Origin of the sequence: Paenibacillus sp. 11B (assembly GCF_030487755.1) — a bacterium.
GTDB classification, from domain to species: Bacteria; Bacillota; Bacilli; order Paenibacillales; family Paenibacillaceae; genus Paenibacillus; species Paenibacillus vandeheii.
Genome location: NZ_JAUKNS010000008.1, coordinates 115344 through 173014, shown reverse-complemented (window position 1 = coordinate 173014; position 57671 = coordinate 115344). Strand labels below are relative to the sequence as shown.

The window sequence follows — 57671 nt, the reverse complement described above, 5'->3', positions numbered from 1 at the left end:
TGATTTTGATCATATTATCGTTTCGGAAGAGGCTGGGGTCAAAAAGCCCGACCCTCGTATTTTCAAATTGGCATTGGATCATTTCAACCTCTCTCCCGAGCAGTGTATCTACATTGGAGATCATCCGGTAAATGATGTTGAAGGCGCGGCAAAAGTAGGCATGAGCACGATTTGGATGAAGGTCAATCAGCCTTGGCAGGACAGTATTACAACTAAACCATTGCATATTATTGAGCATCTAGGTGAATTAAAGGGGCTACTCTAAGTGGAGACAGTCAGATTAGATTCAAAATTACACTACATAACAGTGTGGAAGGTGCGCATGGACATCAGACAAATGGCAACGGCTGTTATAAAGGCGAGGATGTTAGCCATCCCCGCTTTTTTCTTAATAATGTTCAAGCTGTAATAATTCGATCTTTCGTGCGTCTTCTCCGATTCTCAATGGCTTCCTCATAATCCCCGATTAACCCGTCAAAAATGTGATCCCACGAACGCTGCTCAGCAAGTTTTCGTCCTTCAATGCCCATATGTCTTAGTTGATCCATATGATTACCCCAGAGGCATATCTCCCGAATCAATGCATCCGCTTGGCCTGGCTCGAACAGAACACCGCTTCGATGATGTGCGACCAAGTCTTTTACACCGCCACCATTCGCTGCGAGAACTGGCAATCCTGAAGCCATCGCTTCCAGCACCACATTGCCAAATGTTTCTGTTGAGGAAGGAAACACAAAGAGATCTGCCGAAGCATACATAACAGCAAGCTCCTCACCATGCAGGTACCCTGTAAAGGTGACATTGGTCGGGGATTGCATACGCATTTTGGGAAGCAATGGGCCATCACCAACAATGATCCAGTGTACACGGGATTGCATATGTTCAGGTAACTGCTGCATGGCAAGCGTGAGGGTAGCGATATCTTTTTCTGGGGCAATTCGTCCAACGTAGAGTAAAATTAGAGGAGCCGTTATATTGTAGCGAGAACGGATATCTGAGCTTCGTTTATCTGGTGAGTACAGGCTGCAATCGATCCCGCGGGACCAGAGTTTTAGACGCTGAATACCTTTCGACTGCAATGAGTTTAAGGTCTCCTGAGACGGTGCTAATGTGGAGTCACAGGCCCGGTGGAACCACTGAATGTACTTCCAGTAGAGAGGAATTATGCTGTTCAACCTGTAGTATTCGAGGTAACGATCAAAGTGGGTATGGTAGGAGATGACATGAGGAAGCTGATGCTTGAGCGCATATCTGAGACCGAGAAGGCCCATATTGAATGGAGTGGCGATATGCAGCAGATCTGGCTGAAAGGCTTTTAACTCTTGATGGATGGATCTCCGGTTAGGTAGGGCTATTCTACATTCCGGATAGAGGAAAAAGGGGATGTTGGTAACCGAACGGGCCGGTGCGGCGTGATTGCCTTCAATAACGGACTGCGGCGTAAGTAGCAGATGCTCAATTCCTTTGCGGTTTAACTGGTTACTTAAGCGGTGCAGCGTGCCGGCAACACCATTGGTATCCGGAACATAGGTATCGGTGAACAAGGCCAGGCGCATCATTACCCCTCCCATGACTCTTGATGACACGATCATAACAGCGGATCATTTTCCAGAGGTCAAGTGAAGGTTAAGTTTATCTGTATTTCGTGTAAAGTGTGTGGGCAGCGCGATCTGGTGCAAACATACATAGGATAAACTTATATATTATATTCTGCTATGATATAAAGGCGTTTCTTTACACTAGTTATGACTATGTAGTAATCCAGTGTGAAATTATTCGTTCAGCATATATAGATATGTTCAACACAGCGGTCGGAAGGTTGTTCTGTCATCGGAGTGATAGTGTAAGTATTCATAAGTTAAACTTATATAAAGAGAGATACAGGAGGCAGAGAGATGTACAAATTACAGGAAGAATTGCAGCAATTATTACCCTTGGATCAGCTTGAAAGCATGTCGGGTGAAGAAGTGGTGGGGAGTGTTGCCATGGATCTTTATCGTGCTGAATTTGCGACCATTCGGGAATGCGGCCCGGAACTTCCACAGGTACTGCGAGATACTATCCTGATCGTAGATCTGGATACAGAGCTGTCCATGAGTGGCATTACCGGTTTTCTAGAAAATGCGAGCGGACAGTTTCTCGGTGAAACGACGGAAGCGATGCAGCGCATAGGCAATGATGCAGATGCAGAGATCCTGAAGAACATTCAGCATATGTTATCCGAAAATGGTGTGACGCCTGAGCAATTAAGAGAGAATGTGAATGCACTCTCTGAACAGGATGTAACGACGACCCTGAATACGCATGGTCAACAGATTCATGAGGTTTTGCAACGGGTGGAACTTGAAGCGGGTAATTTAAGCATGCAATCGGATAATGAAGAGGTATTTGAACTCCTTTATCAATATGTGGATACGAACAAAGATCGTCTGAAACAGGAGATGGAACACCTCTTGTCTAATTGAATCTGACACGCAGGAGAGTGTTACGATGATTGTGATGATTAATGGGGCATTTGGCTCGGGTAAAACCTCTGCTGCGACCAAGCTGCAGCCGCAAATTCCGAACAGCATGATCTACGATCCTGAAGAGATTGGTTACATGTTAAGAAATGTGATTGTGGATGATGTGAAAATGGAAGAGGAGAAAACGGACGATTTTCAGGATATGGAGCTGTGGAAAGTCCTTACCGTGAAAGTCGCCCGTGAAATCAGGCAGAAGTATAACAAACATCTGATTGTTCCGATGACCATCTACAAGTCAGAGCAGTTCAATTACATCCATCGGGGTCTGAAAGAGTTAGATGATGACCTTTTTCATTTCACTCTGATGACATCTATGGAAACATTACATGAGAGATTGTTGAAGCGCGGGGATGAGCCTGAGAGCTGGACTTATAAACAAGCGGCTAAGTGTGCCAAAGCATTCCACGGAGCACGTTTTGAAGAGTATATTCAAACGGACGACCGAACAACAGATGATGTGGTGGATTTTATAATTTCCAAAGTGTTATCAGACCGTAAATGAGGAGGCAAAAAGATGAGTATCAACAAACGATTAGGTGTGGAATCCCTGTTGGTAACTTTGCTGTTCACAATAGGTTTTATGGCTTGGAATGTCGTTCAAGGTATGCTAATCACGCTTAATCATGTACCTGAAATGAACAACGGTTCATCCGTCACGATGTTGCAGTCCGAGGTTGCTTTTGGCTTCATTGCCCGTTGGGATACCACTTCCATTCTGATTGCTGTTATCGGATTCCTCTTGCTTGCTGCTGCATACTATGGTCTTCGATCGGGGATGCAGCGCTGGACACAGCGTTCTTGAGTTTGGGCTTGTATATTAATAAAAGAAAACATAGACAAAAAACAGTTCTAGACCAATGAAAGTTGGTAGGAGAACTGTTTTTTTGTTTTTGGATCTATTTTTAATAGATTATAAATGCTTGGAAATGACCTCTTCCAGTCCTTGGGCGACCGAATGTGCACCACGTGCAAGATGTCTCTCATAGAGATGCAGACGAACAAAGCTCTCATCCGTACCCATCGCTTCGGAGAAAATGCCACCGAGCCCACGTGCGCGGCGGTCGATCTGAAGCAGCAGTTCCATTGAATCTCCCATCGGGTTGAACAGTACTTCGAGCTCATCCAGATAGCCGCGGAACTTGTTCGTTGGCACGAATTCAAATTCCTGTACAAAGGGAAGATTGCCACCAAGCTTTGGAGCATAGTCGTTGGTCACTTCACGTAACTTAAAACCAAGGAGATCAATTGCATCAAGGATGGTATTCATATCTTTGGTAGGAACTACGTGTAGTCTGTCCCGGTCTGAAGGGTCCATGGCACTTGAAATATCGAGACCGGTCTCGACCCATACCTCTGCACGGTGCAGTGTAATCGGAAGATTTTCAGGCAGATCAAATGAGAAGGATTTCTCCAGTTTGGCTCCAGGTTGTAATAGGAAACCTTCTGTGAGCAAATATTTGGCAACAACGGCTGTTTCATTAACTTTTCGATCATTGTGCTCCCGTATGTAATGGGTTTTGATCGTAAGATAGATTCGGTCTACATTCTGTTCCACTTCTCCGCCCTCGATGTAGACGATCCCCGAGATGATTCCTCCAGGCGTAACCTCAGGTGTATGTAATTCTGTATTTACTTTGGCTCCTCCAACACCTACACTGGCTAACATTTTCTTGAAAAAAGACATTCGTTCAACCTCCACATCCTATTGGTTTATCCAAGTAAAAAAATACGACTTCGAGCTTAATACGGCGCCTGTGAGAAAAGCGTTTCAAATTTTAACAAGTACAAGATGAGAATGGATAAAACTCTTTTTACGAGAAAAAAGATAATCTATCGAACAGGAAAATCGACTTGCCAGTGTCGAATGTTGTTTAATATGGGATTTTCTTCTGGAGGTGTATCTGTTGGGCATGGCATAAGGAAAATATGAATACCTACCTTCGTATTTCAGATCAGGGGGTGTAATGGTTTGGATAGAGAAACATTAGAACAAACTTTAGGGCCGGATAATGTGAATACCAGCTTCGAGCAGATGGCTAATGGGGAACGGAAATACAAGATGGTTTCAGAGGATGGCAGTTATTATTGTAGAACGATAGCTTCATCTCAGGGAGCATGGCAAAATAGCCATTTTCATAACCATATAACCGAGTTCTATGTTGTGCAGTCCGGGTGGATCGCTTATGCAAATTTTGCGCATGATCAGGCTCTTAAGATTAGAGTTATGGGCGAAGGAGAGCATATCATAGTACAGCCGGGAGTACACCATAATTTATACATGTCAGCCAATAGCGTTATCCATACGATTAAATATGGTTTGAATACACATAGTGATTGGTCTGCTTCTCCAGAATTGGACAGCGTTACACAGACACTAATGGAGAGCGAATTACTTCAGATTTACAGTTAAACTTGGGGGTTAAATACATGCGTAGGAGTACGATATTTTGGCTGACTGGCATTGCAATTATTATTGTAGCAGTGTTTCTTGTATATAATAATCTGGCTCCAAGCGTTACAGCGCAAGATGTTAACATGAAGGGCACGATTCGGCAGACAGCTACGGATGAATACGAGGTGCAATTAACCATTACTCGCACAAAAGAAGATAAGGGTCAGCACATCGTATATCCCTTTGTACCTGGCTGGGGTTCAATATCTTTTGTTGACAAACAGGATAGCCGATTTATTCAACCTACTTCCGTCGGCAGCACAGGTGCAATGGAAGAGATTCTTCGTCAAGCGTTACAGAGGCAGTCATCAACAGCGATTATTGAATTTGCAGGGTTCTCCGTACCTGATGCAGTGGGCACCTACAAGATGCGTTTTACCATTCATCCTTTGGGTGAGGAGGCAGAACTGATTCGGCAACCGATGATCTATTATGTTCATCAGGAAAAAGTATTGGGCAAGGATCTGAGCTGGGTCTCGGGAGAGCCTCTGGAAATCATTAAGGAGTATGCAGAGTGATGCTAATCTATGAATTGAATGAAATTACAGTGCGTTTATTGGATGAGCAAGATGAGCAGCACCTTGTTCGATGGTTGTCTGACCCAGCTGTGCTTCAATATTATGAAGGCCGTGATCAGCCGCATGATCTGAATTTGGTCAGAGAGCACTTTTATAGAGAAGACGATACTGCACATCGTTGTATGGTTGAATACGAAGGTAAACCTATTGGATATATCCAGTTCTATGAACTGGAGGAGGAAGAACGAAATGAGTATGGTTATGCAGATAGAGATGAAATCATCTATGGAACAGATCAATTTATTGGAGAGGCTGATTACTGGAATCGCGGTATTGGCACACAACTGGTACAATCCATGTTGGCCTATCTGGTCAACGAAAAGCAAGCCCGGAAAGTGGTTATGGACCCGCAATCGTGGAACGAACGAGCCATATCCTGTTACGAGAAGTGTGGTTTCAGGAAGGTCAGACTGTTACCAGAACACGAGCTGCATGAAGGGCAGATGAGAGACTGCTGGCTGATGGAGTATGCCCATAGGCAGTGTGATGTGTATATTTAAACTATTTAACCAAGGAGGAATGATCGATGGATTTGAGGTACCCGATTGGATCATTTGAACATACAGGCGAGGTTACATCAGAGCAGCGGAAGCAGTGGATTGAGGATATTGCCGAGTTGCCGGAGCGCGCCCGCGAAGCGGTCAAAGGACTGAGTGAAGATCAATTAAGGTTGCCCTACCGGGAAGGTGGCTGGATGCTCAAACAAGTCATACACCATATGGCAGATAGCCACATGAACAGCATGGTCCGTTTCAAACTGGCATTGACGGAGGATAATCCTACGATAAGACCATATTACGAAGAGCGGTGGGCTGAACTGAGTGATTCGCGGGAGCTGGACGTCGAGTTTTCACTGCAAATTCTGGATGCACTGCATCGTCGTTGGGTTGCGTTATTAAACACATTAACAGATGCAGACTATGCCAAAACCTTTTATCATCCCGCATCCAAAGAAACGACCAGACTGGATTATAATCTGGGCGTATATGCATGGCATGGAAGACACCATGTTGCCCATATAACCTCGCTTAGAAGCAGGTTGGGAATCTAGCATTGAGATAAATAACTTATTAAGGAGAATGCATCGATGAGTATACATATCCGACTTTTGAATGAGAGCGATCCGGTTGTAATTTCGCAAGCATTCCAGGAACAGGGCTGGGCCAAATCTGCAGAGCAGTACATTCAATATCTTGCAGAACAGCAGAATGGTGAACGGGTGACTCTGGTAGCGGAGCTTAATGGAGTTTTTGCCGGTTACGTGAATGTATTGTGGAATTCCTGTTATCCGTCGTTCAGGGAACAGGGCATTCCGGAAATTAATGATTTCAATGTGCTGATTAAATATCAGCGCCAGGGAATTGGATCACGTTTGATGGACCGGGCAGAGGAAGTGGTTCGGGAGAGAACGGATACTGCCGGGATTGGTGTCGGGGTGTTCTCCGATTATGGCAAAGCTCAAATTCTATATGCCCGTCGTGGATATATCCCGGACGGTCAGGGCATTCACAAGCATGATCGTTATCTTAAGTGGGGCGATGAAACGATCATCGATGACGATGTGGTGTTGTATCTAACGAAGAAGTTAAGCTGATCGAATCATGAATAAAAATGACTAAAACGACGTCCGGGAGATAGAGGGTTTCTTTCTTCTGAATGTCGTTTTTTTAACATGTAAATAGAACATTTTCGGCTAGAAAAATAGAGTTATATTGGATGGAAATGTTATAATAGAGGGTAGTAGATTTAGCGCAAAAAACGTGATGAAGCGGGCGGTTTAAAGGGAAAGTGATCGATATATAAGAGGGAATATACAGGATACTTTGTATGAATTCGAGGGAGGAATGTGGTTATGGAGAAGACGATTAAAAATGTCCAGGATCTATATGACATTCTTGACGCCGAATTCAGATCAGCGAAGCAATTTTGGGAGCCGTTCTATGAAGATCGGAACCGGCCGATCCCCTTTTTTCCAAACAAACCGGATGAAAATCTGGTAGCGCATGTGAACTCAGGAATATTATCTGGGGGCAAAGCATTGGAGCTCGGTTGTGGCCCGGGAAGAAATGCAATATATCTAACACGTCAGGGTTATAAGGTTGATGCATATGATCTATCAGAGACAGCCATTGCGTGGGCCAAGGAAAGAGCAGTGGAAGAACAGCTTGACGTGAATTTTGAATGCAAATCGGTATTTGAACTTACACCACAAGAAGAATACGATCTCGTCTATGATTCGGGCTGTCTTCACCATCTGCTGCCACATCAGCGAATTCCCTACATACAGATGATTCACAACGGACTTAAACCTGGAGGATATTTTGGGATGACCTGCTTTGCTCCAGGGTTTGGCGGTCAAGGTGGACCGGAGAGTGTGATGGACGATTGGGAGGTATACCGTGAGAAGTCGATGAAAGGCGGTCTGGCTTTTACGGAGGACAAGCTTCGCTATTTGCTTGAAGATCCTTTTGAATGCGTGGAGTTACGCCCGATGAAGACGAAGGGACAGGATGATAAGTGTTTTGGTTTGCCAATTCTATGGGTGACGTTTTGGAGAAAACCCAAAGTGTAGTCTGAAGTCATGGGGATCATAAATTGATTATCCAACCAATCTTGCACAGAGCGAGAGAAAGGCGGGGAGAATATGGGACAAAGGTATTTTATTATTACAGGCACATCCAAGGGGATTGGCAAACAGCTCGCGGAATTGTTATTGGAAAAGGGAGATCACGTCTACGGTATTGCACGCGGAACGTCTGACTTGGAGGAAGCCTACGAGCGTTACCAGCATGTTCAGTTTGATCTGGCAGATATTCATAGCATCGACGATCTTGTCTCAGGCATATTGGAACAGATTCCACCGCAAGAAGTTGAATTCATTGGGCTCATTAACAATGCAGCCATGCTTGAGCCGTTGAAGCCAATCGATCAGTGCATCTCAGAGGAAATCAGCCAACAGCTGCATATCAGCTTGGCGGCACCCATGATCCTGACTTCCTCTTTTATACAGCAGACCAGTCACCTGAACGCACGGCGGAAAATTGTCAATGTATCGTCCGGGTCAGGAAGTTATCCGGCACCTTCGATGGCATCTTACTGTACCTCCAAAGCCGGGATGAACATGTTCACCCAATGTGTGGCGATGGAACAATCCGGGCAACCAAATCCCGTTGAAGTGATTGCATTCGATCCGGGGATGGTAGATACGGAGCTACAGGCTGTAGCAAGAGGCAAAAGTGTAAAGGAATTTGCGTTATCTGGGTTATTCAATGAGGTATATGAATCAGGTCAGCTTCAGTCTGCTAGTGTGGTTGCAGAACAATTAATGGAGCAGTTGGAACAATAGGATATCCTGTAAAGGCTCCATAATGACAAGTTATTTGCCAAGGCATTGCACTATATGTGATGCAAGTAAAGGATGAACTGTACGAATGCGTATAGTCGTCCTTTTTTTGTGGAGAAAAGGGCATATGTCGGGAAACTGTGAGTCCGAATTCAGTTTGTACGTCCATTTTTATTCTGCAGTCACGTTCGCACAAGAAACTATTATCTAGCTTTCATATACTAGGAATGTACTCCAAGATAGGAAAGGGGATGAAGCGAGTGGCTTTGACCATTTTGGATTATGCAGCGAGTGTCCCGGACAATTTCTCTGGAGGCGTGCCTCCAACAACAATTCCGCAGGTCCCTGTGCAGCTTCAAGTGGCAGATTTGGGGATATTTCTACCGCAGCTTACGACTTCTACTGCTGCCGGTAACGTCTTGTTATCCGCGGATGTAGGAGTCCAGAACGTTGGCCCGGAGTTTAATAATGCCCTTCAATTTCATATTTACAGAGATGGGCAGGAGATTTTTAATGGACAATTGGGCACACAGACGGTAGGTGCATTGAGCAATTATTTTTATAATATCAGCTTTAGTACAGTGGACGAAAATGTCCTTCCCGGTTTTCATGTTTACCAACTCAATGTTTCTTCGATTATAGGTGTTCCGGCATTATCTACCGTCCAGCTGTTTGGTCCAGTAACGTTTAGCGGGTTGGGATATACTACATCTTGAAGTTTGAAATTTGGGCTAAATTACCTGTAAAAGGAGGCTTTCAACACGGTGGTAAATCTACTGGCAGCTGCATCAAGTATACCTTCAAGAACGGCGGGAGGGATATTACCCATCTCGGTTCCCATTACGCCGCAAGTTGCTGTTTTGGCTTCCGCCAATCTGACACTCCCAAACGATAGTCCGTTAAATAATCGTATAGAACTGAATGCGACGATTGGCATTGCAGCCATACTCAACATTCCGCAGGTTATCTTTCGCTTGTACAGGGATGGGACACAAATCTTTGCTTCCCAGCAAGGCTTACAGAACGCAGCAGAGCAGTTTTATGTTATCCGGCTTATCACGGCTGACTTCAATGTTCCTCCGGGAACCCATATCTACTCGTTATCAGTAGAAGTGACCAGCCAGAACGAACCTGCTGCTGTAGCCGGTCCGATCACGTTGAGCGCGCTGGCTTTTGGTCCGGTACCCAATTAGAAAGGAGAGGTAAAGTTATGTCTTTGACTACACTGCTTGATTACAAAGCCAGTGTCCCCAGCAACCAAATTGGTGGCATTGCTGACATTCCTTTGACAGTGAGCCCTGGTGTTCAACTGGCTGACCTGGGTATCTTCATCACTCCTCCCATTCCCGCCGTAAATCGTGTGGAATTGAAAGGGACTCTCGGTTTGCAGGGAATCAGCGGCAATCCAATCGTGACCGTCACGATTACGCGTCTGCCAGACAATATTGGGCCCGGTTCTGTCATTTTCACTAAACAAATCAATATTGAAGCTCAGGCATTGACAGAAATTTTTTATACATCCTCTTTCAGTACAATTGATTTTAATGTTACATCTGCCACTGGTTTGATCGTGTACACCCTGACAGCTCAAATTGCAGCTGCTGGCAATGTGGCTAACGTGGTGGGTCCCATCACCTTTACAGGGATGGCTATTGGCAGCAGTACGTAATGTACAATGAAGTTGTCCCGGAACTGACAGTGAGTTTCCTGTTTTCTGGGGCAATTTTATTTTTTTTGATTTCGGGTGGGAGTGTATGTAAACTTGGCTTTAGAAGGGGAATGGGAGAGCGAGCGTGTACGCCTATAACTGTCAGCCCAAGAAGAACAGAAACGTGGTGAAAGTATATGTTTAAAATTATGCTCATTGAAGATGATGAATCATTATTCAGTGAAATCAAAGAACGGTTATCCCAGTGGTCATATGACGTGTATGGCGTACAGGATTTTGGCAAAGTGATGCAGGAATACAGTGTCATTCAGCCCCAGCTGGTGATTATTGATATCCAGCTCCCCCAGTATGACGGATTTCATTGGTGCCGTATGATACGTGCTCATTCCAATGTACCGATTATCTTTCTGTCCTCACGGGATCATCCTACGGATATGGTTATGTCAATGCACCTTGGGGCAGATGATTTTATCCAGAAGCCTTTCCATTTCGATGTGCTGATAGCCAAGATCCAGGCGACCCTGCGCAGGGTATACAACTATAATACAGAGCGGATTGAACTGCGTACATGGCGTGGGGCTACCATTGAATATGTGAAGAATACACTTACCCATGACAATGAATCTGTCCTTTTGACCAAAAATGAGATGTTCATTCTGAAAGTGTTGGTTGAGCGCAAAAATCAGATTGTGACCCGGGAAGACCTGATTCGCAGTCTGTGGGATCATGAACATTTTGTGAGTGACAACACGCTGACGGTCAACGTCAATCGCCTTCGCAAAAAACTGGAGCCGCTAGATCTGGATGGCTATATCGAAACCAAGGTAGGACAGGGCTACATGGCAACAGAAGAGGCGGAAGCATGATTGGCAAATACATACGGGAAAAGCTCAGTTGGCTATTGCTGCTTATCAGCATGCAGCTCATCATTTTATTTGTAGCCTATATTGACACGTCCATTCCATTCCGATCTGTAGCTTATATCGTTGTGCTGAATGTAGTGGTTTGCATCGTGTTTATCTGGGTGAGATATCCAAGGGAGACCCGTTTCTACAAAAGATTAACCACCTGGGATCATACCTATGATCCGGGGGATTTGGAAATCGCGGAAAGCCCTTATGAACGGATTGTGCACGATGCCGTGACTTCGCAGACCGAACGTTATCGGAAAGAGTCCTCGTCTCATTTTATTTTGCTGGAGCAGGAGAAGGATGAGATGTTGGCCTGGATTCATGAAGTGAAGACGCCGCTAACTGCGCTGCAATTGATGATTGAGCGTATGCCGGCTGACAAGCTACAGGGGCAAATGACGTATGAATGGCTGCGAATTCACCAACTGCTTGATCAGCAGCTTCACCAGAAGCGTATTCCATTTATGCATAATGATTTGTTTGTGGAAGAAACAGAGCTTGAACCGATTTTGAATGGCGAGATTAGAGCTTTGAAGTCGTGGTGCATATCCAAAGGGATTGGCTTCGAAGTGTCATTACATGTGACAAAGGTGCTGACCGACAGCAAATGGTTAGGTTTTATCATACGGCAGCTGCTTAGCAACGCAGTGAAATACAGTCATTCCTCTGACATTGTCATTGAAAGCCGGGAACAGGATGGGCATATCATACTGACCATTCAGGATTATGGACGAGGAATCGAGGCTCATGATTTACCGCGCATCTTTGATAAAGGCTTCACTTCAACGCAAGGTAGGCTTGAAGGAACGGCAACGGGGATGGGCTTATATTTGACCCGACAGGTAGCACAAACACTTCGTATAAACGTTAAGGCACAGTCTGCTCCCGGAGAAGGCACCATCGTCAAGCTGACCTTCCCGCGTAAGAATGACATGATCCACCTTGCAGGCGTGTGACAACATTGTCACATGCTTTTTGGTTTTGTTCGGTGAATCGCACGATAAATTGCAACATCCCGCCTATGATGGAGATATACCAAAGAGGAGTGAGTGGGATATGTGGATATTGGAAGCCAAAAAAATTCATAAAGTCTATGGGAACAAACTAAATAAACAGGAAGTCCTCAAGGGAATTGATCTCGGGGTAAGTAAAGGCGAATTTGTGGGTATTATGGGACCTTCGGGTTCGGGGAAAACGACGCTGCTGAATGTTCTTTCCTCGATTGACCGGGTAAGTCAGGGCACGATTGACATTGAGGGTCAGGAGTTTACAGGCATGAAGGAGAAACAGCTTGCTGAATTCCGCAAACATCATCTCGGCTTTATTTTTCAGGATTATAATCTGCTGGATACCCTCACGGTGAAGGAAAATGTATTGCTGCCGCTCTCCATTACGAGTATTCCGAAGCATGAGGCACACCTGAAGTTCGAACAAATTGCCCGTGAACTGGGCATATACGAGCTGAAAGACAAATATCCGTCCGAAATCTCGGGTGGACAGAAGCAGAGGACTTCGGCAGCGCGTGCATTTGTGCATGATCCGAGCATTATTTTCGCTGACGAGCCGACAGGTGCACTCGATTCCAAATCAGCTTCGGACCTGCTTGGCAAATTGAGTGATATGAACACCAAACATCAGGCTACCATTATTATGGTCACCCACGATCCATTTGCCGCAAGTTATTGTAGCAGGGTGATTTTCATCCGGGACGGTCAGATCTACACCCAATTAAACAAAGGAGACGAGTCCCGGCAATCCTTCTTCAATGACATTATCAAAACTCAAGGCGTGCTGGGTGGTGTGCAGCCATGAGCCTGAACTACATCATTTTTCGCAATCTGAGGAAAAACCTGAAAAATTATTATCTTTACGTCTTCGCCCTGATTTTTAGTGTGGCGCTGTATTTTTCATTTGTGACATTACAGTATGATCCCTCTATGAATGAGGTTGCTGAATCAACAAAAGGAGCGGCTGCGATAGGCGCATCCTCCGTGTTACTGATTGTCATTGTGGGCATTTTTCTGCTCTATGCCAATACGATTTTTATCAAGCGACGTAGTAAGGAGATCGGTTTGTTTCAACTGATCGGACTGACGAAGGGAAGAATTTTTGGCATCCTGAGTGCGGAGAATTGCTTTCTCTACTTCGGCTCTATGGTGATTGGTATTGTGATCGGTTTTCTCGGTTCCAAGCTGATATTGATGATTTTGTTCAAAATTATTGGCGTTGATGCGATTACAAAGCTGTACTTCTCACCGATGGCCTTGCTGCAGACGTTGATTGTTTTTGCCGTGATGTACTTGCTCATCATGTTGATGAATTACACCTTTATCCGAGCACAGAGCATTTTATCCCTCTTTCGGGTGTCTTCTACAACAGAGCAGCAGGTACAGAAGTTATCTATAGGGCAGATTCTGATGGGCATCTTAGGTATTGCTATGATCGTGTTCGGTTACATACTGTCTGCACGGCTGTTCAGCGTCGAGAAATTGGATATGCAGCAGTTAATGTACACAATGATTTTAATTCTCTTTTCGGTTATTTTGGGGACGTATCTATTCTATAAAGGTTCTGTCAGTTTTCTCTTTAATCTGATCCGCAGAAGTAAAAAAGGTTATCTCTCTATTAACGAGGTATTATCGTTATCCTCCATCATGTTTCGCATGAAGTCGAATGCCTTGCTGCTGACTATTATTACTACCGTATCGGCACTCGCCATAGGCATGTTGTCGCTCAGCTACATTTCCTATTATTCGGCAGAGGCGCAAGCCAAAGAAAGCCTACCGGAGGATTTCTCTTTTGCTCAGGCGAATGTGAAGGATCGTTTTGTAGCCGAATTGGATCACAAACAGATTCCATATGAGGAGAAGCACAGACAGCCTCTGTATATTGAAATTGATGCACATAAGGTGATGGATGATTCCCTAACGGATGAACTATTGTTCAGCAGTGTAGTAAGTGACAGCATGGTAGATAACATTGATCTGAAACCAGGCGAAGTCATTTTCATGGGGTACGGCAATGTGATTCAGCAATTCTTTTCCATTCAGGATGAAGGACCCATTGTTCTGCACGGGTTGAAGCATACCATTGACCAGCAACTGATTGGAACCACGAAACAGGGAGTTCTTCCCGTATACTATACCCGGGGTACACCTGTAGCGGTTGTGGATGAATCAGTTTATGCAGAGCTCGCGCAGGATCTTGATCCGAAACTTCAGAAAGGGGAATCGACCGATTATTACGGTGTGCAAATTACAGATCCAGGACAGGACGAGAATGCCTATGCTATTTTTGCAGATCTGCAATTAGAGGCCCCAAGTTTCTCCCAGATTGAATTTAGAAATAACCAGCGCACCACTATGGGCTTAATTATGTTCATTGTCGGATTCCTGGGTCTAACTTTCTTGATTACATCCGGGTGTATCCTCTATTTCAAACAAATGAATGAGAGCGAAGAAGAGAAATCGAACTATACGATTCTACGGAAACTCGGATTTACGCAAGGCAATCTTTTACGCGGAATTCAGTTCAAGCAGCTGTTTAATTTTGGAATTCCACTTGTTGTGGGACTAAGCCATAGTTATTTTGCTGTGAAATCAGGCTGGTTCTTCTTCGGCACAGAACTTGTCACACCTACCGTAATCGTCATGATTGTATATACGTTGTTATATTCGATCTTCGGTCTATTATCTGTATGGTATTACAAACGCGTAATCAGAGAATCGTTGTAGATCAGGAGATTAGGGACAGAGGAATACATTAAAGAATTCCGAAGAAAGGGCAGCTGTATAAAATACAGTATGTCCTTTCTTTTTTGTGAAGGTTACGTTAAAACTTAATGTTGTTTTTTACTCTAAAAAGAAAACAGCCTTATGTGAAAGGCAGTTCATTAATCTTTCGTGTCCTGTAACCTAACGAACGATTTAGCTTATCAAAATCATTTTATTGTATCGGCTATCTCAATTAATGTTTGGTGATCGTATAACGGTTCAAGATTATTATTTTTACCTGAAATAAGAGAGTAAGTTAAACCCTCATTTCTCCAATAAATGGCGTTAATATGTTCGTCTCCTTGGTCCCACGTCTGCGAACCGTTAGCTAATTTTAGTCCTTCTTTTCCATTTGGAGGCGTATCAGCCTTTGAGTTTGTCATCATAAGGATTAGGGACAATCCTTCATCAGTATTCTCATATGTGATTTCCACGGCATCAAATGTACCATTGGTATCTAAAATCCTTGCTGATTTTTGATTAACTCGAAAAGGAACGGACGGCTGTCTCATTTCAAACGGGATCTTAGCTTCCGCATCTTCAATTGAAATCTCAACTGGAGGATTCCAATCTGACTGCTCGGTCGGTTGGTTACTCTCCACGTCTTGTGAGCAGGCAAACAATAAAAGAGATATCATACATAGGAGCAGTAACTTACTTACAGCTTTCATTACATCACCCCGATATGAGAATAGTTACTTCTATTACGTTTCCATTAGCTGGAAAGTTGCATGATCCTTCCTGTTAGATCTAAAAGATAAAGCCGCTAACACGTTTTTCCCATAAGACTTGAAGCGGTGATGGTCTAAGCCTTTTGTGTAAAAAAAAGGAGGATGGCGAGAGGACGGAGAACTCACAACATATGGAGTGAAGAAGAAGGAGGGTTTCCATGAACTTGGCTAATAAAATCACCCTGGCGAGAATGGCATTGATTCCATTGTTTATGTTGTGTTTTATCCCGTTTCCGTCTTGGATACAGGAGTCGAGTGAGTTTATTCGTTTTTTGGATCAGCATGGCTTGGTGATTGGAGTTATTATTTTTGCAATAGCTGCAGGTACGGATAAGCTGGATGGGTATATAGCGAGAAAATATAATCAAATTACCAATCTAGGAAAATTGCTTGATCCACTGGCAGATAAACTATTGATTTCGGTTGCTCTGATCATAATGGTTCAGGAGAATCTGATCGGTTCATGGATTGCTGTGATCATTATTGGACGTGAAATTGTCATTACAGCGCTGCGTATGATTGCTACTGAACAAGGAATTGCTCTGGCTGCTGATCGATATGGCAAGATTAAAATGGTGCTCCAGGTGGCAGCCATCATCACTGTGTTATTGAATAATGTTCCGTTTAGCTTGCTGACTGATGTGCGGATTGATGCGATTTTATTATGGCTGGCGGCAGGAGTTACATTGTTATCGGGATTGAACTATATCTTAGTGAATTATAGACTACTGAAATAAAGACCTTCGGGCATCGGCGCGCAAGCCGCCATTGCTGTGTTCAACCTTTTTCCCGGGACATGGAAAGTTGCGGAGATGGAGACGAATGAGCCTGCTCAGATTTTCTGGCGTAAGGTCATTGCACGTTATACCCATAATAAATACCAAGAGGTTAGAGAGCCAGAGTGGGACGGTCCCATTCAGATATTTACCACGGAGTCATGACGAAAAGGGGGAGAAGAGATTGTCCCAAATCAACATCAATCCAAGTACTTCAGAGGATTCAGAATATGTTCGCCAGCAACTTATCGCATTTAATGCTGCGCATGTGAGCGAGGAATTAAGGCATCGTTACGAAGAATTGAATTTTAACATCAAAAATGACGACGGCGAGATTGTTGCAGGTGTGCTCAGTACACTTTGCTGGAATTGGCTGGAGATCGACATTCTTTGGGTGGATGCAGAGCAGCGGCATCAAGGTTACGGTTCCCAATTGCTACGTGAGATTGAACGTATTGCTCGCGAGAAATCCTGTGATTTCATCCAATTGAATACATTCTCGTATCAGGCACCGGAATTTTACAAGAAGCATGGCTATCATTTGATCACAACGATCGAGAATGCACCGACCGGACACCGCCATTATTATTTTAAGAAGCACCTAACTTAAGACAACATATGTGAAATAGGACACAAATCAGGAGGGTTATCATGGTTACCATTAGAGCAATCGAACTTGAAGATTTACCGGAGCTAAGCAAGCTATACAACGAGTTGATGGGTACACCGACCAATGAACAGCAGATGCAGAAAATGTTTCACTATATCCAGCAAAATGGACACTACCATGTACTCGGGGCATTTTACAACGGGGAATTGGCCGGATCGGTTATGGGTATTGAATGTATGGATCTGGCGGGTCAGTGCAACCCCTTCATGGTTGTGGAGAATGTAATTGTATCCGATCGGGTACGCAGACAGGGAATTGGTCAGAAGCTTATGCTTCAGATTGAGCACATTGCGAGAGACCTGGGTTGTGAATATATGATTCTGGTGTCTGGCGATCAGCGTAAAGAGGCTCATATTTTCTATGAAAAACTGGGCTTTAAGGATGAGAAGGTTCAGGGTTACCGGAAGCATTTTAATTAATCGAATTTTCCTGTTTTCGTGACGGAGAATAGGGAGTGTGATTAGGAAACACGTCGACGTGGGTGTTCTGGGGCGGTCGATCAGGGTAAGTTGACACGGGAAATGGAAAACAAAAAGAGAGCTGGCAGCTCTCTTTTTGTATTTATTCCTTACTTTGTTCTTTGGAACCAGATGAGGATGATCGGATATATTGTGGTGGATGAACATCGTCAATCATTAAAATGCCGTCATACTGATCGCGTGGGACAAAACTTTCAGGGATCATGCCCCAGCTGTATGCAAATCGTGGTTCGAACATCCAGGAGTTGCCTGTTTCCCTGCTCTGATATCGAAGATCCAGGAAGCTGTAAGGCGTATTCGTAGCGGACATAATGTCTTCAACGGAACCAGGCTCTGCTGGTTCAACGGCATGAACTCCGCCGGCATTATCAGCCGTTTGACCACTGGATGCATATAATCCAAGAACATAACTGGATTTCTTCATTTCCTCCGAAAGCATTTCACCCATTAAAGTTACTGGATAAGGTGAGCCCATTACTTCACTGTGTGCTTTACGTATATGATCATTATGCCCCCATACGATGAACTTTTCGTTTGGATATACTTCGGTTGCGAGCCACATGAGATTGTCATGCATCGCCTGATCGCGCCACTCCATTGAATCAAAAAACAAATCATATTTGCCATCATTCATTTCAGCCATTGAACGGATCGAAAGATCGACATATTCCCTCGCTACACGAATTCGATCATTGAGGCTTCGCTCGAGCAGTATGGAAAGTTTCGGTTGATTCGGGTATTCTTTTTGCAGATAAGTCTGGTTCGCTTCAGATTTCAGGGATTGAAGGACACTTTTGTATACCTTGATGATTTCATTTTTCTCAGCGCGGTAGGCTTCCAGATCCGTTCCGGCGGAGAATTCGGATAGCTTTTGTTCCGTTTGTTCGAGACGCTTGGCGAGCTTTTTATCCTTCAGCCAGTTACCGTCCAAAAACGGGAATTGCAGCTGCATGTCGAAACCGGTCAGGATGAGAGGCTGTTCGGTTTGTGCTTTTGTTTTGAGATAATCGAACAAGGGCGTGATTTCCTTGGACCACCAGACGCCGAAGATGGAGCTTTTCATCGTTTGTTCCGGACTTTGCTGTTTTATCGTGGCATTAGCCAGGGATGTGTTGGAGAGACCGCTCTCAAAGGCAAGAACGTTATATCCCATTTCCTGATGCAAAAACTGTATCAGCCGGGTCTTCGCCAGATTAAATTCGGCAACCCCATGGGAGCTTTCACCTAGAAATACAATTCGCTTGTCATGCAGCAGGGGCTTCAGCATATTCAGATCCGAAAAGGAATCTCGCTCCTGGCCGGTCTTCACAGGCTGGATGCTGTCTAGTCGATACGCATGATCTTTGGCCCATTCCTTCCACTCCACTATTTTCTCGTCCGACGTTTTCGCGGATTTCACTTGGGTTACCTGACCCTGTATAGTCTCCATGGCAGATGATGTGGCAGCACCTGCATGCGCTGTTGGATAGAGCGAACTCGCTAGTATGGCTGTAGTCAGTGCAAGTACAGCCCCCGTTTTTCTTTTCCTGAAATAAATCAAAATAATGCCTCCTTTATCATGTACGTGATAATAAATCTGGTATTGGAACCATCCGGCTTAAGTCTGCTCTTCGTCCCAGAACAGGTCATTCAAGGTTTTTGAGAGCGCCTTGCATATGGCAATACATAAGCTGAGGGACGGGTTATACTTTCCCAGTTCTATAAGACCAATGGTTTGCCTCGATACACCAACGATCCGTGCCAGATCGTCCTGCGATAGATCCTTTTCTACCCGGGCGACTTTTAATCGTATATTTTTCATGCCTTTTCACCCTTGTGTCCTTTCTATGAATTCCATTGATCTTTTTGTGCTGCTTTTTGACTCGCTTTGTTGGCAAAGTGGTGGACTACGACGTTGAATCCGATGAAGAAAGGGATATACAAGAGCAGTGAAGTGATAAAAACGAGAAAAAAGAACCACCACTTCTCATAAGACGTTTCTGCAAATAGAACTGAACTTCGTATGCCCAGGAACAAGGACAGGGAGATTCCGATAATTAGCCCGATGATGACATTGCGCCAGTTATACGAAATTTTGCTCGTCTGGTCATGGACTTCAACCTCATCCGAATAAATGCCCAGCATGATGGAGCGAACACCAAGATAAATACTTCCTGCCAGAATAACAATCAATTCCGTAAACATGGATGATGTTTCCAAATTGAGGAATGATTTGATCATAATCGAAATACCACAGATCAGCAGAATTAAGGTGTAGGCTTCCTTGTGAACCTTGTTCTTCAGATTGACGATGCGCTCATCATGTACAGTGCTTTTCTTGAACCATTTCATATTGATCTCTCCTTCATAGAAAATGCTTGTGGGAAATATTTCTTAATGAACTCATAGTAATATTATTTACGTCTTTTTGCAATATATATATGTCATTTTGTTTGATATAAAAGTCTATATAATAAAAATATATCCATGTCCTGCCTATTTCTAATGAGGTTTAGTAAAATATATACAAGAGTTTTAAAAAAGACCAAGGAGGTTAACCAGATCATGCGTATCGTGGATAACATTAAAGTCTGGGGGGAGCCGCTGGAGAATGCGGTAAGTCAGGCGGTGACATGCTCGCAGCATGGTGACGTACTGGGCGTGGCTCTAATGGCAGACCATCACAAAGGGTACTCACAGCCCATCGGGGGCGTGGTTGCCTACCGGAACATGATCAGTCCGTCAGGGGTTGGATATGATATTGCCTGCGGTAACAAGGCCGTACGAACCAACCTGATGTGGGAGGATATCCGGGGTCAGATTGCTGTCATTATGGATGATATTAATTCGACCATATCCTTCGGCGTAGGGCGCAACAATCCAACACCCGTGGAGCATGAGCTGTTCGATGATGCCAGCTGGAAGCTGTTTGATTCCATTGAGCCTGGACTACAGCACAAGTTGAAGACACTCGCGCGCAACCAGCTCGGTACAGTGGGCAGCGGCAATCATTTTGTGGATATTTTTGTGGAAGAGGCGACGGGTAAAGTATGGATTGCAAACCACTTTGGCAGCCGCGGATTTGGCCACAAGGTTGCGAGTGGTTTTCTGAATTTGGCAGCCGGACGTAAGTTCAGTGCTAAAGCGCCGGGAGAATCGATGGATCAACAACCGACATTGTTTGACCTTAAGAGTGAAATGGGTGATATGTATTGGGACGGAATGACTCTAGCGGGCCGATATGCGTATGCAGGCCGAGATTATGTGATTGAACAGGTTCTCGGTATTCTCGGGGCGAGCGCAGAGTATTCGGTTCATAACCATCATAACTTTGCCTGGAAAGAACAGCATATGGGCGAAGAAGTCGTGGTGGTCCGCAAAGGAGCAACGCCGCTGGCACCGGGTCAGCTTGGTTTTGTAGGAGGCAGCATGGGAGATATCTCGGTAATCGTGGAGGGAATTCACAGCGAGGAGAATACCGAGTCTTTCCGCAGTACCGTACATGGTGCAGGGCGCACTATGAGCCGAACCCAGGCGGCTGGTAAAATGAATTACAAGTTGCGTACCCGTATGGGTGGTGAGATTAGCGAAGAACAGATGCAGGCTGCGATTCGTGCCTATGGTGTGGAGCTGAGAGGTGCAGGAACGGATGAAAGTCCATTTGTGTACAAGAAGCTGCAGGACGTGCTGAATGCGCATGCTCATACCTTGAAAATTAACCATATCCTTCGCCCCGTAGGTGTCGCAATGGCCGGAGGCAATGAATTCGACCCGTATAAGGACTAATTGAAAGAAGAAGGTGAACCTCATGAGAAATTGTGCAATATACAGCTCCCAGTTTGATCTGGATCAATTGTTTGAAATGATTCAATCCATATACCCTGAGGATACAATTGAGCGTAAAGAAGATAAAACCCACATTCAAGTCACTCGCAAGAAGCTGTTCGGTAAGAAAAAGAAGGGCTTCAATATCATGACCAGCCAGACCCACCCTGAAGAATTTACCACAATGATTCAAGGGATGCTGGGGTTTCTGAGTCAGATTGAGGGAAAGAATGCTTCGCTACAGGAAAAGATACTGATTAAATGCTCTACACTGAATATGGTTGTTGGCATCGAGACGGAAGAGGACATCTCCGAGGAGTTCTTCAATGAGTTGTTACATCTGGCCGACGCCCTCGATGCAGTCATCTTCTGGGGTGGTGGCTCCCTACTGAATGCGCAAGGTCAGCTGCTGCTGGATGTCAACGGAGAATCCGAAGTAGAGGATTACAAAGTGACAGCGCACACCAGTTTCCTGGACGATGTCAGACCCCCGTCGCAATCTGCAACGCTGCGCAAAGAACGCTCCGAGCAGCTTCTAACAGAGCAAAGAATCCCATTCAATGTTCATCTGCCTGCAATAGCGGGGGATGAGCATACAACGATTCGTAATGTTCAAGAAGTGGCAGAGCGTGCGGTAGCCCTCTGTATTGCAGCTCTCAAGGGTGAATGTCTTGGAGCCGGTGAGAGCGCAGAAGATACAGCAGCGCTGGTCCAGGAAGTGATCGACAAGTATGATGCAGCTTCATTCTTTTCACCTGTGGAGAGAAGATTTGTGGAGCAGCATGGGGCAGAACATCAGGAGATTATTTCCTTTTCATGGGGATACGAGGCTTATCATGTCATGTTATGGGCACTTGGCTACGTCAAGGAGCTTGGAGCTCCGGTAAATCTGTGCAACGTGGGACAGGATGTAGGATATTTGCAGCAATGTGACGATGTTGAAGCCTTTGTAGCCGGAGCGCAGTTTCGCTCCAAAAGTGAGATTTTGGACGCAGCGGACCTAATTTACCGGTATAACTGGGTGTGTGTGAACAGTCGTGTGAAGGAACAAATACCTCCAGCGAATCTCAATGGCGGAGTGGCTTACGAACGTCACCGTGCTCTGAATTGGCTGATCTGTTATCTGGATCAGGACTGGGATGAAGTGCGGACAGATACGTAGCATGGACTCTTGGAATCTATTTTTATATGACATCCAAACTTAAACACCCCCAAGCCAGGCGAACACTGGTTATGGGGGTGTTTTGGTGTCTCTTGGTACCTTAACGTTTAACCGCTATGTCTTCCGTATTGTTCCCGAATCATAACATCTGCGAGAATCAGCTTTTTCTCTACGTTACTCTCCGGGTTCACAATACGCCATAACATCTGGTCCACTGCACGTGCACCAAGCAGCTCCTTGTTTACATTCACCGTGGCGAGTACCGGTATATTGTCGTACACATTATCGAAACCGGTGACTACACACTGATCGGGCACACGAATGCCGATACTCTCAAGAGCTTCAATGGTGTAGAGCGCAAAGAAGTCATTCGCACAAACAAAAACCTCAGGCAAGTTCTCCTCATTAATGACCGAAGTAAATGTCTTACGGAAATCATCCACATCCGGGCTGCTCAGTTCCGGGATCTGATTCAGATTCAAGCCGTGTCCCATCAATACTGAAGTATAGGCCACCCAGCGTTCATAGAAGCTGTGAGCATCACTGGTATTTCCAACAAACTGAAACCGTTTGAATCCCTTGCGCAGAAGATAGAGCATAATGTCACGCATGGATGCAAAATTGTCGGTGAAGATACTGTCACTGTGAAAAACGGGGTCCAGATGATCCACCATGACGACGGGAATGCCCAGACGCTTGATTTCAAGCAGAATAGGTGTCGAGATGGAACCAACCGTAATAATGCCCCGAATGGCATCCGGGTTCAGTAATGTGAACAATTGATCCGCAGAAGGCTCTGTCAGGGTAAGGATATTGATGCCTTTCTGATTCAGTCGGGATGATATGCCGTTAAAGACAGGCCCCCAGTATACGGAATCCTGATTCTGATAACGAACATTGGGAAACAAAATCAAAATGGTTCCACTCCACCGCGTGTTCTGCGGGTCCTGAAGCTCATTGCTGCTATACATATCACCAGATAACATGCTGTTATCTTTGAAATATCCAAGCTTGCCAGCGGCCTTGAGAATAACATCCCGTGTCTGTTCACTAACACCTGATTTTCCGGACAGTGCTCGTGAGACCGCAAATTTCGACAGGCCTGTAAAATGTGCAATTTCCTGAATAGTTACCTTCGTCTTCATCATACCATCCTTACACTCGTAGTTCTGCCGTATTCCTTACATTGCTCAATAAAGCTGGTTCTAGTATATCATGATGTATTTCTCTTAATCTAATAACGGCTGGAGAAGTGAAAATGTTAGTTTCCCATACATGAAACGACGGAAATAGACCTAGGTGATGGACATAATTCAGGAGAAAAGAACGAATTTTGAATGAGTTATTATCTTTTTGTTATTTTATAAAATAACAAAATTAGAAAATTGGTTTTCGTTTTGAACATAACTGTACTTAGAATGATATCAGAATAATATGCTATTTCAAAAGGATTTAAGCGATATAACAGCATTTTATCAGAATAAATAGAAAATGTTAACAATAAAAATGTTGACGCTTACATTGTGCTATGTTAAATTTTGTTTGTCAAAACCAAACAATAAAATAACAAATGGTGGTGATCATCGGATTTAATTAGGGGAATGGGGAGTCAGGGGATTATGTCAGAGCATGATTTTATACACATTCGGGGAGGTTGTTACATTCATGATTAGAAAATGGAATATTTTGCCGCTCATGTTATTGGCCGTAATGCTTTTTGTATCCGCTTGCAGTGGTGGTGGGACAGCTCAGCCGGGTACTGATGAAACAACCAATTCAGGCAGCAGCACTGGAACTGGAACCGCCGAGACAGACAAAGAAGGCGGAGCGGAAAAAGTGGCAGTCGATGTACCGGATTTGGGTGGACGTGTCATCAAGGTTGCGGCCTGGTGGGATCTGAAGCCAGCAGGGGAGACCGCATCGGATAAGGCGAGACTGGATAAAATTGCTGAAGTCGAGAAGAAATACAACGTAAAAATCGAGTTCGTGAATGTGCCATTCGAAGAATACATGAACAAATTCACAACGACTGCGCTGGCTGGCGAACCGTTCGCAGACATCGTTCAGATGGAATACAAATCCGCTCTACCCGCCATCCTCAAAGGGCAGCTGCTGCCTATCTCCGAATTCACCACAGCCGAGAATAACATTAACCAAGAGGCAAACCTGATCGCGAAATATCCTGCTATCACAGGCAACTACTACGCATTTGATTCTCCGACCAGCATCGGTCTGGGACTTCACTACAACCGTGACTTGTTCAAGAAGCTGTCGTTGCCTGATCCTCAGGAGCTGTATAACAAAGGCGAATGGAATTGGGATAAATTCATGGAGCTGGCGAAACAGGCGACCAAAGATACGGACAACGACGGGAAAATTGACGTATACGGTTTCTCCGGCTGGGCCATTGATGCGCTTCGTCACTTTACTGCAGCCAATGGCGGCACAATCGTAGATGACGAGCACTCGAAAGAAGGATTATCCGATCCGAAAACGATTGAAGCTGCCGAATTCGTCAAACGCCTGTATAACGTGGAGAATGTCGTGAAAGTCAAAACAGGCGACAAAACGAACTGGGAGGAAAGCAACACGTTCAAGGATGGAGATGTGGCCTTGTTCACTGCTGCGGAATGGCAACTGGGCGATATCACCTTTGCTGCTGGAGTCGTACCGATCCCGAACGGACCTCAGGGCAACAAGGATGTAACATACGCCAACAACGCGGCCTCAGCCAAATTCATTCCAAAAGGTGTGGAAGATCCTAAAATCGTATACCAAATCTATGAGGAGACTTTCGACATCCCGCAAATTGAAGAGTACCCAGGTCAGGATTACCTGGAAAGTCGTTATACCGACGAGAAGGACATCGCCATGATTCGCGAGCATATTGCGGGAACGGGCCGTATCCTGCTGGATGACGCCTACGCGGGCTATCCAATCGGTGACTATGTAAACGACATTATCAAAAACAATGCTTCCGTTACGGCAACAGCCGAAAAGTATAAAGCGCAGGCACAAGCCGCTGTTGATAAGCTTGGCAAACCATAATACCAGCATGACTCAGACAGGGGTGCCTCGTGTCCGGGCTCGCGCACGGGTGCCTCTTTTTCTGTATCACCGAATAGGCATTGCTGGTATCAGCCTTGATGAGGAGGGCTCGTAGGATGGCTGGAATTCTACAACGAAAGAAATGGATCCTGCCTATAGTCATTGCAGCAGCGGCAGCCTGCGTCATACTTTTGCTTACTTCCGGTGCAGGTGTAAAGAGTGCAGTTGTGCCTTCTGGCAGTTTGCCTGCTATTGAGGTGGATGCCATCTTGCAGCAGACGAGGCAGAAGAACGGATATGAACAATATCTGTCCCAAGCAGGCCAGGCCTCATCACCGAATGTGGACCTGACCATTGAAGCAGGAGACTACATACGGGCCGAGGGTGAAGAAGTACGCAAGCTGAATGATTATGAGGGCAAGCCAGGTATATCGCTTCATACCGGGGAGACAGGCGAGATCGACTGGGTCGTTGATGTGCCGGAAACCGGGCTGTACAACCTCTCTGCTGTCTATTTTCCCGTAGAAGGCAAGAGTTCCGCAATTGAGCGTGCATTGTATATTGACGGTGAACTTCCGTTTGCGGAAGCCGCCTATTTGCAATTTGACCGGGTATGGGGCAATGAAAAGCAAGCCGTTGAACAGGATAATCAAGGCAATGATCTTCGCCCAAAACAAGTGGAGAAGCCCCGTTGGATGGAGGAAACATTTCAGGACTCGGACGGGTACGAACAGGCTCCATTCAAGTTCTATCTGGAAAAGGGAGAGCACACGTTAACGCTGAAATCCTCTCGCGAACCCATGGTGATTCGATCGATACGGCTATTCAATGAGAAACCGGCCGTTCCTTATGCAGATACCGCAGGGGCGCAGCAGACGGACTATTCCGATCAGCCTAAGGATGTGCTCATCCGAATTGAAGGGGAAGCGGCTGTTGCCAAATCTTCACCTACGCTATATCCAACCAGTGAAAGATCAAGTTCAGCCGTTTCTCCGTACAGTGCTTCCCGGGTGCGTATGAATACGATTGGCGGCTTTAACTGGCGACTGCCAGGACAGTGGATCGAATGGGAAGTGGATGTGCCGGAGAGTGGACTGTATCACATCGGTTTTACCGCTCAGCAAAATTTTGTAAAAGGCATCTATTCCACGCGCAAGCTGACCATCGATGGCGAGATTCCGTTTGCAGAGATGACGAAGGCGCCGTTCCGTTACCAAAGTGATTATCGCATTGATGTGCTGGGCGGTGAGGAAGCTTACAAGTTCCAGTTGGCCAAAGGCAAACATGTCATTCGGCTGGAGAACAGCCTGGGCGACTTCGCACCACTTATTCGCAATGTGGAGGACAGCCTGTACAACCTGAACTCCATGTACCGGAGAATTCTGATGATTACTGGCACCAAGCCGGATGAATTCCGGGATTATCGGGTGGAGAAGCAGATTCCGAATCTGCTGGAGGTGTTCAGCGGGGAAAGCAAACGTCTGAAGGAAGTGGCAGGGCAACTTCGTCTCCTGTCAGGACAGTCCAGCGATCAGGAGGCGTTGATCCAAACGATGGCCCAGCAATTGGATGAGATGATCGATAAACCGGATACCATTCCAAGAAGACTTGCCGCTTACAAAACGAACACGGGCGGACTGGGGACTTGGGTGCAGCAGGCTCGCGAGCAACCGCTTGAAATTGATGCCCTCTATATTGCTTCATTGGACAGGAGTATTCCCGGTACGGGTATGGGTCCACTGGCGAAGCTCGGTCATGAAGCGAAGACATTCTATCATTCGTTCTTCATTGATTATAACCAGATCGGGAACGTAGCCACATCAGAGGATCAGCGTACGGTGACGGTCTGGATCGGCAGTGGCCGGGATCAGGCGAATACGATGAAAGCGATGATTGATGAGACATTTACACCGGAGAGCGGGATTAACGTCAATTTGAAGCTGGTCAACATGGGTACGCTGTTGCCGGCCACTTTATCGGGTGAAGGACCGGATGTCGCGATGCAGATCGGCAATGATCTGCCCGTGAACTTTGCCATGCGGAACTCGGCTGTGGATCTCACCCAGTTCAGTGACTATAGCGCGGTGGAAAAGGAGTTTAGAGAAAGTGCCATCGTACCGTACGCTTACGATTCTGGTGTATACGCCTTGCCCGAGACACAGACCTTTAATATGTTGTTTTACCGTAAAGATGTGCTTGCAGAGCTTGGGCTTGAAGTTCCTCAAACGTGGGATGATGTCGAGAGCCTGCTGGCGATTCTGAGCAAAAATCATATGGAATTTGGCATGCCGGTAGTGGCCCAGGCCAACATGCAGGGTGTGAACATCCCACCTAACTCGCAGTATGCCACGATGCTGCTCCAAAACGGCGGCTCCTTCTACCGGAATGACGGCAAGGAATCGGATCTGGATTCACGCATCGGTATTGAGACATTTAAGAAATGGACAGAATTTTATACCGATTACAAGCTGGAGCGGGAATACGACTTTGCCAACCGTTTCCGAACAGGACAGATGCCGATTGGTCTGACAGATTACACGATGTATAACCAGTTGTCTGTATTTGCACCGGAGACCCGTGGATTATGGGGATTTGTTCCGGTTCCGGGGACGGTGCAGCCGGATGGAACATTGAATCGGGACGTTCCAGGTGGCGGCAGCGCGGTCATGATGCTGGAAAGCGCCAAGGATCAGGAAGCCGCGTGGGAGTTCATGAAATGGTGGACCAGTACACCGGTTCAAGCCGAGTTTGGTCGCGAGATGGAAGGGCTGATGGGTGCGGCTGCGCGTTATCCGACGGCAAACATCAAGGCACTGGATTCACTACCGTGGCCTGCTGAGGATTATGCGAATCTGAAGGCACAATTCGAGACGGTGAAGGGCATTCCCGAGGTGCCGGGCGGTTATTTTACCGGACGCCATCTGTTCAATGCATTTTACAAGACGGTCGTGGGCCAAGTGGAAGCCAGGGAATCCATCATGGATTACACCCAGTATATTCAGGACGAGATTCGGATCAAGCGTAATGAATTTGGTCTTCCGTAAGCAGAGGGAGGGTTAACAGTGTCACAAATATCACTCCGAGATGGACAAAACAGTCCTCCTGAGAAAACACCAGGCATGGGCATGAAATCATGGTGGTCCTGGAAGCTCAAGGAAATGAAGGCCAGCAAACATTCCTATGTACTGCTCGCTCCCTACATGATTCTGTTCACCATGTTCACTGTAATTCCGGTGGTCATCTCCATCATACTCAGCTTCACCTATTTCAACATGCTGGAGTTTCCGCGTTTTATTGGCTGGCAGAACTATACCCGGCTGTTTCTGGAGGATGACGTATTCCTGATTGCCATCAAAAATACGTTGCTGTTTGCCATTATTACCGGACCCATCAGTTATATTGCCTGTTTCGTATTTGCGTGGATCATTAATGAATTAACACCCAAATGGAGAGCGTTCATGACGCTGATCTTCTATGCCCCATCCATTTCGGGGAATGTCTATTTTATCTGGCTCATGATTTTCTCGGGGGATCGCTATGGGATAGCCAATGGACTGCTGATCAAATGGGGATTTCTGCTGGAGCCAATCCAGTGGTTGAAAACGGAAGCCTACATTATGCCAATCCTCATTCTGGTGCAATTGTGGCTGAGTCTTGGCACAGGCTTTCTGGCTTTTATCGCCGGTTTGCAGACCGTAGACCGGACGTTATATGAGGCAGGCGCGGTAGATGGAATCAAAAATCGCTGGCAGGAGCTTTGGTATATTACCTTGCCTTCGATGCGCCCACAGCTGATGTTCGGTGCGGTCATTCAACTCACAACCTCGTTTGCCGTGGCGGATGTCTCCATTGCACTGGCTGGGTTCCCGAGTGTGAACTATGCGGCAGAGACGGTGGTGACCCATTTGATCGACTTCGGAACAACGCGGTTTGAAATGGGGTACGCTTCGGCAATTGCAACCGTGTTGTTCATGATTATGGTGGGCACCAACCTGCTGGTACAGAAACTGCTTCGAAGGGTGGGAGAATAGCTATGGCTGCAATTGCGACAGGCAAAAGGCGGGTAAACCGCTCTTTATCAGGAAGCATCTCCCTGTTTGTCCTTCTGCTCGTATTTGGTGCTTTCATGGTGCTGCCGCTGATCTATGCGATTAATAATGCATTCAAACCGCTGGATGAGATTTTTACTTTTCCACCAACACTATTTGTCAAAAATCCAACGTTCAGCAATTTCACTGATTTGCTGAATCTGCTGAGTGACTCGTGGGTTCCGTTCTCACGATATATATTCAACACGGTATTTATTACGGGCATTGGCATCGTGGGCCATGTGCTGCTTGCTTCGGCAGCGGCGTACCCGCTCGCCAAGCACAAATTTCCGGGCAAAGTGTTCATGTTTCAGGTCGTTGTGCTTTCCCTGATGTTTACACCTGCTGTCACGGCTATTCCCAACTATATGATCATGTCATGGTTGGGCTGGATTGACACATATTGGGCTGTGATTATTCCGGCATTCGCCTATTCATTAGGTCTGTATCTGATGAAACAGTTCATGGAGCAGATCCCGGATGCATTGCTGGAAGCAGCCAAAATTGACGGTGCGAGTGAATATCGGATTTTCTGGTCCATTGTTATGCCAAATGTAAAGCCAGCCTGGCTCACCCTGATCATTCTGTTGTTCCAGATGCTGTGGGGCAGTGATGGCAATGGATACATTTACAGTGAACAGCTCAAGACCTTGCATTATGCGGCGGGTCAGATCATTCAGGGCGGGATATCCCGGGCCGGGGCAGGTGCTGCGGTGGCGCTTATTTTGATGAGTGTACCCATCACGCTGTTTATTTTCTCACAGAGCCGCATCATTGAGACGATGGCGAGCTCGGGCATGAAGGAATAAGGGGGAACGATATGGCACGCACAGTGAAAAGATGGCTTGTTCTCCTGGCGGCAGTATCGCTGCTGCTGGTGAATGCCGTGCCTGCGGCGGCCTCCCCGGCGCCGTATGAGAGCTATAACTACAACTACTGGAAAGAGGCTGTTCCTTCACCGGATGCCTACCTGCCTCAGCGAACCATTTCGGGCAGCGACCTGGGTATTGGTGAATTTAAGGACCCCGCTGATGTGAACGTCTCTGCCTCCGGGCAGATTTATATTTTGGATAGTGGCAACAGCCGAATTGTTGTGCTGGACGAGAAATATAAGCTGCTGCGGGTGATCGAAGGATTTATGATGGACGGCAGCAAGGAGAGTTTTAATGCTCCAGGTGGATTATTCGTAGACGAAGAGGAGCGAGTATACATCGCTGATACAGGGAACAGCCGCGTGGTTGTCCTGGATGCGGAAGGCCAGCTGATCCATACCATTACGAAGCCAGAGTCTGATATCCTCGCCACCAATTTTCAATTCCAACCGCTGAAATTGACGGTGGATCGGGTAGGCCGGGTGTATGTGGTGGCTCAGGGTGTCTACGAAGGAATAATGCAGTTTGACGAGCGTGGGCAATTCATCGGATACGTCGGTACGAACAAGGTGGAACGCGACTATGGCGAATACATTTGGCGGATGCTCTCAACCAAAGCCCAGCGGGCGCAGATGGTTTTGTTTGTACCGACCGAGTTTTCCAATGTGGATATCGACGCCAAAGGGTTCGTGTATGCGACCAATATCGACCCGGGTTCCAGCGAACCGATTAAACGTCTCAATCCATCCGGCGAGGATGTGCTGAAGAGATTTGGTTACTTTGAAGTCAAAGGAGATATCCGATTCCGCAATAATCCGGGTCCGTCCAAACTGATTGATGTGAAGGTACTGGGCAACGGTATGTACAGTGTGCTGGATGCGACGCAAAACCGGGTGTTTACTTACGATGATGAAGGTCATCTGCTCTACGTATATGGAGGCAAAGGTAATCAGGTGGGAACGCTCAAAACACCAGTCGCCATGGAACAATCCGGGGATCATCAACTGGTACTGGATCGAGGGAAAAGCAATCTGGTTGTCTATGAGCCAACACGGTTTGGAGCCAGCGTGAATGAGGCGGTTGCCCTTCATTATCAAGGTGAGGATACGGAGGCTGTTCATATTTGGAAAGAAGTGCTGAAGCTGAACGCGAATTATGATATCGCCTATATCGGTATTGGCAAATCCTTGCTGATGGAGAAGAAAAACAAGGAAGCGCTGGGTTACTTCGAGCTGGGTATGGATCGCAAAAGTTACTCTGTCGCGTTCAAAAGATATCGGCGAGAGATGATGAAGGAGCATTTCGGCACCTTTCTGACGCTTGCCATCGCACTGATTTTCATGCTGATCCTGGTCCGAGTGGCGGTTAAATGGAGACGGAGGAGGCAGATTGACCGTGAAGCAGGATTACATTAGGTTTCCGCTGCATCTCATTTTTCACCCCATTGATGCATTTTGGGATATCAAGTCGGATCAGCGGGGCAGGTTGACCGTTGCTTTTGGTGCACTGGCGCTTACTATCATCATGATGATTTTGCAAAAACAATACGCGGGGTTTCTTGTGAATTACATCGATCCTCGCACAATCAACAGCATAGGGGAGATGGTAACGGTTGCAGTGCCGTTCTTTCTTTGGTGCATAGCCAATTGGGCGGTAACCACCCTGATGGAAGGTGAAGGAAAGTTCAGGGAGATTTTTCTCGCAACAGGATACTCACTCATTCCGATTATTTTGATCTATATCCCGATGATTATTATCAGCCGGTTTATGGTACAGGAAGAGACGGCTTTTTATTATTTGTTTAATAGTATCGCGTTCTTCTGGTTTCTGCTGCTGCTCTTCATTGGCACGATGACGGTACACCAGTACACCGTGATCAAAACGATCCTGACGATGCTGCTGACAGTAATTGTCATGGGCATTATTGTGTTCCTCGGGGCACTGGTGTTCAGCATGTTGCAGCAGTTATATGAATTCGGTTACAACATCTATCGTGAGTTGATTTTTCGGACCTAAAGGAGGCGGCATCCGTGAACAAAAGGCAACGAATATATACGGTGCTGGCCAGTGGTGCTGCTGTGATCCTGATTGCGGCTGGACTGCTGTATATCAATAACAGGGGAGTACCTGCTGTGGAAGCAGCGGCTTATCTTGAAGCAACAACAGAGGCTGTATCAACCGAGACGGAGTCACTGCAATTCCTCACGGATTCTTCACAGGGTGTGCCGGGTATGCGACTGGTCGAAGAAGATCAGGAACTGGCGCTGTATTACAACGAGGAAACGACGGAAATTGCCGTTCGTGATATAGCGAGTGGGCAGATCTGGTACAGCAATCCGAAGGAACGGTCTGCGGACGGTCTGGCTTCCGCTTATGAAAAGGAAGTGCTGTCCTCCCAGCTGAACGTGTCATTTCGGGATGCGATCGGTACACTGGAGAACTTTCCAAACTTTAGCTCCAGTATCAGCAACAAACAGTTCGCAGCCGTCAATGTGGATCAGGGCATTCGCGTTACATACACGCTAGGGGATACCTCGCTCGGCATTGATGCCCTGCCCAAACTGATCAGCAAACAGCGTCTGGAGGAAAAGGTTCTTTCGAAACTGGATGCCACAGTGGCAAGATATACATCTGCTCGTTATTATCCAACCAAAACCAACCCGGATGTGCTGGAACGGTTGGATGGACAGATCTCAAAGCAGCTTGTACTGAACAAGATGCTGGATGCCTTTGAGGCGGCGGGGTACACCGCAGACGATCTTGCTTTTGACAATAAGGAAAATGGGGTTGAAGGCGGGGGCACATCGGATAAGCCGAGCTTCGTCATTCCGGTGGAATATCGGCTGGATCAAGGCTCGCTGGTTGTAACCGTGCCGCTAAGTCAGGTGAAAGAGAACGGACAATACCGCATTCGTAATATCGATCTGCTCGCTTACTTTGGTGCCGCGGATACGAAAGGTGAAGGTTATATGTTTGTACCTGACGGTTCAGGCAGTCTGATCCATCTGAATAACGGAAAGGTCAAGGAGGAGCAGTACGTACAGCGTGTGTACGGTGCAGATCCGAACGACAATTCACTTAGCCGCCCGCAGGTCAGTGAATCTGTTCATATGCCTGTCTTTGGTTTGAAGAACGGTGAACATGCCTGGTTTGCCGTGATTGAAAAAGGGGACGGCATGGCCAGTATCTCTGCGGATATTGGAGGCAGGCAAAATAGCTACAACCACGTATACGGCACATTCTCCCTGCGGGGTGAGGATGAGCTGGAGATGTATACCTCGCAAAAGATGCAGGAGATTCAGCTATTGAGCGAGGAACCATACCGTGGGGATATTCAGGTGCGATACCATTTCCTCAACGGCAAGGATGCCAGCTATTCCGGCATGGCCCGCTTGTATCAGCAGCAATTGGTGGGGCAGAACGTACTGAAACCGCTGGAAGACGAATCGGCATTGCCTTTTTACGTGGATGTGTTAGGTGCAGTGGACAAAAAAGCTTCATTCCTGGGTGTACCTTATCGCACCACATTGGCAATGACGACATATGAACAGGCGGCTGAAATGGCTGCCAAGCTGCAGCAGGAGGGTGTGAATCGCGTGCAGATGCGGTATCAGGGATGGTTTGGCGGAGGTTTCAGTCACCATACACCCACCCAGGTCAAGCTGGACAGTGAAGTGGGCACTCGGTCCGAGCTGCATGATCTGTCTGAACAACTGAAACAGTCTGGCGGAGCGTTATTCCCTGATGTGGCGTTCCAGCGTATTTATCACGACGATTGGAACTTTGCTCCCTCCTCCGATGCAGCGCGATTTGTCACCAAGGAGACAGCTGAATTGTATCCCTACAGTCCTGCCCTCAACCGGATGGATCAGAGCAAAGACAGTTATTATCTGTTGTCGGCCGCCAAGCTTCCGTATGTAGTGAGCGAGTTTGCCGGGAAAATCAATAAACTGGAGCTCAGCTCATTATCGCTGCGTGATCTCGGGCAGGTATTGAGCTCGGATTATCGCGATCGTCGTGTCATCCACCGGGAGACCGCGAAGAACATCGTGAAGGAGCAGCTGGGCAAGCTGCAGCAGGAGTATCCGAACATGATGTTATCCTCCGCTAACGCCTATGCATGGGGATATACGCAGCATATAGTGGATGTTCCCTCAGGCTCCAGCCGATTTAATATTACCGATGAGGAAGTTCCTTTTTATGAAATGGTCATTCATGGATATATGGATTACGCTGCTTCCGCAATGAATACGTCAGGGGATCAGGATCTGCGCAAACAGCTGCTTCGCAGTCTGGAGCTGGGCTCCGCTCCTCAGTTTCAATGGACGTATGAACCATCATCCAAGCTGAAGCTGACCAGTTATGATTCGGCATATGCCACTGACTATGCATATTGGGTAGATGACGCAGCTGCATTATACAAGGAAGCAAATGAGGTATTAGGGAATTTGCGGAACCAGCTAATAACCGAGCATGAACGAGTTCAGGAAGGTGTTGTACGAGTCACTTACAGTGGCGGTGCATCTATCTTGATCAATTACACGGATGATCCGGTAACGATGGATGGAATTACCGTTGGCGGGGCGGACTATGCAGTGGAAGGAGTGAACCGATGAGAACCCTTCGTTTATCGCTGAAATCCAGGAGAGCACTGCTTGGACTTGCATTTATTTCACCATGGCTGATTGGTTTCATCTTCCTGTTCGCTACGCCACTGCTGCAATCGATCCGGTTCAGTTTGAGTAATCTGTCGGTTGCCCCAGGAGGATATGTACTGGATTTTGTAGGATTGAAAAACTTCAAGGATGCCATTCTAGTCGATGCTACATTTAACCGGATCTTGGTGGATTCGGTTGGAGCGATGCTGCTGAATGTGCCCATGATTCTATTCTTCAGTCTGTTTACAGCGACTCTGCTTAACCAGAATTTCAAGGGCAGAACGATGGCGCGTGCCATCTTCTTCCTGCCGGTCATACTGGCCTCCAGTGCGGTGGCAGCTGCTGAGTCCGCAGGGTTGATCAATCTAATGGGGGACGCGAGTGCGATTGAATCGTCTACCGAAGGGGGAGCCTCATTTAACGTCATTTCAATGGTGCGAATGCTGAATGATGTGGGGCTGCCCATGGCTTATGTGGATTATATCGTGGAAGCCATTATGCGTATTTACGATATTGTCAGCAGCTCTGGCGTACAGATTCTGATTTTCCTTGCGGCGCTGCAATCGGTACCCGGTTCCATGTACGAAGTGGCCAAAATTGAAGGCGCAACAGCCTATGAATCATTCTGGAAAATTACGTTTCCGATGGTGAGTCCATTGATCCTGACAAATGTTATCTATACCATCATTGATTCCTTCGCAGGCAGTCCGGTGACCGAGGCCATCTATCAGACGGCGTTCAAAACCCAGAACTTCGGCCTAAGCTCGGCCATGTCCTGGCTGTACACCCTGGTCATCGGTCTGGTATTGGTTGTTGTCGGATGGCTACTGTCACGGCGGGTTCATTATAACTGAAAGTTAACGAACGTTGAAGGAGGCATGAGACTATGGCTGTATCGGGAACGGATCGCATGGTGGTGGTTCCGAAAGACAACTACCGCATGCAGAGGGGACGAAACAAGACATCGGACCTCCTGTATTCCATATTTAGATATGCACTGGTTATCGGTATTTCATTTATTATTTTGTATCCGTTATTTCTTAAAATCTCGGTTGCGTTCAAGGATAAACAGGATATCTATAATCCGACTATCTATATGATTCCTCAGCATTTTACGTTGGATAATATCAAGCTTGCGGCACAGGTGATGGATTATTTGCCTTTGCTGGCGAACACGCTGTTGTTCGTCACGATTACAACGCTGCTCACAGCCATATCCTGTGCGTTAGCCGGGTACGGCTTTGCCCGCTTTTCTTTTCCTGGCAGCAATGTGCTGTTTGTGTTGGTCATCCTCACCATTCTTGTTCCGACAAGCACCCTGATGGTGCCGATGTATCTGCATTTCCGCAACTTTGACATCCTGGGGATGGTTCATCTGTTCACGGGGCGAGAGGGGGTTAATCTGCTGAATACATACTGGCCGTCCATGATTACCGCGGCTACGGCAGGCGGGCTGAAGGCAGGGCTGTTCATTTATATTTTCCGGCAATTCTTCAAGGGTATGCCCAAGGAAATTGAAGAAGCTGCGCTGATCGATGGAGCAGGTGGGTTTCGGACCTTTGCCCGAATTATGCTGCCGAATGCCATTTCACCGCTGATTACGGTCATTCTGTTCTCTTTTGTCTGGCAGTACAACGATACATTCTACTCGGCGCTATTCATGAGTGAAAGTCCACTCATCTCACTGAAGGTGGCATCATTGCCTGCTCAAGCTAACCAGTTGATTCCCCAATTGATGGGTTTTGGTTCTAACTCGGGCATGAAGGCAGATCCGAACTATGTTGCCATGATCGTGGATACAGGCATTCTGCTGGCGATTGCACCGCTCATTATTTTGTATTTGTTTGTACAGCGTTATTTCGTGGAGAGTATTGAACGCTCCGGGGTTGTTGGATAAGAAGAAAGTACTCACGTTTACTGGGGACTGATGAATTATTTATGGCAAGGGCGTCCGAAAATCTATCCAAGTGAGGTGGATGATTCGGGCGTTTTTTTAGTTGTTAACTGCCAAAGACAATATTTCTATTTCGGCTACGATGAAAAGATCATATCCTTCGGGTTTAGAAGACATACAGCCCGAGTTCTCTGAGCAGAACTTGGGCCGTATGTTACACTTCTTTTATTTGGCAATAATTGTTATACCTGATAGATTTAAATCACTGTAAGTAGTCCAGATAGGCTCATACACTTTATAAGTTCCAGGAGGAATAGGGCTTTGATCACTAGTTAGTGTTACAACGCCAGTATGAGTACCAGCCAAGTCGAATGTCCATCCCTGCAGAGAATTGTCATAGGCATAGTTAGTCAAAATGGGGCCGCCACTGTCACCTCCTATTGAAGTATATCCTGTTGCAAGTACTTCATTATGTTTGTAGCCGTACCCAGCTCCTCCCCAATAAATATCAACGTTTGAATAAGCAATTTTTCCTGAAGTGGTAGAACCGCTATTCGCTCCTCTTAAATACACTGTATCCCCAGGGGTATCACTAACATATACGCCGGTAACCATAGCCATATTTGAAGTGGATGGGTATGGAACTCTTGGACGTCCTGAATAATCAGAGTTTAATGTTATATATCCAGCATCCGAGGAAGCATTTGAACCATCCCCTGAAGATGTTGTTCGAAATGTGAAATTTCCAATAGTTGAATAGCTCCAAGTGGGTTGGTACCAAGCATTTACTGTGCCTGTTGGTTGGCAATGTCCAGATGTCACTAGTACCTCTCGGTTATTTTGATTTACTCCAAAGTACCCAGCCGTACATACCGAGAGTTGATAATTATCTCCGCTTACCTTTTCATAATTTCCTCCTATTTTAGATCCCATGGGAAACTGGGAACCGTAATTAGTATTATCAGTTTCAACCTTAAGTGAAGAAGCTGGTAGAGTTGTGAATTCAAGCATATCTGAATGTGTAACAAGATTAGCGACTGATTCTTCGCTTAGACTGGATTCTTCATCCATCGCGATGATTAGTTTATTGTTTTGTACATCGGGAATAAGCGCGCGAACGGTACCGGGCTTAACATTTTCTCTAATGGTTTTCTTTGCATTCTCAATATCTTCCCAAGAAAATTTTGTGACTTGAAATTCAATTTTATCGCTATTTTTAACCGAGTTTAGAACCTTTGTTTTTAATTGTTCGATATCTTGGGTAATCTGCACTACCACTGTTCCCTTGTCTTCAGAGTAATAATGTCCCGAGAACTTTGTGGGCTCGTTTTCTATTAATTTTTTAATTATAGGGATATCATACTTAATTCTGTTTTTCTCCACATAATTTTTTAAAAGGGATGTAGTTTGGAGCTTTTCCTGAGATTCGAACATTTGCAAGGGATATGGAGTTTCATTCAGATTGTTTTTCTGTGTGATTTCTGCAATGTCCCAGATAGAACCAGTTAATGTTTTCCAGCTATACTCATTATTTTCTTCTGCACTTGAAATTCCACCCATATTGAGGCTTAGTAGAACAGAAGAAACTAGAGTAACCAAACCTATTAATTTTCTGATTTTCATTTTAGCAGTCCTTTCTTTTTTGTATTAAAGCTTTTCAACAAAATTAAAGACGAAGGTGTAATAAGTTGAAAATACCCCCTTTCACTTCGTTTTTTATGGAATATTATACAATTAAATGATATATTTGTGGTTATTTTCAGTGATTTATTTGAATTAAATCCCTTTTTATGATTTTTTTATTCGAAATAATCTTCGATCATGAAACAATTTATGAATTATCTACGTCTGTTCTAAAAGGGAGGTGAGTTAGCTTGAAAATGTTTATAGCTTTGTTTGTTTGCCTAAGTTTGTTTGGATGTCAATCACTAAAAGAAGATAAAGCTATGATTAATGGATGGGAGGGATTACCCAAATTGGAGAAGCAAGAAGACTCTCTTTTCTCGGTCAATATCTCTGCTCCAAAAAAAGTAAGGGTCAATGAAATGTTTACTGCCATAGGTAATTTTGATGTGAAGTCCAAGCAAAAACTGCAAATAGCTAGCAGGGAGAAGGTGTTCACATTTTTTGTCAAAGATAGCAGTGGACGACAAATTAATTCTTCGTTTGTCTCTGATGCAGGCATAATTCGTGAAATTTCAAGAAAAACCACCATTCCCGAGGAATTCAATTATAAGATTAAGGAGCCAGGCAGCTATGAAATATCTGCTGTTGCCGAATTTACTATAACTAAGAGCGGTAAGTCTAGTAACTACACTATTAAAACAAATACTCAAAGAATTGAAGTTATTGAAGATAATCAATAGAAAGAGCTCTTCAGGAAAGTTGTTTAACTCTGGGGTTAAAGTCTGAAGAAATCGACAAAGCCTTAAAGGGCGGATTTCGTGGAGTGCAAAGTTTAACGAATTATTCAGTTACAAAGCTGCCATGGAATTTTAAAATGACAAAATAACGTCTCTGTGATCGGTTAAACCACAGGCTAGTGGACATTGGGGCGAATAGTGTTCACTTGAGTCTTTAGACTGGAATATACCCGCTAAAAAAAGTAACCGTCATTTTAATATTTATGGACATTCGAGTCTGATCAGGTATTTTATTTGCAGTTAGAATTGTTCTTGCCACGAACTAAATTTTTCACTCTGAAGAGTTATGAGTAAGCATCGAATTAATCTTCGGAAATAAAGCCTCATTGGAAGTAAAAAGAATGTAGGATTGATTGGTTGTGCGGATTAGAATTGTTTCCGAAGCACCATACGCTGCGCCGATTCGAACGGCTGAAGATTCACTTCCACCATATGTATCATCAAGGGTAACCGCTCTAATATCTGAGATGGGAATTTCTATTTTGGAAAGCTGCCAACGGATGATTAGTTGATTCTCTAATTGCTGTACCTTAATGCCTAACATAATAAAGCCCTCCTTTAGTATCTCAGCTAACCATGTAATTCTTCTCTTTATAAATAAAATACTATTCAAAATTTATAAATGGTAATACATGGCTTAATTATACTCGATGAGTACTTAATAGGATATATAAGCAGGACAACAGGCGATCTAAGCAGCTTAAAATTATACAACCGTCAGAATTCGTGAAACAAGATATTAGACGGATTGTCTTATAGAAAAAAACAGCAGCAGTCATGGACCGAAAAATCCTAGACTGCTGCTGTTTATTCGAGCCGGTTTCTCCCGTTTACCTGAGTTAGACGAAAAAATCTTTTAAAATCAAAGCCAGTTCCTGTGGGTTATCTTCGGCGAGCGTATGTCTGGCATTCTGCAGAATAGCCTGTTGTACCAGAGTTGCTCTTTCGTGCGCAGCTTGAAGTAATGGTGCTTGCGGTAGGCCGTGAGAACCGTTTAAGACAAGAAGTGGCATGTTTAATTTCTGTGTGGTGCGCTGCCGGTTAATTTCCCCATCTCGCAGTAAAGACTCGTAGTGCATAAAACTGGCACGCATTGCTCCAGATAATTGATATTTGCTGAGTAGCTCGTCTTTTAACGTTTGCTCAAGTGGATGGAGAGGAGACATATGACGCCAAAAGGATTCCAGATATTCGGCTTCTTTGCCACGGGTTAATCTATCGGCCAGATCAACTTGCATGTGAAATCCGAAATGCCAGGAGCCACCTTTGGCTACATCCATCAACTCTTCCAGCCCAAAGCCCGGCAGAACGGATTCGGATAAAACGAGCCGCTGTACACACTCCGGATATGAGACTGCAAACGCATAAGCGGTCATTGCTCCAATGTCGGTTCCAACTAAATGAATTTGATCCAACCCCATTTGACTGACAAGCTCATGGATATCCTTCGCGCTATTCGTTTTCTCATAACCATGATCCGGCTTGGCGGAATCTCCGATTCCTCGCTGATCAGGAGCGATGACTGTGTAGCCTGCTTCAGCCAGCAGAGGCATTATTTTGCGCCATACGGCCCAGGTAAACGGTCAACCGTGAATCAACACAATGGCGGGTCCCTGACCTCCAGCAACATAATGTACACGCGTTTCATTATCGTCGGCATAGCCATGAGTGAAACCAGGCAAACCGGCCACTTCGCCATGAGGCACTTCATAAATCTGTTTTTCAGAAATCATTTCCATGTTCACCACCGCATCATATGTTTTCATTCAACCTTCGCTGAATGCTTTCAGCACTGTTTAATCGATGACTTGGAACCAGCCCGGGATGTTGGTGATCATTGCCCACAAACCATCAGGGATCGCTAGCTCTTTTTGCGAGGAACGGGAGATTGTCATTTTTATTTCCTTTTCCCGTCCACTTTGTACCAAGGCGATCCAATCCGGGTTCAAAATCATGGCATGACCGAGCGCGACCAAAGGAACGCCACTCTCCAATGCTTGAACGACATCATCCGGTGTCGACAGTCCACCAACACCAATTACAGGCACGCGGTCGCCCACTCGTTCCTGGATCATAATGATTCTGGAATTAGTTGCACTACCATCTCTTCTTAGGCCAGCCCAGAAGCGATCCAGGGAAACGTGAATATAATCCAAATTCTGTTCTGCCAAAACGCCAACAAAATGAAGTGTGTCTTCCATGGTGATACCCGGGTTTTCAATTTCCTCCGGTGAAATTCGATATCCAACGGCAAACGGTGATGTGGCGTAAGTAACTACCGTTTCTTGAACCCGTTTTATGACTTCCAGAGAGAAGGTCATTTGCTTATCCAACGTTCCTCCCCATTGGTCTTCTCTTCGGTTAGAGTGGGGGGAGAAAAATTGCTGGAGCAGGAATCCATTAGCGCCGGGACCAGACCTGGATTGCTTAATCTTCCGCCATGATAAATCTGAACAATGGCTCGAGTTCCATTTTCCTGAATGACAGCCGCCAGTTTTTTCAAACCAGGAATCAATGCATCGTTATCGATACCAAATCCGTTTTCTGTAAGCTTCCCGTTTGGCGACACTAGTGCGCTGGCTGTAATAATTGCGCCTACTCCATAAGACCGAGCACGATAATAAGCCAATTCTTCATCCGTTACTTCTCCATTCGCTCCAGATGCAATTATCGTCATCGGGGCCATCAGCATCCGGTTCATGAATTGCACACCGGAAGGCAGTTGAAACGAAGTGAACAGGGATTCGTATTTTGGGTTCATAGGATCATTCCTCTTTCTTGTATATAGATATTCCATTAATGGACCTTTCGGTCCGTAATAGATAAAAAAATACTCGCTCTTATGTTCATAAAGGACCATTCGGTCCATAATGACTATAAAGAAAGCGAGCAGTTCGCTCGAGTTATTTCAAATTTTCTAATATGACGAGAATTGAATCCTCGATTCTTTCTCGCTTGGATTGTGCGCGTACCATAACGTTAATTCCTTGCAGGGAGACGGTGATAAAACGCGCAAGTTTTAAGGAATCCATCTGGGTATGCAGTGTTCCATTGCTCTTTCCTCTTTCGATGGCACTCAGAAAAGCAAGCTCAACATCGTCAAAATCGCTTTCAACCATCTTCTGAAGCTCGTGGTCATGAGGGGCTAATTCGATCGCTTCATTGGATGTCATGCAGCCCAACGAATTGGCGCCGTCAAGGAGGGCACGAAAAGCAGATTCAATTCCTCGATAAACGTTCGCGTCGCTCAAGCAGTCAATTAAGCCTTCCATACGTTCAGTCCGGTATAACTGGAATGCTCGAAGAAAGAGATCATGTTTGTTGCCAAAAGTCTCATACAGACTGCTTTTACTGAGGCCTGTTGCACTAAGCAAATCACTTAGGGAGGCTGCTTCATACCCTTTGCTCCAAAATAGGGTCATCGCTCTTCTCAGAACATCGGTTTCATCGAAATTACGCGGTCGAACCATATGTAATGCACCTCCAAAACATAGTATATAACGTTACGGACCGAAAAGTCCATAACTTTTAATTTCTTCTGACTTCAGTAACCAAGCAAATCTGGGAATCAGCAATATGATTTCCATACATGTTGGCATGATGTACACTATGTCTAACGAAAACGGGGGACGAAAAGATGTAAATGGAGGCGGGATCCATATGTCAGACCTGAACGCGTATCATTATTTTGAAAAAAATGTTGGACCATTCCGTAATCTCTCCAGTCTGTCCGAACAGGATGCAGAAGCTGTTGCGCAGCGTATCCGGCGGAAAGGCCGGAATTTTGCCAGTCAGCGATCGGCAGATTACATGATGATTCGAAGAGAACTTGAGAAGAAAGCGTACGAGCAGTTTATCACCAAAGGTGGGTATCCGGCCAACCATTATCCTCACTATATGACACTGGGTGCATGCGCGTGGTTGGAATCATGGTATACCGAACCGGAATGGGTCACGATTTTATGGGAGGATCTTCCTGCTGATTCCGTAAGTTTCACCTATGGCGATTTGTTTCCAACGATGCGTTATATGGACGATAAACCTTACCGTAAACAGATATACACGAAAGATGAAATTCTGGACCTTATCCAATCCTACGGCTGGCCTCAGGAATGGAATCGACAGGGTGATCTCGGACCGGAGCGTTATATCGAAGTACAGGTGTGGAGTGAGGAAATCATCAGACCATATCGTCAAAGGTATTGACAACACCACCGTATCCGAATATTTGCCCTGCCGTGTACAATGGGGAGAACGAGTCTTAAACCTAACCATAAAAGGGGATGCTTGAGATGCATGATCAGCTGCCAAAGAAACCTTCTTCTTGCTGCTGCGCTGCAAGCCGGGGCGGCAAGCTGGATGAAAAGAGCCTGTCAGAGGAAACGGCTGCATCGTTAGAGGCTGTTGGGGACAAGCCATCCAGTTATACCAGCTCTACAGCCGATTTCACGATAGCTCTAACCGATAGGACAGAGGAGAAAGAAAGTATTCGTATTGAAGGTGGACGTTTTCTGATGGGCACGAATGACCCCGAAGCTTTTGCCGCAGACGGGGAAGGTCCCGTCAGGGAAGTTCAGGTGAACTCCTTTTATCTGGATTCCTGTACGGTAACCAACGCGGAGTTTGCACAGTTTGTACGTAAGACAGGGTATCGGACTCAGGCAGAACGGTTTGGCTGGTCTTTTGTTTTTCATCTGTTCGTATCTCCGCAAACGGCGACTCAAGTTCGAAATGTGGTACAACAGACACCCTGGTGGTGGGTAGTTGAAGGTGCTGACTGGGCTCATCCCGAAGGACCCGATTCTAATGTAAGCGATCGCGCTGATCACCCGGTTATTCATATCTCCTGGAATGATGCCAATGCTTATTGCCGCTGGGCGGGTAAACGTCTGCCCACAGAAGCGGAATGGGAATACGCAGCACGGGGTGGCCTGATTCAGAAGAAATATCCTTGGGGCGATACGTTAAGGCCGAATGGACAACACTATTGCAACATCTGGCAGGGGGTATTTCCAACGAAAAATAATGCAGCCGATGGTTATGCAGGCACCGCTCCAACCCAATCATTCCCTCCGAATGCATACGGACTGTACAATATGTCAGGCAATGTGTGGGAGTGGTGCGCAGACAACTACGTAACGGATCATGAGAAGTCTACAGTCGTTAACACGGTACTATCTCCCAATGAAGAACGCAAGGTGTTAAAAGGCGGTTCCTTCCTATGCCATCGTTCCTACTGCAATCGCTATAGAGTGGCGGCGAGAATCCCCAACACGCCTGATACATCTACTGGGCATATCGGTTTCAGATGCGCAGCGGATGTATAGCTTGTTGGTTTGTACAAATTAAGACACAGGGTGCTTCACCCGAATGAGTAACCCGAACAGACCCAGTACGGCAAAGGCCAGAAAGGCAGTGGTATTGGAGAACATTTCAATGGTATAGCCCGCCATCGATGAACCAAGGAACTGACCCGCACCGAGCGCGAGAAAAGCAAGGCTGATCCCGATGGACGTATTTGGATGAAATAGCCTGGTTGCCCATACAATGAATACACTGGTCAGAAAAATATAGGTACTGCCAAACATAACAGCTGAGACAAGGCTGGCGGCCATCGATGGAAGAAGGATAATGCCAAGTGAAACAGACAAGAGCAGAAGGCCTATTCGATAGGCCCATCCAATCCCAATGCGCTCAATAATACGGCCAGCACACCCGCCGAGAATCCCCATAATCCCCATCACAATCCAGAACAGTACGGCTTCCGAATCGGAGGCCCCTTTTTCGTCTGTAAGGAAGTTTCGGGCAAAGGTCCAATAGATCGCAGAACTGATGCCTGTCAGAAGGGAAGCCATGAGCAGAGCCATACCCGGTTTGGTTGGCTTCATGCAAGCCCAGAGCGACTGGGTACAAGGCTCCGTTTTGCGTGTGGAAAGAACACGTCTATTCCACACCACCACCACAACACCGAGAACAGCGAAGAAGATGTAGGTTAACCGCCAATATTCGGTGAACAGCCAGTAGATTGGACCGGATACGATGATGCCAAAGCTGGTACCTGTGTTAATCCAGCTGTTTCCTCTGGCTTGCTGCTCAGGCGCAAGCTCAGCGTAGACGGTGTTACCCAATGCAGGGGAGGCCAAGCCTGTACTTAATCCGGCGAGAAATACGCCTATTGTGAGAACAAACGCGTTTGGAGACAAGGCAATGCCCAGTAAACCGAGCACAGCGCTAACACCCGCCATTTGAATGACATGATAGTGCCCCATGCGATTAATAAGGAGAGGAGCACTAAGCAAGGATAGGCAGTATGCAATGTAGGTTGCGGAATTGATTGCTCCGGACTGGGCATCGTCCAGTTGCAGTGCTTCCGAAATTTCCGGCATAAACAGCCCATAGCTGAATCTCCCGAATGCATAACATACAGCAATAAGTGCAATCCCTGGGAAAATAATTTTCTTCATCAAATCCACCGCCTTTTAGATAGAACGATCATTATATTTTCTTTGAAATAAAAAAGTGAGTTGAAATACTAACTCACCCAGTGTGGGACTATTTGAAACTATTCTGCGTCATGTGAACGAGTTCCCGACACACATTATTTACATTTTCTGTCTCAGCGAGCGCGGTGGAACCCTCCAACAGCAGGATAAATTGTAACACTGCACGGTCGCTTGCGGCAGGATCAAGATTTTTAATCAGGGTCATCACATGTTTCTTGTGCGCATTAACGGTTTGTACAATGATGTTATTTGTATCTCCGCCAAATTCCTCCTTGGCACGCAAAAACAAACATCCTCTTGACTCATGTTCCATCAACCAGCGTGCATGGCCTTCCGCCAGATTGAGCAATACAGGCTGCGCTTTGTTGTCGGCATACTGCCGCAGTTGTTCCAGATAGCGCTGTTCACGCCGTCGTAGTACTTCTACAATGAGATCATTCTTGGATTCGAAGTGATTATATAACGTCATGATGGCAATCCCGGCATCTGTGATAATTCGCTTCAAGCCAATGGAGTGGAATCCGTGAAGGTAGAACAATTCCTCCGCCACGTTCAACAGCGTTTCCTTTTTGCTGCTCATAAGGAATAAGACCTCCTTCCAGAATAAGATAGAACGATCATTATACTTCTAAAATATAGAAAATAGCTAACATTGTCAAATGCTGTGAACCATTTCAATTTCCATTTGATGAAGAGCCTCTACCCATTCTTCAGGGCATCCGGGATCTGTGATTACCATGGATATTTGTTCCAGCGGTGCAATCTGGGCGAAGGTGGAGCGTCCAAACTTGGTATGATCAGCGACCAAAATGGCTTCCTCGGCACGCTCCATCATTTTGCGGGAGATGAGTGCCTCATTCAGCACATAATCTGTGATGCCATCCGTTAACGAAACGCCGCCTGCTGAGATGAATGCCTTGTTGACTTTGAATCGACTCAGCAATTCATGAGCAATAGGTCCGGTAGAGGCTTGTACGACCGGGGTGACTTCTCCTCCGGCGAAAATGATTTTGCCTGCAAATTCCTCTAGTGCACAGGTGAGAATGGGAACGGAGTTGGTAATGACGGTCACCTGAGAACGATGTCGCAACTGCCGCATGATCTCCAGTGTTGTTGTGCCATTGTCCAGCATTACGGTCTCTCCATCCTCAATCAGAGCGGCGGCTGCCACGCCAATGGCCTGCTTTTCGTTCAGTAGAAGCTGCGCACGCTTTTGAAAAGGGGCTTCGGTCATTCCCGAGCGCACACGTACAGCGCCTCCGTAAACTTTGCGCAATTCGCCTTCCTTTTCGAGTCGATCCAAATCCCGCCGGATCGTTTCCGTAGATACCTGAAACAGATCCGCCAGAACCTGTACCTGAACCTTACCCTGCGTAGCAAGCTGGATAAGAATGGTGTGTCTGCGTTCTTCATACGTTAAAGACATGGGTTGTGCCTCCTGAAGTTTCAATCTAAGTTCTATATATTTTAGAGTTGTGAGATAGTGTGGATTGTTGTTGTTTTAATAGTTTAAGTTGGTGAGCAGTCCTTGTCAATTTTGAAATGGTAATCGAGGTATAAATAAGGTTTGGATTCTGTTCTTAATATGTATTGACAGTAATATGATGTGACGATAAGATCATATAAAACAACGTAAAACCACAACAAACAACATTATATATTTTGGTCTATAGTACATGGATCATCAGGGAGGAAAAAGGGTGAAACGTCAGCTTGCTTTTCAAGAAAATGGAACTTTTAAAATCGTACAATTTACAGATCTGCACTGGAAGGACGGGCGGCCTGAAGATCTTCGGACCCGGCAATTAATGAGAACGATAATTGAAGTGGAACAACCCGATCTGGTTGTATTTACAGGCGATGTCATCTACACGGGACCGGTTGATCCTGGCAAAAAGGAATGCGAACATCCGGAGCAGGCATTCCGGGATGCCGTGTCGGTCGTGGAAGAACGTGGTATTCCGTGGGCTTTTGTGTACGGCAATCATGATACAGAGAATCGGATTACCCCCGATGGATTAATGGATGTGATTCAGCAGCATGCACATACCGTGACGGAACGTGGGCCGCGTGAGATTGCCGGCTTGGGCAATTACACACTGGAGATTGCCGGTGCGGATGGCCGTCCGGCGGCCGTGTTGTATTTACTCGATTCGGGGAACTATTCCCAGATCGAGTCGATTCCGGGTTATGGCTGGATTCAGCCCAATCAGATCCAATGGCTGATGTCTGAATCCACACGCGTCAATCCCGGCCGCAGCCGCGGGGATAAGCTCCCAGCCTTGGCGTTTTTCCATATCCCGATTCCTGAATATCAGTCCATGTGGGACACGCAGATCTGTTACGGCAGCAAGTACGAACCTGTCTGCTCTGCCCAAGTGAACTCGGGTCTGTTCTCTGCACTGCTGGAGATGGGCGATGTGATGGGGACCTTTTGCGGACATGATCATGTGAATGATTTTCAGGGGACGTACCATGGTATTCGTCTTTGCTACGGGCGTTCGAGTGGACACAGTACATATGGGAGGGAAGGCATGCTGCGCGGAGGTCGGGTCATTCATTTGCAGGCGGGACAACGCAGCTTCGATACCTGGCTTCGCTTGGAGGACGGCTCTGTTGTGAGGGAACAGCCAGAACATCAACCTGAGAACACTTCGGCACAATAGAAAATATAGAAGAGCAAGGGATTAGAGAGGAACGTTTTGATTATGATTTTACCTATAGTTCTAGTGCTCGCTTCCGGGATGGCTCACGCGGTCTGGAGCATGTTCACCAAACGCAGTTTAAACAAAAGCGTGTTTTTATGGTCCATCATGATGATTCCGACCGTGATTCTCCTGCCTGTGCTTATCGTAGAGTTGGTGCGTGAACCTTTATCCATGCCAGCCTATGCACTACTTGTGTTATCGATGGCGCTGCAAGCCTTGTATTCCTGGCTGCTATCGCAGACCTACGAATTGGGAGATTTGTCGCAGATTTATCCGATTATGCGGGGAACGAGCACCTTGTTGGTGCCATTGATCGGCGTTGCTTTTCTGGGTGAAACGTTGTCTCTGTTCGGATGGATGGGTATTGCCTGCATGATTGTAGGATTTACGGTGCTTAGTGGTGTGGGAAGCAGAGACGGTAAGTCTGGCTCAAGGGTAACAGGATCAAAGCCGGTTCTGATGGCCTTATGTGTTGGCTTATGTACAACCAGTTATGTGTTCGTGGACAAATTGAATCTGGAGCATATTTCACCCTTGTCTTTACTTGAAGTGACAAATATCGGCTTTGTGGCTGGATTAACTCCGGCGCTGCTCGCTTCCCGCCAACTGCGTCAGGAATGGAAAAAGAACCGATCAACCATTATGTTGGGAGCGTTGCTGAATCCGGGGTCGTACTTGTTATTCCTGTTTGCATTACAGCAGGCGCCGATGGCGAGATTGGGTCCGCTTCGGGAAGTGGGGACGGTATTCGCGGCCTTCCTCGGTATTTTGTTACTGAAAGAACAGCAGGGGAAGAAGCGTATTCTCTGTTCCATCGTTATTTTTGGCGGCATATTACTGATTGGCATGTGGGGTTAATGGAATTCCAGTAGGCCCAATCCCTTATTTGATCTCCTCATTCAATCCCCTCAGGGTAAATAATCTTAAGGAACATCTGATCAGATGAGCTTAAGGTGACTCCTGAGGGGATTTGTTTATTTTATTGAGGGTACTCAAACATGATATATTGGAACAAGAGTGTTTCGGTAAAGTGAAATTGAGCAATGGTAGCTCTACAATTAAAAAGACAAAGTAACAGGGAGAGACGCTATATGCTGCATGAGGAAAAGTTGATTCAGGCGATTACGGAGCATGGACAATTCATGCACGACCTGCGGCGGGTTCGCAGTCTTGAACTGCCTCAGTGTTACATAGGTGCGGGGTATATTCGCAATTATATCTGGGATGTGCTTCATGGCTATCCTCTTCGCGAACTGCACAGCGATATTGATGTTGTTTACTATGATACGGAAGATATGCGTGAGGAGCGGGATCAACTGCTGGAACAAGGGCTTCGCGAAGAGACGGGTAATTTGAAGTGGTCGGTGAAAAACCAGGCTAGGATGCATCTGCACAATGGAGACAAGCCGTATCAATCCACAGAAGATGCTCTTCGATATTGGCCAGAAATCGTGACTGCTATTGGTGTACGTTTGGATGAACAGGATCAGGTGGATATCTGTGCCCCGCATGGGTTGGAAGATCTGTATACGTTAATCGTACGCCAAAGTTCGTTTTTCACGGATGCAGACTATTATAATCAGCGTGTAGAGAAGAAGTGCTGGCAACAACAGTGGCCCAAGCTTACGATTATAAGATCCTGAATCAAGGGCATATGACGTAAGTGAAGGCCCGAGAAGGAGTGTTACTGGATTTATGAAAAAGTTTATACAAGAAAAAGGGCTGATTCTTGATCTTATTTTCATTGCATGTTTGGTGTTCTTTCTGGTCTTCTGGGGCTGGAACTTCGCGGTGAAGTTTTTTGGCATGATCACTGTAGCTTTTATCGTGCTAAGACGGATTGATTATCAAAAGCATATCCTGCTAAAACGCATCCTTCTTACAGGGTTCGGGATCGCTGCGGTTTCATTTGTCATTATTGAAGCGCTTGTGTTTACTCAGCTTCGTGCGAATGATCCGGAAGAAGCGGATTATGTCATTATTCTGGGGTCGGGCATCAAGGGAACGGAATTGTCATTGACCTTAAAACAAAGACTGGATGCCAGTCTGGACTATATTCGTAGCCATCCTGATACGCCAGTGATTGTGTCCGGCGGGCAGGGGCCTGGAGAATCGATTCCGGAAGCACTTGCCATGAAAAACTACCTTGTTGATCAGGGAATTAGCCCTGCACAAGTCATTATGGAAGATCAATCAACGAGCACCCAGGAGAATATGGCTTTTTCCAAAAAAATCATCGATGCATCCGGGCTGGAGCATCCCGAGATCATGATTGTCACAAGTGACTACCATATGTTCAGATCCAAGTATCTGGCGGCCAAGAACGGTTACGCTGCCGAATACGGCATCTCGGCTCCATCACCGGGCTATCTGAAACCGATTAATATGATCCGTGAGTATTTTGCAGCGGTTAAAGCGTTTATCTAGACGATGTTTGCTTCTCCAATAGGAACACGAAAGGCAACCTATGCTCTCCTGAAAGAGTAAGGTTGTCTTTTTGTTATCGTTAAAGTGATTCAAGGATAACCCACCAAAGCATGATATAATATACGTCATTAATAGAAGAACGATGTAGGAGTGAATGATCATTACAGCATATAGGTTACCTGCTCTCTATGAGCAAAAGAAAATTTCAGCGCATGACATGGAAGAGATTGTACGTCTGTTGGCACAGGCACCATTATTATATGATGACGGGCTGACAATTCAAGTTCAGGACTTCATGGAAGGGGTGGAAATCGAGCTTGAGCATGAGGTACGACTCGCAGTAATCGAGTTGTATGAACTGGCTGTGCAAGCATGCCGCCCCTTCTCTGAGCCATTTGGTTATGAGCAGCTTCAGGATGCGCTTGGACTACAGGCCGAGCTATGGCAGGAAGAAGTACTGACGCTTGCCGAATGGATGGAATGGTTGAAGCAGATCGGTAAAGGACAAAGAAAACTGCCAGAATACAATTTTACAGCTATGCTGGGGAATTTGCCTGAAGGGTTCATGATTCATGATTTCCATGACGAGCTTCGGTATCAGTTGGAGCAAAACCCAACAAACGCATGGGCGATCGAAGAACGCAATCGCTTATACGCAGCATTGGGCGCAAATTAAAATAAAACAAAACAGTCGCAGAAGGTGTTAGTCCATATATAGCGTACTTGCTTTACCCAGTATGGGGAAATGAGGGGATACCGTGAAAAAGGTTGTGTTGGCGGGTGGAACAGGGTTTGTTGGTCAGGATTTTGCCCAAAGATTCATAAAGCTTGGTTATGAGGTGCTCATTATCTCACGTCAGCCCGGTCATATTGCCTGGGAGAACCAGGCTGAAATCAATCAGGCACTTGAAGGTGCAGAATTGCTAATTAACCTGGCCGGAAAATCCGTAAACTGCCGTTACACGGACGAGAACCGCAAAATCATTCTGGAATCCAGAACCCGGACAACCCGCACTTTGGGCGAGTCTGTTCTGGCCTGTAGCAACCCTCCTGAACTATGGATTAATTCGAGCACGGCCACAATATATAGACATGCAGAAGATCGTCCTATGACGGAGAAAGAGGGCGAGATTGGCTCCGGATTTTCGGTGGATGTCGCCAAGGCGTGGGAAAAGGCTTTTTTTGAATTCAGTCTGCTGTCTACGCGCCAGATTGCATTACGGATTGCCATTGTTCTGGGAGAAGGCGGCGTCATGGAGCCACTGACCAATCTGGTCCGTTTTGGCCTGGGTGGATCACAAGGACCGGGAACCCAGCAGTTTAGCTGGATTCATATAGAGGATTTGTTCCGCATGGTGCTCTATGTTCAGCAGCGTCCGCAACTGGAAGGTGTATTTAATGCTTCTTCTCCGCATCCTGTCACGAACCGCCAACTTATGGAGAGCCTGAGGCGGCAGATGGGAGTTCGGCTCGGACTTCCTTCGCCTCGCTGGATGCTTGAACTGGGAGCGCGATTCATTCGGACCGAAACAGAACTGGTTCTCAAAAGTCGCTGGGTGATCCCCGAGAGGCTTGAACGGGAAGGATTTACGTTCAAATACGATACGCTTGATCTTGCTCTGGCCGAGATTTTGAAGCAGGGAAATGAATCAGTGTGACTGAATAAAAACAAAACCGGAGGGGCAGAGATATCTGCCCTTCGCTGTATTTTCTGCCCTTCATTTTGGCGTTTAGCATAACAGCGATCGGAAGGTGGTTCTGTCAGCGGAGTGTCAGTCTATATATTCATTAGTCAGAAGATAGAAAGAGGTAGGTCATATGCAGCTTAGAAGAGTGAGGATTGTTGGAACAGGCAAGTATTTACCTGAACAGGAAGTCACGGATGAGGAGCTGGATCGCCGTTTGCACGTGCCTGCGGGCTGGGTCAGCAAGGCAACAGGTGTAGGTGTGCGCCATTACGCTTCCGGTGCAGAGACCTCTTCATTCATGGGAGCGAGGGCTGCCGAAGCCGCACTTGCGGATGCAGGATTGACGTTTGCGGATATAGACTGTCTGGTGTGCACGAGCGGGACAAAGGAACAACCTTTACCCAGTACAGCGGTATTCATTCAGCAGGCGATGGGGGAACAGGATTCAGGTGTACCGGCTTTTGACATGGATGCGACCTGCTTAAGTTTCCTGAACGGATTGGATGTTATCTCCTACATGGTGGATGCCGGTCGTTATAAAAGGGTGCTGCTTGTAGCTACGGAGATCGCTTCGAAGGGATTAAATTGGTCGAACAAGGAAAGTGCTGCTTTGTTCGGTGATGGAGCCGCTGCTGTCATAATTGAACGCTCCGCTGAAGGAGAGTCTTCACGGATCGTACATGCCTCGTTGAAAACGTATAGCCGCGGCGCGCGGTTTTCGGAAATCGCAGGTGGAGGTACTCGTCTGCATGCCTCGAATTATGTGGCAGATCAACCGGAGCCGTTTCTTTTTCATATGGATGGACAGGCCATCTTTCGTATGGCTTCCAGATTACTTCCAGCATTTATTGACGATATGCTGCAAGCGACCGGTAATCAGATGAAGGATTTCAATTTGGTGATTCCACATCAGGGAAGTGCGATGGCGATGCGGCTGATCCGTAAAAAGCTGGGAATTGAAGAGGATCGTTTTATGGACATTACACGAAATCACGGTAATACCATTGCCGCTTCCATTCCGATGGGATTGCATGAAGCGATCAAGCAGCAGCGCATTAAGCGGGGAGATCGGGTGTTAATGATCGGTACAGCTGCTGGATTGTCACTGGGGGGACTCATTTTTGACTACTAGATCCACGAAGAATGAACATCATGCATCAGTATCCTTAAATGTGCTGCTTACGGGCGGCCGGGCCCCGGTAACACTCGATCTGGCACGAATGCTTCAGCAGGCTGGGCATCGGGTTTACGTCGCGGAGAGCGCGGTGCGTCATTTGTGCAGATTGTCCAGTGCAGTGGAGCAGTGCTTTACGGTCCCATCTCCACGTCATGAAACAGAGAATTACTTGTTAGAGATGGAGCGTCTGGTTCAAGCCTGGCAGATCGACATGTTGATTCCGATGTGTGAGGAAGTTTTTTATATAGCTCAAGGAGCAGAACGTCTGGGCGACCACTGCCGTGTACTCGTTTCGTCTATAGAGCAGCTGCATGAATTACATCATAAATATGATTTTATCCAGCTTGCAGAATCGCTTGGTCTTTCGGTTCCGGATACCCGCCTGATCAACAGTCGGCAGGAATGGTTGGAAGCACAGCCTGTTCTGGAAATGGAGGGAGAGTGGGTATGGAAGCCCGTATACTCCCGCTTTGCTGCTAAAGTTCGTATGCCGATATCCTCCACAGCAGACTTTGATGGAGGACCATCTGATAAGAAGAAATATACGGGTAATATGAAGCAGTACCGTTTACAAAACGGTCCTCCTGGTGACGTGGAAATATCCGTGGCTTCCCCTTGGGTTGCACAGGCCTACGTTGCCGGGCAAATGTTGTGTACATACAGCGTAGCATACGAAGGTAAAATCGTTGCACATACGACCTACGACAGTCGCTACCGAACGGGCAGCGTGGGGGCGAGTGTTTTTTTTGAACATGTAGAGCATGAAGGAGTTTACGAGTGGGTAAGGAAATTTGTGCACGCGACTGGGTTTAGCGGGCAGATTGGTTTTGATTTTATCGAAACAGAGGATGGGCAATTGTATGCCATTGAGTGTAATCCGAGGGCGACGAGCGGTATCCATTTGTTTCATCCTGGCGATGGCTTGGTCCGTGCTTTAATTGCACCTGACGAATACGAACTGGGGAAAGAAACAAAAGTAGTTACCCCCGAGCAGGGCAGTAAGGCGATGTTAACACTCCCGATGCTGGTGAGTGGATTGCAGCAGCTCTGGCGGAAGGGTTCCCTGGGGGCATGGATAACAGCCTGGCGAGGAACGAGGGATGTGGTGTACCAGAGACACGATCCGAAACCTTGGTTTGAGCAATTTGCAGTTGTACTGACCGCCTGGCGTCTGGCAAGGAAACATAAGCTTTCGCTGACTGAAGCTTTGACTCACGACATAGAATGGAACGGTGAACAACGATGAATAGAGCATTGGTTACAGGCGCAACCGGATGTCTGGGCAGACATCTGGCGATACGGCTTGCTGAGCAAGGCTGGGAAGTTACAGGTATGGGACGCCAGCAAAAGCACGGTGCACAGCTTGAGGCGGCAGGCATCCGATTTTACAACGGAGATATACGGGATCAGGCGGCGGTGAATGAGGCCTGTTCGGGCCAGGATGTTGTGTTTCACTGTGCTGCATTATCGTCGCCATGGGGCAAATATCGGGATTTTTACAGCAGCAATGTGGAGGGGACACAGCATTTGGTAGATCGTTGTATAAAAGGTGGCGTACAGCGATTCGTCCATGTTTCCACGCCGAGCCTATATTTTAATTATAATCCCCGATATGACATACATGAGAATGATCCCTTGCCATCCAAATCAGCTAATCATTACGCAGCCACCAAGCGGCTTGCCGAGCAAGTGGTTTTGCAGGCTCATACCAATGGACTTCCATCGATCATGATTCGTCCCAGAGCTATTTTTGGCCCGTATGACCAGACCCTTTTTCCCAGAATCGTTGCAGCAAATGCCAAATCGGGTGTACCTATGATCGCAGGCGGACAGGCACTCATTGACCTGACTTGTGTGGATAACGTGGTGGATGCGCTGTTGTTATGCAAGGATGCCAAGACAGAAGCGCTGGGTCGTGCCTACAATATTTCCAATGGAGATCCGAGAGCGTTCCAAACTTTGGTGAGCACGTTGTTTGGAATGTTGGAAATGCCATTACGCCGTCGAAACATTCCATACAGAGCAGTATACGGAGCAGCCGCATTACTGGAATATGTGCACCGCTGGTTTCCTGCCTTGGGCGAACCTCAATTAACACGATATACGGTGGGTTCGTTGTCTATCCCACAGACGCTGGATATTACGGATGCCTGTGAGAAGCTGGGGTATGTGCCTCGGGTGACCATTGATGAGGGATTACAACAATTTGCAGACTGGTGGAGGGCTGAATCATGCTGACAACAACTTCGGTTAAACTTCATTTGGGCGCAGCAGGATACTGCACACATCCAGAGTTTCTGACGCTGCGTGGAGGAAGTTTACGTCCTGTAGCTTTTCCGGCAGGATTTGCCTGCATCATTCATCCTGAATATGGTCCAATTCTGCTGGATACGGGGTATAGCTCCCGTTTTTTCAAGGAAACCGCTCACTTGCCAAACGCACTGTATCGTCATATTACACCTGTGGTATATCGTGAAGAAGACAGCGCAGTACATTTTCTGGCTCATTTAGGGCTGAAAGCATCGGATATTCGCTATATCATCCTCTCGCACTTTCATGGTGATCATATTGCAGGTGTGCGGGATTTCCCACAGGCGCAGCTGATCTATCTGCCAAGAGCCTACGATGCGGTGCGTTCACTTGGACCCATTGCGGCTGTAAAGGCAGGGTTTCTGTCCGGGCTGCTGCCGGAGGACTTTGATGCCCGATCATTGCCTGTTACGAAGCAGCCGGAGCGATGGATAAGAGCGGGGGAGCATTTTCCTTTTTCTGAGGTATACGATATTTTCGATGACGGCAGTCTGCTGGGTGTTGACGTATCGGGTCATGCGGAAGGCATGATGGGGATTTTGCTCCGTACAGAGGCGCATGACTATTTTCTGTGTGCGGACGCGGTGTGGTCGAGTCGTGCTTTTCAGGAACAACGCAGACCTCACCCACTCGCTGGAATTATTATGTCGGATCGTTTGGAGTATCGAAGGAATTTTGACAAACTGGTTCAGTTGCATCAGCAGTTTCCCGAGATTCGGATTGTGCCCAGTCATTGCCGTGAGGCGCTGGATTCTTGGGGTACAGGGGCCGAGGATATATGAGTAATACACTGCGTATTGTCTATCATTATGCACTTGCACGGGGATTGAGAAAATGGAAAACGAGGGCGCAGCTTGAACGCTGGCAGGAACGCCAGATCATTCGGCAAGTGGAACGTGTTCGTGAAAAGTCCCCTTTTTACCGGGAGTGGTGGGGTGATGTTGATGCATCCAACTGGAGAAGCTTTCAGCTGATTGACAAAATAATCATGATGCAGCATTT

The 57671-nt window shown here is 46.4% G+C and carries 59 protein-coding genes and 3 pseudogenes (2 of these 62 cut by a window edge); 46 read left to right on the top strand and 16 right to left on the bottom strand.

The genetic code is table 11. The annotated features are described in order from the left end of the window. Window positions 1–265, top strand: the final stretch of a protein-coding gene (locus tag Q0V21_RS28090) for an HAD family hydrolase (protein WP_079346402.1). It extends 398 nt beyond the left edge of the window; only the last 265 of its 663 coding nucleotides appear in the window; the start codon falls outside the window, past its left edge; the stop codon is at window positions 263–265. A 133-nt stretch (window positions 266–398) separates the two neighbouring features. On the opposite strand, the gene Q0V21_RS28085 is transcribed toward Q0V21_RS28090, so the two are convergent. Beyond that, a complete protein-coding gene (locus Q0V21_RS28085) occupies window positions 399–1559 on the bottom strand; it encodes a glycosyltransferase family 4 protein (RefSeq protein WP_301881651.1) in 1161 nt (386 codons plus the stop codon). Window positions 1560–1895: 336 nt separating this feature from the next. Here Q0V21_RS28085 and Q0V21_RS28080 point away from each other — a divergent pair, with 336 nt between their 5' ends. The 3 genes from Q0V21_RS28080 to Q0V21_RS28070 are packed head-to-tail and all read left to right on the top strand — an operon-like array spanning window position 1896 to window position 3327. Then, window positions 1896–2465: a DMP19 family protein gene (locus Q0V21_RS28080; RefSeq protein ID WP_301881650.1), complete on the top strand. Its 570-nt coding sequence runs from the start codon at window positions 1896–1898 to the stop codon at window positions 2463–2465. A gap of 25 nt (window positions 2466–2490) precedes the next feature. Beyond that, window positions 2491–3027, top strand: a complete 537-nt coding sequence (locus Q0V21_RS28075; RefSeq protein ID WP_301881649.1) for an AAA family ATPase — start codon at window positions 2491–2493, stop codon at window positions 3025–3027. A 12-nt stretch (window positions 3028–3039) separates the two neighbouring features. Beyond that, window positions 3040–3327: a hypothetical protein gene (locus Q0V21_RS28070; protein WP_301881648.1), complete on the top strand. Its 288-nt coding sequence runs from the start codon at window positions 3040–3042 to the stop codon at window positions 3325–3327. A gap of 108 nt (window positions 3328–3435) precedes the next feature. Here Q0V21_RS28070 and Q0V21_RS28065 read toward each other — a convergent pair whose 3' ends face one another. Then, a complete protein-coding gene (locus Q0V21_RS28065; RefSeq protein ID WP_301881647.1) occupies window positions 3436–4209 on the bottom strand; it encodes a sporulation protein in 774 nt (257 codons plus the stop codon). Window positions 4210–4494: 285 nt separating this feature from the next. Between Q0V21_RS28065 and Q0V21_RS28060 the strand changes: the two genes are divergently transcribed. The 14 genes from Q0V21_RS28060 (at window position 4495) to Q0V21_RS27995 (ending at window position 15212) form a co-directional block, all read left to right on the top strand. Next, entirely contained in the window at window positions 4495–4935 is a 441-nt protein-coding gene (locus Q0V21_RS28060; RefSeq protein WP_301881646.1) for a cupin domain-containing protein, read from the top strand. A 17-nt stretch (window positions 4936–4952) separates the two neighbouring features. Beyond that, entirely contained in the window at window positions 4953–5495 is a 543-nt protein-coding gene (locus tag Q0V21_RS28055) for a hypothetical protein (protein ID WP_301881645.1), read from the top strand. Further along, window positions 5495–6055, top strand: coding sequence for a GNAT family N-acetyltransferase (locus tag Q0V21_RS28050; RefSeq protein WP_301881824.1), 561 nt, complete (start codon window positions 5495–5497; stop codon window positions 6053–6055). The genes Q0V21_RS28055 and Q0V21_RS28050 overlap by 1 nt, the downstream gene beginning before the upstream one ends. A 26-nt stretch (window positions 6056–6081) precedes the next feature. Continuing rightward, the gene (locus Q0V21_RS28045; RefSeq protein WP_301881644.1) at window positions 6082–6606 is read left to right on the top strand and encodes a YfiT family bacillithiol transferase; all 525 of its coding nucleotides are present in this window, start codon (window positions 6082–6084) and stop codon (window positions 6604–6606) included. 36 nt (window positions 6607–6642) lie between these two features. Further along, the gene (locus Q0V21_RS28040) at window positions 6643–7149 is read left to right on the top strand and encodes a GNAT family N-acetyltransferase (RefSeq protein WP_301881643.1); all 507 of its coding nucleotides are present in this window, start codon (window positions 6643–6645) and stop codon (window positions 7147–7149) included. Window positions 7150–7407: 258 nt separating this feature from the next. Then, window positions 7408–8127, top strand: coding sequence for a class I SAM-dependent methyltransferase (locus tag Q0V21_RS28035; RefSeq protein WP_301881642.1), 720 nt, complete (start codon window positions 7408–7410; stop codon window positions 8125–8127). Between the two features lie 72 nt (window positions 8128–8199). Next, complete coding sequence (locus tag Q0V21_RS28030; RefSeq protein WP_301881641.1) at window positions 8200–8901, top strand: SDR family NAD(P)-dependent oxidoreductase; 702 nt, start codon at window positions 8200–8202, stop codon at window positions 8899–8901. Window positions 8902–9158: 257 nt separating this feature from the next. Next, entirely contained in the window at window positions 9159–9614 is a 456-nt protein-coding gene (locus Q0V21_RS28025; protein WP_079346376.1) for a hypothetical protein, read from the top strand. A 48-nt stretch (window positions 9615–9662) separates the two neighbouring features. After that, window positions 9663–10091 carry a hypothetical protein gene (locus tag Q0V21_RS28020; protein ID WP_079346374.1) on the top strand — a complete coding sequence of 143 codons (429 nt, stop codon included), beginning with the start codon at window positions 9663–9665 and terminating at the stop codon, window positions 10089–10091. Between the two features lie 17 nt (window positions 10092–10108). After that, window positions 10109–10567: a hypothetical protein gene (locus Q0V21_RS28015; RefSeq protein ID WP_301881639.1), complete on the top strand. Its 459-nt coding sequence runs from the start codon at window positions 10109–10111 to the stop codon at window positions 10565–10567. Between the two features lie 176 nt (window positions 10568–10743). Continuing rightward, window positions 10744–11433, top strand: coding sequence for a response regulator transcription factor (locus tag Q0V21_RS28010; RefSeq protein WP_301881637.1), 690 nt, complete (start codon window positions 10744–10746; stop codon window positions 11431–11433). Then, complete coding sequence (locus Q0V21_RS28005; protein WP_301881635.1) at window positions 11430–12434, top strand: sensor histidine kinase; 1005 nt, start codon at window positions 11430–11432, stop codon at window positions 12432–12434. The genes Q0V21_RS28010 and Q0V21_RS28005 overlap by 4 nt, the downstream gene beginning before the upstream one ends. Window positions 12435–12534: 100 nt before the next feature. Continuing rightward, window positions 12535–13290: an ABC transporter ATP-binding protein gene (locus Q0V21_RS28000; RefSeq protein WP_094938906.1), complete on the top strand. Its 756-nt coding sequence runs from the start codon at window positions 12535–12537 to the stop codon at window positions 13288–13290. Next, a complete protein-coding gene (locus Q0V21_RS27995; RefSeq protein WP_301881632.1) occupies window positions 13287–15212 on the top strand; it encodes an ABC transporter permease in 1926 nt (641 codons plus the stop codon). The genes Q0V21_RS28000 and Q0V21_RS27995 overlap by 4 nt, the downstream gene beginning before the upstream one ends. 206 nt (window positions 15213–15418) lie before the next feature. Here the strand turns inward: Q0V21_RS27995 and Q0V21_RS27990 are convergent, their stop codons facing one another. After that, window positions 15419–15922: a hypothetical protein gene (locus Q0V21_RS27990; protein WP_301881631.1), complete on the bottom strand. Its 504-nt coding sequence runs from the start codon at window positions 15920–15922 to the stop codon at window positions 15419–15421. Between the two features lie 218 nt (window positions 15923–16140). On the opposite strand from Q0V21_RS27990, the gene pgsA reads away from it, so the two are divergent. The 3 genes from pgsA (at window position 16141) to Q0V21_RS27975 (ending at window position 17847) form a co-directional block, all read left to right on the top strand. After that, window positions 16141–16719, top strand: a complete 579-nt coding sequence (pgsA, locus tag Q0V21_RS27985; RefSeq protein WP_301881630.1) for a CDP-diacylglycerol--glycerol-3-phosphate 3-phosphatidyltransferase — start codon at window positions 16141–16143, stop codon at window positions 16717–16719. A 223-nt stretch (window positions 16720–16942) separates the two neighbouring features. Then, on the top strand, window positions 16943–17368 hold the full coding sequence (locus Q0V21_RS27980) for a GNAT family N-acetyltransferase (RefSeq protein ID WP_301881629.1): 426 nt from the start codon (window positions 16943–16945) through the stop codon (window positions 17366–17368). Window positions 17369–17409: 41 nt separating this feature from the next. Next, on the top strand, window positions 17410–17847 hold the full coding sequence (locus tag Q0V21_RS27975) for a GNAT family N-acetyltransferase (RefSeq protein ID WP_024628240.1): 438 nt from the start codon (window positions 17410–17412) through the stop codon (window positions 17845–17847). A 142-nt stretch (window positions 17848–17989) separates the two neighbouring features. Here Q0V21_RS27975 and Q0V21_RS27970 read toward each other — a convergent pair whose 3' ends face one another. From Q0V21_RS27970 to Q0V21_RS27960, 3 genes are read right to left on the bottom strand one after another with little or no spacing between them, the layout of a single operon-like run. Then, the gene (locus Q0V21_RS27970) at window positions 17990–19447 is read right to left on the bottom strand and encodes an erythromycin esterase family protein (RefSeq protein WP_301881627.1); all 1458 of its coding nucleotides are present in this window, start codon (window positions 19445–19447) and stop codon (window positions 17990–17992) included. 57 nt (window positions 19448–19504) lie between these two features. Continuing rightward, window positions 19505–19708, bottom strand: a complete 204-nt coding sequence (locus Q0V21_RS27965) for a helix-turn-helix transcriptional regulator (protein ID WP_301881626.1) — start codon at window positions 19706–19708, stop codon at window positions 19505–19507. Between the two features lie 23 nt (window positions 19709–19731). Beyond that, window positions 19732–20238 (bottom strand): DUF6773 family protein, encoded by a 507-nt coding sequence (locus tag Q0V21_RS27960; RefSeq protein WP_301881625.1) that lies wholly within the window; start codon window positions 20236–20238, stop codon window positions 19732–19734. 213 nt (window positions 20239–20451) lie between these two features. Here Q0V21_RS27960 and Q0V21_RS27955 point away from each other — a divergent pair, with 213 nt between their 5' ends. Both Q0V21_RS27955 and Q0V21_RS27950 read left to right on the top strand, forming a co-directional pair. Continuing rightward, window positions 20452–21672, top strand: a complete 1221-nt coding sequence (locus Q0V21_RS27955; protein ID WP_079346353.1) for an RtcB family protein — start codon at window positions 20452–20454, stop codon at window positions 21670–21672. A gap of 22 nt (window positions 21673–21694) precedes the next feature. Then, window positions 21695–22873: a DUF4272 domain-containing protein gene (locus tag Q0V21_RS27950; protein ID WP_079346351.1), complete on the top strand. Its 1179-nt coding sequence runs from the start codon at window positions 21695–21697 to the stop codon at window positions 22871–22873. A 107-nt stretch (window positions 22874–22980) separates the two neighbouring features. On the opposite strand, the gene Q0V21_RS27945 is transcribed toward Q0V21_RS27950, so the two are convergent. Beyond that, window positions 22981–24021 (bottom strand): LacI family DNA-binding transcriptional regulator, encoded by a 1041-nt coding sequence (locus tag Q0V21_RS27945; RefSeq protein WP_301881624.1) that lies wholly within the window; start codon window positions 24019–24021, stop codon window positions 22981–22983. A gap of 517 nt (window positions 24022–24538) precedes the next feature. Between Q0V21_RS27945 and Q0V21_RS27940 the strand changes: the two genes are divergently transcribed. The 9 genes from Q0V21_RS27940 to Q0V21_RS27900 all read left to right on the top strand — a co-directional run bounded on the left by Q0V21_RS27940 (window position 24539) and on the right by Q0V21_RS27900 (window position 37436). Further along, the gene (locus Q0V21_RS27940) at window positions 24539–25921 is read left to right on the top strand and encodes an ABC transporter substrate-binding protein (protein WP_443146004.1); all 1383 of its coding nucleotides are present in this window, start codon (window positions 24539–24541) and stop codon (window positions 25919–25921) included. 116 nt (window positions 25922–26037) lie between these two features. Then, a complete protein-coding gene (locus Q0V21_RS27935; protein ID WP_301881623.1) occupies window positions 26038–28965 on the top strand; it encodes an extracellular solute-binding protein in 2928 nt (975 codons plus the stop codon). Window positions 28966–29040: 75 nt separating this feature from the next. Beyond that, complete coding sequence (locus Q0V21_RS27930; protein ID WP_079346742.1) at window positions 29041–29952, top strand: carbohydrate ABC transporter permease; 912 nt, start codon at window positions 29041–29043, stop codon at window positions 29950–29952. A gap of 2 nt (window positions 29953–29954) precedes the next feature. After that, window positions 29955–30818, top strand: coding sequence for a carbohydrate ABC transporter permease (locus tag Q0V21_RS27925; protein ID WP_079346345.1), 864 nt, complete (start codon window positions 29955–29957; stop codon window positions 30816–30818). An 11-nt stretch (window positions 30819–30829) separates the two neighbouring features. Then, a complete protein-coding gene (locus Q0V21_RS27920) occupies window positions 30830–32296 on the top strand; it encodes an NHL repeat-containing protein (RefSeq protein WP_079346343.1) in 1467 nt (488 codons plus the stop codon). Then, window positions 32277–32897, top strand: coding sequence for a YIP1 family protein (locus Q0V21_RS27915; protein ID WP_079346341.1), 621 nt, complete (start codon window positions 32277–32279; stop codon window positions 32895–32897). Before Q0V21_RS27920 ends, Q0V21_RS27915 begins: the two co-directional genes overlap by 20 nt. A gap of 14 nt (window positions 32898–32911) precedes the next feature. Continuing rightward, entirely contained in the window at window positions 32912–35497 is a 2586-nt protein-coding gene (locus tag Q0V21_RS27910; RefSeq protein WP_079346339.1) for a DUF5696 domain-containing protein, read from the top strand. Continuing rightward, window positions 35494–36393 (top strand): carbohydrate ABC transporter permease, encoded by a 900-nt coding sequence (locus tag Q0V21_RS27905; protein ID WP_079346337.1) that lies wholly within the window; start codon window positions 35494–35496, stop codon window positions 36391–36393. The genes Q0V21_RS27910 and Q0V21_RS27905 overlap by 4 nt, the downstream gene beginning before the upstream one ends. A 32-nt stretch (window positions 36394–36425) precedes the next feature. Continuing rightward, entirely contained in the window at window positions 36426–37436 is a 1011-nt protein-coding gene (locus Q0V21_RS27900; RefSeq protein ID WP_079346335.1) for a carbohydrate ABC transporter permease, read from the top strand. A gap of 222 nt (window positions 37437–37658) precedes the next feature. Here the strand turns inward: Q0V21_RS27900 and Q0V21_RS27895 are convergent, their stop codons facing one another. After that, the gene (locus Q0V21_RS27895) at window positions 37659–39056 is read right to left on the bottom strand and encodes a chymotrypsin family serine protease (protein WP_079346333.1); all 1398 of its coding nucleotides are present in this window, start codon (window positions 39054–39056) and stop codon (window positions 37659–37661) included. A 251-nt stretch (window positions 39057–39307) separates the two neighbouring features. Between Q0V21_RS27895 and Q0V21_RS27890 the strand changes: the two genes are divergently transcribed. Continuing rightward, the gene (locus Q0V21_RS27890; RefSeq protein WP_301881622.1) at window positions 39308–39799 is read left to right on the top strand and encodes a hypothetical protein; all 492 of its coding nucleotides are present in this window, start codon (window positions 39308–39310) and stop codon (window positions 39797–39799) included. 328 nt (window positions 39800–40127) lie between these two features. Here Q0V21_RS27890 and Q0V21_RS27885 read toward each other — a convergent pair whose 3' ends face one another. The 5 genes and pseudogenes from Q0V21_RS27885 to Q0V21_RS27865 all read right to left on the bottom strand — a co-directional run bounded on the left by Q0V21_RS27885 (window position 40128) and on the right by Q0V21_RS27865 (window position 43326). Then, on the bottom strand, window positions 40128–40400 hold the full coding sequence (locus tag Q0V21_RS27885) for a SunI/YnzG family protein (protein WP_079346329.1): 273 nt from the start codon (window positions 40398–40400) through the stop codon (window positions 40128–40130). A 295-nt stretch (window positions 40401–40695) separates the two neighbouring features. Continuing rightward, a pseudogene (locus Q0V21_RS27880) lies at window positions 40696–41421 on the bottom strand (alpha/beta fold hydrolase); the annotation flags it as partial. A gap of 18 nt (window positions 41422–41439) precedes the next feature. After that, the gene (locus tag Q0V21_RS27875; protein ID WP_301881621.1) at window positions 41440–41622 is read right to left on the bottom strand and encodes a hypothetical protein; all 183 of its coding nucleotides are present in this window, start codon (window positions 41620–41622) and stop codon (window positions 41440–41442) included. A gap of 30 nt (window positions 41623–41652) precedes the next feature. Then, window positions 41653–42617 (bottom strand): annotated as a pseudogene (locus tag Q0V21_RS27870) (oxidoreductase). Between the two features lie 142 nt (window positions 42618–42759). Next, on the bottom strand, window positions 42760–43326 hold the full coding sequence (locus Q0V21_RS27865; protein WP_079346325.1) for a TetR/AcrR family transcriptional regulator: 567 nt from the start codon (window positions 43324–43326) through the stop codon (window positions 42760–42762). Between the two features lie 190 nt (window positions 43327–43516). On the opposite strand from Q0V21_RS27865, the gene Q0V21_RS27860 reads away from it, so the two are divergent. Together Q0V21_RS27860 and Q0V21_RS27855 are read left to right on the top strand one after the other, a co-directional pair. Next, window positions 43517–44062, top strand: coding sequence for a hypothetical protein (locus Q0V21_RS27860; protein ID WP_301881619.1), 546 nt, complete (start codon window positions 43517–43519; stop codon window positions 44060–44062). A 287-nt stretch (window positions 44063–44349) separates the two neighbouring features. Continuing rightward, window positions 44350–45183 (top strand): annotated as a pseudogene (locus Q0V21_RS27855) (formylglycine-generating enzyme family protein); the annotation flags it as partial. Window positions 45184–45201: 18 nt separating this feature from the next. Here Q0V21_RS27855 and Q0V21_RS27850 read toward each other — a convergent pair. The 3 genes from Q0V21_RS27850 to Q0V21_RS27840 form a co-directional block, all read right to left on the bottom strand. Then, entirely contained in the window at window positions 45202–46320 is a 1119-nt protein-coding gene (locus tag Q0V21_RS27850; protein WP_301881617.1) for an MFS transporter, read from the bottom strand. 88 nt (window positions 46321–46408) lie between these two features. After that, the gene (locus Q0V21_RS27845) at window positions 46409–46939 is read right to left on the bottom strand and encodes a TetR/AcrR family transcriptional regulator (RefSeq protein WP_301881615.1); all 531 of its coding nucleotides are present in this window, start codon (window positions 46937–46939) and stop codon (window positions 46409–46411) included. A gap of 75 nt (window positions 46940–47014) precedes the next feature. Further along, window positions 47015–47785, bottom strand: a complete 771-nt coding sequence (locus tag Q0V21_RS27840; RefSeq protein WP_301881614.1) for a DeoR/GlpR family DNA-binding transcription regulator — start codon at window positions 47783–47785, stop codon at window positions 47015–47017. Between the two features lie 274 nt (window positions 47786–48059). Between Q0V21_RS27840 and Q0V21_RS27835 the strand changes: the two genes are divergently transcribed. The 11 genes from Q0V21_RS27835 to Q0V21_RS27785 form a co-directional block, all read left to right on the top strand. After that, window positions 48060–49025 (top strand): metallophosphoesterase family protein, encoded by a 966-nt coding sequence (locus Q0V21_RS27835; RefSeq protein WP_301881613.1) that lies wholly within the window; start codon window positions 48060–48062, stop codon window positions 49023–49025. 42 nt (window positions 49026–49067) lie between these two features. Next, entirely contained in the window at window positions 49068–49925 is an 858-nt protein-coding gene (locus Q0V21_RS27830; protein WP_236642155.1) for a DMT family transporter, read from the top strand. Between the two features lie 233 nt (window positions 49926–50158). After that, complete coding sequence (locus Q0V21_RS27825; protein WP_367620555.1) at window positions 50159–50710, top strand: nucleotidyltransferase family protein; 552 nt, start codon at window positions 50159–50161, stop codon at window positions 50708–50710. A 52-nt stretch (window positions 50711–50762) separates the two neighbouring features. Next, window positions 50763–51494, top strand: coding sequence for a YdcF family protein (locus Q0V21_RS27820; RefSeq protein ID WP_301881610.1), 732 nt, complete (start codon window positions 50763–50765; stop codon window positions 51492–51494). A 154-nt stretch (window positions 51495–51648) separates the two neighbouring features. Beyond that, complete coding sequence (locus Q0V21_RS27815) at window positions 51649–52170, top strand: hypothetical protein (RefSeq protein WP_301881607.1); 522 nt, start codon at window positions 51649–51651, stop codon at window positions 52168–52170. An 82-nt stretch (window positions 52171–52252) separates the two neighbouring features. Continuing rightward, window positions 52253–53152, top strand: coding sequence for a TIGR01777 family oxidoreductase (locus Q0V21_RS27810; protein WP_301881605.1), 900 nt, complete (start codon window positions 52253–52255; stop codon window positions 53150–53152). 160 nt (window positions 53153–53312) lie between these two features. After that, window positions 53313–54314: a beta-ketoacyl-ACP synthase III gene (locus tag Q0V21_RS27805; protein ID WP_301881602.1), complete on the top strand. Its 1002-nt coding sequence runs from the start codon at window positions 53313–53315 to the stop codon at window positions 54312–54314. Next, window positions 54304–55605, top strand: coding sequence for an ATP-grasp domain-containing protein (locus Q0V21_RS27800; RefSeq protein WP_301881601.1), 1302 nt, complete (start codon window positions 54304–54306; stop codon window positions 55603–55605). Before Q0V21_RS27805 ends, Q0V21_RS27800 begins: the two co-directional genes overlap by 11 nt. Beyond that, window positions 55602–56597 (top strand): NAD-dependent epimerase/dehydratase family protein, encoded by a 996-nt coding sequence (locus Q0V21_RS27795; protein ID WP_301881599.1) that lies wholly within the window; start codon window positions 55602–55604, stop codon window positions 56595–56597. The genes Q0V21_RS27800 and Q0V21_RS27795 overlap by 4 nt, the downstream gene beginning before the upstream one ends. Beyond that, complete coding sequence (locus Q0V21_RS27790) at window positions 56591–57451, top strand: MBL fold metallo-hydrolase (RefSeq protein WP_301881597.1); 861 nt, start codon at window positions 56591–56593, stop codon at window positions 57449–57451. The genes Q0V21_RS27795 and Q0V21_RS27790 overlap by 7 nt, the downstream gene beginning before the upstream one ends. Next, on the top strand, window positions 57448–57671 hold the start of the coding sequence (locus Q0V21_RS27785) for a F390 synthetase-related protein (RefSeq protein ID WP_301881594.1). It continues 1093 nt past the right edge of the window; only the first 224 of its 1317 coding nucleotides appear in the window; it begins with the start codon at window positions 57448–57450; the stop codon falls past the right edge of the window. Before Q0V21_RS27790 ends, Q0V21_RS27785 begins: the two co-directional genes overlap by 4 nt.

What these genes read in the sequence shown, in the direction of transcription:
- Q0V21_RS28085 (WP_301881651.1), bottom strand. Translation starts at nt 1,559, where the DNA reads ATGATGCGCCTGGCCTTGTTCACCGATACCTATGTTCCGGATACCAAT.
- Q0V21_RS28080 (WP_301881650.1), top strand. Translation starts at nt 1,896, where the DNA reads ATGTACAAATTACAGGAAGAATTGCAGCAATTATTACCCTTGGATCAG.
- Q0V21_RS28075 (WP_301881649.1), top strand. Translation starts at nt 2,491, where the DNA reads ATGATTGTGATGATTAATGGGGCATTTGGCTCGGGTAAAACCTCTGCT.
- Q0V21_RS28070 (WP_301881648.1), top strand. Translation starts at nt 3,040, where the DNA reads ATGAGTATCAACAAACGATTAGGTGTGGAATCCCTGTTGGTAACTTTG.
- Q0V21_RS28065 (WP_301881647.1), bottom strand. Translation starts at nt 4,209, where the DNA reads ATGTCTTTTTTCAAGAAAATGTTAGCCAGTGTAGGTGTTGGAGGAGCC.
- Q0V21_RS28055 (WP_301881645.1), top strand. Translation starts at nt 4,953, where the DNA reads ATGCGTAGGAGTACGATATTTTGGCTGACTGGCATTGCAATTATTATT.
- Q0V21_RS28050 (WP_301881824.1), top strand. Translation starts at nt 5,495, where the DNA reads ATGCTAATCTATGAATTGAATGAAATTACAGTGCGTTTATTGGATGAG.
- Q0V21_RS28045 (WP_301881644.1), top strand. Translation starts at nt 6,082, where the DNA reads ATGGATTTGAGGTACCCGATTGGATCATTTGAACATACAGGCGAGGTT.
- Q0V21_RS28040 (WP_301881643.1), top strand. Translation starts at nt 6,643, where the DNA reads ATGAGTATACATATCCGACTTTTGAATGAGAGCGATCCGGTTGTAATT.
- Q0V21_RS28035 (WP_301881642.1), top strand. Translation starts at nt 7,408, where the DNA reads ATGGAGAAGACGATTAAAAATGTCCAGGATCTATATGACATTCTTGAC.
- Q0V21_RS28030 (WP_301881641.1), top strand. Translation starts at nt 8,200, where the DNA reads ATGGGACAAAGGTATTTTATTATTACAGGCACATCCAAGGGGATTGGC.
- Q0V21_RS28015 (WP_301881639.1), top strand. Translation starts at nt 10,109, where the DNA reads ATGTCTTTGACTACACTGCTTGATTACAAAGCCAGTGTCCCCAGCAAC.
- Q0V21_RS28010 (WP_301881637.1), top strand. Translation starts at nt 10,744, where the DNA reads ATGTTTAAAATTATGCTCATTGAAGATGATGAATCATTATTCAGTGAA.
- Q0V21_RS28005 (WP_301881635.1), top strand. Translation starts at nt 11,430, where the DNA reads ATGATTGGCAAATACATACGGGAAAAGCTCAGTTGGCTATTGCTGCTT.
- Q0V21_RS28000 (WP_094938906.1), top strand. Translation starts at nt 12,535, where the DNA reads ATGTGGATATTGGAAGCCAAAAAAATTCATAAAGTCTATGGGAACAAA.
- Q0V21_RS27995 (WP_301881632.1), top strand. Translation starts at nt 13,287, where the DNA reads ATGAGCCTGAACTACATCATTTTTCGCAATCTGAGGAAAAACCTGAAA.
- Q0V21_RS27990 (WP_301881631.1), bottom strand. Translation starts at nt 15,922, where the DNA reads ATGAAAGCTGTAAGTAAGTTACTGCTCCTATGTATGATATCTCTTTTA.
- pgsA (WP_301881630.1), top strand. Translation starts at nt 16,141, where the DNA reads ATGAACTTGGCTAATAAAATCACCCTGGCGAGAATGGCATTGATTCCA.
- Q0V21_RS27975 (WP_024628240.1), top strand. Translation starts at nt 17,410, where the DNA reads ATGGTTACCATTAGAGCAATCGAACTTGAAGATTTACCGGAGCTAAGC.
- Q0V21_RS27965 (WP_301881626.1), bottom strand. Translation starts at nt 19,708, where the DNA reads ATGAAAAATATACGATTAAAAGTCGCCCGGGTAGAAAAGGATCTATCG.
- Q0V21_RS27960 (WP_301881625.1), bottom strand. Translation starts at nt 20,238, where the DNA reads ATGAAATGGTTCAAGAAAAGCACTGTACATGATGAGCGCATCGTCAAT.
- Q0V21_RS27955 (WP_079346353.1), top strand. Translation starts at nt 20,452, where the DNA reads ATGCGTATCGTGGATAACATTAAAGTCTGGGGGGAGCCGCTGGAGAAT.
- Q0V21_RS27950 (WP_079346351.1), top strand. Translation starts at nt 21,695, where the DNA reads ATGAGAAATTGTGCAATATACAGCTCCCAGTTTGATCTGGATCAATTG.
- Q0V21_RS27945 (WP_301881624.1), bottom strand. Translation starts at nt 24,021, where the DNA reads ATGATGAAGACGAAGGTAACTATTCAGGAAATTGCACATTTTACAGGC.
- Q0V21_RS27940 (WP_443146004.1), top strand. Translation starts at nt 24,539, where the DNA reads ATGATTAGAAAATGGAATATTTTGCCGCTCATGTTATTGGCCGTAATG.
- Q0V21_RS27935 (WP_301881623.1), top strand. Translation starts at nt 26,038, where the DNA reads ATGGCTGGAATTCTACAACGAAAGAAATGGATCCTGCCTATAGTCATT.
- Q0V21_RS27930 (WP_079346742.1), top strand. Translation starts at nt 29,041, where the DNA reads ATGGGCATGAAATCATGGTGGTCCTGGAAGCTCAAGGAAATGAAGGCC.
- Q0V21_RS27925 (WP_079346345.1), top strand. Translation starts at nt 29,955, where the DNA reads ATGGCTGCAATTGCGACAGGCAAAAGGCGGGTAAACCGCTCTTTATCA.
- Q0V21_RS27920 (WP_079346343.1), top strand. Translation starts at nt 30,830, where the DNA reads ATGGCACGCACAGTGAAAAGATGGCTTGTTCTCCTGGCGGCAGTATCG.
- Q0V21_RS27905 (WP_079346337.1), top strand. Translation starts at nt 35,494, where the DNA reads ATGAGAACCCTTCGTTTATCGCTGAAATCCAGGAGAGCACTGCTTGGA.
- Q0V21_RS27900 (WP_079346335.1), top strand. Translation starts at nt 36,426, where the DNA reads ATGGCTGTATCGGGAACGGATCGCATGGTGGTGGTTCCGAAAGACAAC.
- Q0V21_RS27895 (WP_079346333.1), bottom strand. Translation starts at nt 39,056, where the DNA reads ATGAAAATCAGAAAATTAATAGGTTTGGTTACTCTAGTTTCTTCTGTT.
- Q0V21_RS27885 (WP_079346329.1), bottom strand. Translation starts at nt 40,400, where the DNA reads ATGTTAGGCATTAAGGTACAGCAATTAGAGAATCAACTAATCATCCGT.
- Q0V21_RS27875 (WP_301881621.1), bottom strand. Translation starts at nt 41,622, where the DNA reads ATGAAAACATATGATGCGGTGGTGAACATGGAAATGATTTCTGAAAAA.
- Q0V21_RS27865 (WP_079346325.1), bottom strand. Translation starts at nt 43,326, where the DNA reads ATGGTTCGACCGCGTAATTTCGATGAAACCGATGTTCTGAGAAGAGCG.
- Q0V21_RS27860 (WP_301881619.1), top strand. Translation starts at nt 43,517, where the DNA reads ATGTCAGACCTGAACGCGTATCATTATTTTGAAAAAAATGTTGGACCA.
- Q0V21_RS27850 (WP_301881617.1), bottom strand. Translation starts at nt 46,320, where the DNA reads ATGAAGAAAATTATTTTCCCAGGGATTGCACTTATTGCTGTATGTTAT.
- Q0V21_RS27845 (WP_301881615.1), bottom strand. Translation starts at nt 46,939, where the DNA reads ATGAGCAGCAAAAAGGAAACGCTGTTGAACGTGGCGGAGGAATTGTTC.
- Q0V21_RS27840 (WP_301881614.1), bottom strand. Translation starts at nt 47,785, where the DNA reads ATGTCTTTAACGTATGAAGAACGCAGACACACCATTCTTATCCAGCTT.
- Q0V21_RS27830 (WP_236642155.1), top strand. Translation starts at nt 49,068, where the DNA reads ATGATTTTACCTATAGTTCTAGTGCTCGCTTCCGGGATGGCTCACGCG.
- Q0V21_RS27825 (WP_367620555.1), top strand. Translation starts at nt 50,159, where the DNA reads ATGCTGCATGAGGAAAAGTTGATTCAGGCGATTACGGAGCATGGACAA.
- Q0V21_RS27820 (WP_301881610.1), top strand. Translation starts at nt 50,763, where the DNA reads ATGAAAAAGTTTATACAAGAAAAAGGGCTGATTCTTGATCTTATTTTC.
- Q0V21_RS27815 (WP_301881607.1), top strand. Translation starts at nt 51,649, where the DNA reads ATGATCATTACAGCATATAGGTTACCTGCTCTCTATGAGCAAAAGAAA.
- Q0V21_RS27805 (WP_301881602.1), top strand. Translation starts at nt 53,313, where the DNA reads ATGCAGCTTAGAAGAGTGAGGATTGTTGGAACAGGCAAGTATTTACCT.
- Q0V21_RS27795 (WP_301881599.1), top strand. Translation starts at nt 55,602, where the DNA reads ATGAATAGAGCATTGGTTACAGGCGCAACCGGATGTCTGGGCAGACAT.
- Q0V21_RS27790 (WP_301881597.1), top strand. Translation starts at nt 56,591, where the DNA reads ATGCTGACAACAACTTCGGTTAAACTTCATTTGGGCGCAGCAGGATAC.